At 72.9% G+C, this 54795-nt stretch carries 54 protein-coding genes and 2 pseudogenes (2 of these 56 cut by a window edge); 18 read left to right on the forward strand and 38 right to left on the reverse strand.

Translation table 11 applies throughout. The annotated features are described in order from the left end of the window. The 3 genes from ACQCO7_RS00515 to ACQCO7_RS00525 all read right to left on the reverse strand — a co-directional run. Positions 1-95, reverse strand: the start of a protein-coding gene (locus ACQCO7_RS00515; protein WP_464069847.1) for a DUF6479 family protein. Its footprint begins 199 nt before the window's first position; only the first 95 of its 294 coding nucleotides appear in the window; it begins with the start codon at positions 93-95; its stop codon lies beyond the left edge, outside the window. A 40-nt stretch (positions 96-135) separates the two neighbouring features. Then, positions 136-2295 (reverse strand): MMPL family transporter, encoded by a 2160-nt coding sequence (locus ACQCO7_RS00520; protein WP_464069848.1) that lies wholly within the window; start codon positions 2293-2295, stop codon positions 136-138. 271 nt (positions 2296-2566) lie between these two features. Beyond that, on the reverse strand, positions 2567-3124 hold the full coding sequence (locus tag ACQCO7_RS00525; RefSeq protein ID WP_464069849.1) for a DinB family protein: 558 nt from the start codon (positions 3122-3124) through the stop codon (positions 2567-2569). Positions 3125-3243: 119 nt separating this feature from the next. Here ACQCO7_RS00525 and ACQCO7_RS00530 point away from each other — a divergent pair, with 119 nt between their 5' ends. Continuing rightward, positions 3244-3795: an AMIN-like domain-containing (lipo)protein gene (locus tag ACQCO7_RS00530; protein WP_464069850.1), complete on the forward strand. Its 552-nt coding sequence runs from the start codon at positions 3244-3246 to the stop codon at positions 3793-3795. A gap of 43 nt (positions 3796-3838) precedes the next feature. On the opposite strand, the gene ACQCO7_RS00535 is transcribed toward ACQCO7_RS00530, so the two are convergent. Both ACQCO7_RS00535 and ACQCO7_RS00540 read right to left on the reverse strand, forming a co-directional pair. Continuing rightward, entirely contained in the window at positions 3839-5716 is a 1878-nt protein-coding gene (locus tag ACQCO7_RS00535) for an ATP-binding cassette domain-containing protein (RefSeq protein ID WP_464069851.1), read from the reverse strand. Continuing rightward, a complete protein-coding gene (locus ACQCO7_RS00540) occupies positions 5713-6576 on the reverse strand; it encodes a phosphotransferase enzyme family protein (protein WP_464069852.1) in 864 nt (287 codons plus the stop codon). Before ACQCO7_RS00540 ends, ACQCO7_RS00535 begins: the two co-directional genes overlap by 4 nt. Positions 6577-7009: 433 nt before the next feature. Between ACQCO7_RS00540 and ACQCO7_RS00545 the strand changes: the two genes are divergently transcribed. The 3 genes and pseudogenes from ACQCO7_RS00545 to ACQCO7_RS00555 all read left to right on the forward strand — a co-directional run bounded on the left by ACQCO7_RS00545 (position 7010) and on the right by ACQCO7_RS00555 (position 9521). Then, positions 7010-7486, forward strand: coding sequence for a MarR family winged helix-turn-helix transcriptional regulator (locus ACQCO7_RS00545; RefSeq protein ID WP_464069853.1), 477 nt, complete (start codon positions 7010-7012; stop codon positions 7484-7486). A gap of 67 nt (positions 7487-7553) precedes the next feature. Continuing rightward, positions 7554-9110, forward strand: a pseudogene (locus tag ACQCO7_RS00550) (MFS transporter); the annotation flags it as partial. A 126-nt stretch (positions 9111-9236) separates the two neighbouring features. After that, positions 9237-9521, forward strand: a complete 285-nt coding sequence (locus ACQCO7_RS00555) for a carboxypeptidase-like regulatory domain-containing protein (RefSeq protein WP_464077122.1) — start codon at positions 9237-9239, stop codon at positions 9519-9521. Between the two features lie 182 nt (positions 9522-9703). Here the strand turns inward: ACQCO7_RS00555 and ACQCO7_RS00560 are convergent, their stop codons facing one another. Both ACQCO7_RS00560 and ACQCO7_RS00565 read right to left on the reverse strand, forming a co-directional pair. After that, on the reverse strand, positions 9704-10210 hold the full coding sequence (locus ACQCO7_RS00560) for a GNAT family N-acetyltransferase (protein ID WP_464069854.1): 507 nt from the start codon (positions 10208-10210) through the stop codon (positions 9704-9706). A gap of 32 nt (positions 10211-10242) precedes the next feature. Next, entirely contained in the window at positions 10243-11007 is a 765-nt protein-coding gene (locus ACQCO7_RS00565) for an NADPH-dependent F420 reductase (RefSeq protein WP_464069855.1), read from the reverse strand. Positions 11008-11141: 134 nt separating this feature from the next. Here ACQCO7_RS00565 and ACQCO7_RS00570 point away from each other — a divergent pair, with 134 nt between their 5' ends. Further along, positions 11142-11717: a TetR/AcrR family transcriptional regulator gene (locus tag ACQCO7_RS00570; protein ID WP_464069856.1), complete on the forward strand. Its 576-nt coding sequence runs from the start codon at positions 11142-11144 to the stop codon at positions 11715-11717. 1 nt (position 11718) lies between these two features. On the opposite strand, the gene ACQCO7_RS00575 is transcribed toward ACQCO7_RS00570, so the two are convergent. After that, a complete protein-coding gene (locus ACQCO7_RS00575) occupies positions 11719-12123 on the reverse strand; it encodes a cytidine deaminase family protein (protein WP_464069857.1) in 405 nt (134 codons plus the stop codon). Between the two features lie 38 nt (positions 12124-12161). Here ACQCO7_RS00575 and ACQCO7_RS00580 point away from each other — a divergent pair, with 38 nt between their 5' ends. Continuing rightward, a complete protein-coding gene (locus ACQCO7_RS00580; RefSeq protein WP_464069858.1) occupies positions 12162-13529 on the forward strand; it encodes an MFS transporter in 1368 nt (455 codons plus the stop codon). A 95-nt stretch (positions 13530-13624) separates the two neighbouring features. On the opposite strand, the gene ACQCO7_RS00585 is transcribed toward ACQCO7_RS00580, so the two are convergent. Both ACQCO7_RS00585 and ACQCO7_RS00590 read right to left on the reverse strand, forming a co-directional pair. Beyond that, on the reverse strand, positions 13625-14167 hold the full coding sequence (locus ACQCO7_RS00585) for a YciI family protein (protein WP_464069859.1): 543 nt from the start codon (positions 14165-14167) through the stop codon (positions 13625-13627). Between the two features lie 142 nt (positions 14168-14309). After that, positions 14310-14522, reverse strand: coding sequence for a hypothetical protein (locus ACQCO7_RS00590; RefSeq protein ID WP_464069860.1), 213 nt, complete (start codon positions 14520-14522; stop codon positions 14310-14312). Here ACQCO7_RS00590 and ACQCO7_RS00595 point away from each other — a divergent pair. The 4 genes from ACQCO7_RS00595 (at position 14511) to ACQCO7_RS00610 (ending at position 16405) form a co-directional block, all read left to right on the forward strand. Beyond that, positions 14511-14792, forward strand: coding sequence for a VOC family protein (locus ACQCO7_RS00595; protein ID WP_464069861.1), 282 nt, complete (start codon positions 14511-14513; stop codon positions 14790-14792). The genes ACQCO7_RS00590 and ACQCO7_RS00595 overlap by 12 nt on opposite strands. A 9-nt stretch (positions 14793-14801) precedes the next feature. Continuing rightward, complete coding sequence (locus tag ACQCO7_RS00600; protein WP_464069862.1) at positions 14802-15152, forward strand: hypothetical protein; 351 nt, start codon at positions 14802-14804, stop codon at positions 15150-15152. A 3-nt stretch (positions 15153-15155) separates the two neighbouring features. After that, a complete protein-coding gene (locus ACQCO7_RS00605) occupies positions 15156-15794 on the forward strand; it encodes a DEAD/DEAH box helicase family protein (protein WP_464069863.1) in 639 nt (212 codons plus the stop codon). Positions 15795-15892: 98 nt separating this feature from the next. Beyond that, positions 15893-16405, forward strand: a complete 513-nt coding sequence (locus tag ACQCO7_RS00610; protein ID WP_464069864.1) for a VOC family protein — start codon at positions 15893-15895, stop codon at positions 16403-16405. On the opposite strand, the gene ACQCO7_RS00615 is transcribed toward ACQCO7_RS00610, so the two are convergent. Beyond that, complete coding sequence (locus ACQCO7_RS00615; RefSeq protein WP_464077123.1) at positions 16398-16964, reverse strand: LmrA/YxaF family transcription factor; 567 nt, start codon at positions 16962-16964, stop codon at positions 16398-16400. The two genes, ACQCO7_RS00610 and ACQCO7_RS00615, sit on opposite strands and share 8 nt — an antisense overlap. Positions 16965-17094: 130 nt before the next feature. Between ACQCO7_RS00615 and ACQCO7_RS00620 the strand changes: the two genes are divergently transcribed. The 4 genes from ACQCO7_RS00620 to ACQCO7_RS00635 all read left to right on the forward strand — a co-directional run bounded on the left by ACQCO7_RS00620 (position 17095) and on the right by ACQCO7_RS00635 (position 23086). Next, the gene (locus ACQCO7_RS00620) at positions 17095-17973 is read left to right on the forward strand and encodes an NAD(P)-dependent oxidoreductase (RefSeq protein ID WP_464069865.1); all 879 of its coding nucleotides are present in this window, start codon (positions 17095-17097) and stop codon (positions 17971-17973) included. A gap of 213 nt (positions 17974-18186) precedes the next feature. After that, positions 18187-19833, forward strand: a complete 1647-nt coding sequence (locus ACQCO7_RS00625) for a hypothetical protein (protein WP_464069866.1) — start codon at positions 18187-18189, stop codon at positions 19831-19833. Between the two features lie 50 nt (positions 19834-19883). Next, positions 19884-21653, forward strand: coding sequence for a P-loop domain-containing protein (locus ACQCO7_RS00630; RefSeq protein WP_464069867.1), 1770 nt, complete (start codon positions 19884-19886; stop codon positions 21651-21653). A 143-nt stretch (positions 21654-21796) separates the two neighbouring features. Beyond that, entirely contained in the window at positions 21797-23086 is a 1290-nt protein-coding gene (locus ACQCO7_RS00635; RefSeq protein WP_464069868.1) for a glycoside hydrolase family 27 protein, read from the forward strand. Between the two features lie 71 nt (positions 23087-23157). Here ACQCO7_RS00635 and ACQCO7_RS00640 read toward each other — a convergent pair whose 3' ends face one another. The 3 genes from ACQCO7_RS00640 to ACQCO7_RS00650 all read right to left on the reverse strand — a co-directional run bounded on the left by ACQCO7_RS00640 (position 23158) and on the right by ACQCO7_RS00650 (position 25600). After that, a complete protein-coding gene (locus ACQCO7_RS00640; RefSeq protein ID WP_464069869.1) occupies positions 23158-23778 on the reverse strand; it encodes a DUF1349 domain-containing protein in 621 nt (206 codons plus the stop codon). Positions 23779-23877: 99 nt separating this feature from the next. Further along, complete coding sequence (locus tag ACQCO7_RS00645; RefSeq protein WP_464069870.1) at positions 23878-24606, reverse strand: TetR/AcrR family transcriptional regulator; 729 nt, start codon at positions 24604-24606, stop codon at positions 23878-23880. Between the two features lie 49 nt (positions 24607-24655). Beyond that, entirely contained in the window at positions 24656-25600 is a 945-nt protein-coding gene (locus tag ACQCO7_RS00650) for an NADP-dependent oxidoreductase (RefSeq protein WP_464069871.1), read from the reverse strand. Positions 25601-25743: 143 nt separating this feature from the next. Here ACQCO7_RS00650 and ACQCO7_RS00655 point away from each other — a divergent pair, with 143 nt between their 5' ends. Continuing rightward, positions 25744-26835 (forward strand): NAD(P)/FAD-dependent oxidoreductase, encoded by a 1092-nt coding sequence (locus tag ACQCO7_RS00655; protein WP_464069872.1) that lies wholly within the window; start codon positions 25744-25746, stop codon positions 26833-26835. Between the two features lie 67 nt (positions 26836-26902). Then, complete coding sequence (locus ACQCO7_RS00660) at positions 26903-27706, forward strand: SDR family NAD(P)-dependent oxidoreductase (RefSeq protein ID WP_464069873.1); 804 nt, start codon at positions 26903-26905, stop codon at positions 27704-27706. 5 nt (positions 27707-27711) lie between these two features. Here the strand turns inward: ACQCO7_RS00660 and ACQCO7_RS00665 are convergent, their stop codons facing one another. From ACQCO7_RS00665 to ACQCO7_RS00675, 3 genes are all read right to left on the reverse strand, one after another. Next, on the reverse strand, positions 27712-29166 hold the full coding sequence (locus ACQCO7_RS00665) for an FAD-dependent oxidoreductase (protein ID WP_464069874.1): 1455 nt from the start codon (positions 29164-29166) through the stop codon (positions 27712-27714). Between the two features lie 131 nt (positions 29167-29297). Then, entirely contained in the window at positions 29298-30017 is a 720-nt protein-coding gene (locus ACQCO7_RS00670) for a response regulator transcription factor (RefSeq protein WP_464069875.1), read from the reverse strand. 120 nt (positions 30018-30137) lie between these two features. Continuing rightward, on the reverse strand, positions 30138-30626 hold the full coding sequence (locus ACQCO7_RS00675) for a MarR family winged helix-turn-helix transcriptional regulator (protein ID WP_464069876.1): 489 nt from the start codon (positions 30624-30626) through the stop codon (positions 30138-30140). A 136-nt stretch (positions 30627-30762) separates the two neighbouring features. Here ACQCO7_RS00675 and ACQCO7_RS00680 point away from each other — a divergent pair, with 136 nt between their 5' ends. Beyond that, entirely contained in the window at positions 30763-32202 is a 1440-nt protein-coding gene (locus ACQCO7_RS00680; protein WP_464069877.1) for an MFS transporter, read from the forward strand. Positions 32203-32683: 481 nt separating this feature from the next. Next, a complete protein-coding gene (locus ACQCO7_RS00685; RefSeq protein WP_464069878.1) occupies positions 32684-34330 on the forward strand; it encodes an LLM class flavin-dependent oxidoreductase in 1647 nt (548 codons plus the stop codon). Between the two features lie 7 nt (positions 34331-34337). Here ACQCO7_RS00685 and ACQCO7_RS00690 read toward each other — a convergent pair whose 3' ends face one another. From ACQCO7_RS00690 to ACQCO7_RS00790, 21 genes and pseudogenes are all read right to left on the reverse strand, one after another. Next, positions 34338-35210 carry a sulfurtransferase gene (locus ACQCO7_RS00690; RefSeq protein WP_464069879.1) on the reverse strand — a complete coding sequence of 291 codons (873 nt, stop codon included), beginning with the start codon at positions 35208-35210 and terminating at the stop codon, positions 34338-34340. Further along, positions 35203-36249, reverse strand: a complete 1047-nt coding sequence (locus ACQCO7_RS00695) for an LLM class flavin-dependent oxidoreductase (RefSeq protein WP_464069880.1) — start codon at positions 36247-36249, stop codon at positions 35203-35205. Before ACQCO7_RS00695 ends, ACQCO7_RS00690 begins: the two co-directional genes overlap by 8 nt. Beyond that, the gene (locus ACQCO7_RS00700; protein WP_464069881.1) at positions 36240-38198 is read right to left on the reverse strand and encodes a dipeptide ABC transporter ATP-binding protein; all 1959 of its coding nucleotides are present in this window, start codon (positions 38196-38198) and stop codon (positions 36240-36242) included. The genes ACQCO7_RS00695 and ACQCO7_RS00700 overlap by 10 nt, the downstream gene beginning before the upstream one ends. After that, positions 38195-39088, reverse strand: a complete 894-nt coding sequence (locus tag ACQCO7_RS00705; RefSeq protein ID WP_464069882.1) for an ABC transporter permease — start codon at positions 39086-39088, stop codon at positions 38195-38197. The genes ACQCO7_RS00700 and ACQCO7_RS00705 overlap by 4 nt, the downstream gene beginning before the upstream one ends. Next, a complete protein-coding gene (locus ACQCO7_RS00710; protein ID WP_464069883.1) occupies positions 39085-40044 on the reverse strand; it encodes an ABC transporter permease in 960 nt (319 codons plus the stop codon). The genes ACQCO7_RS00705 and ACQCO7_RS00710 overlap by 4 nt, the downstream gene beginning before the upstream one ends. A gap of 12 nt (positions 40045-40056) precedes the next feature. Beyond that, positions 40057-41664 carry an ABC transporter substrate-binding protein gene (locus ACQCO7_RS00715; protein WP_464069884.1) on the reverse strand — a complete coding sequence of 536 codons (1608 nt, stop codon included), beginning with the start codon at positions 41662-41664 and terminating at the stop codon, positions 40057-40059. A gap of 56 nt (positions 41665-41720) precedes the next feature. Then, positions 41721-41903, reverse strand: a complete 183-nt coding sequence (locus ACQCO7_RS00720; RefSeq protein WP_464069885.1) for a hypothetical protein — start codon at positions 41901-41903, stop codon at positions 41721-41723. A 196-nt stretch (positions 41904-42099) separates the two neighbouring features. Further along, the gene (locus ACQCO7_RS00725; RefSeq protein ID WP_464069886.1) at positions 42100-43017 is read right to left on the reverse strand and encodes an LLM class flavin-dependent oxidoreductase; all 918 of its coding nucleotides are present in this window, start codon (positions 43015-43017) and stop codon (positions 42100-42102) included. A gap of 64 nt (positions 43018-43081) precedes the next feature. Continuing rightward, positions 43082-44104 carry a methyltransferase gene (locus ACQCO7_RS00730; RefSeq protein ID WP_464069887.1) on the reverse strand — a complete coding sequence of 341 codons (1023 nt, stop codon included), beginning with the start codon at positions 44102-44104 and terminating at the stop codon, positions 43082-43084. A gap of 157 nt (positions 44105-44261) precedes the next feature. Continuing rightward, entirely contained in the window at positions 44262-44705 is a 444-nt protein-coding gene (locus tag ACQCO7_RS00735; RefSeq protein WP_464069888.1) for a nuclear transport factor 2 family protein, read from the reverse strand. Then, positions 44702-46201 (reverse strand): FAD-dependent monooxygenase, encoded by a 1500-nt coding sequence (locus ACQCO7_RS00740; protein WP_464069889.1) that lies wholly within the window; start codon positions 46199-46201, stop codon positions 44702-44704. The genes ACQCO7_RS00735 and ACQCO7_RS00740 overlap by 4 nt, the downstream gene beginning before the upstream one ends. Beyond that, the gene (locus tag ACQCO7_RS00745; RefSeq protein ID WP_464069890.1) at positions 46198-46887 is read right to left on the reverse strand and encodes an antibiotic biosynthesis monooxygenase; all 690 of its coding nucleotides are present in this window, start codon (positions 46885-46887) and stop codon (positions 46198-46200) included. The genes ACQCO7_RS00740 and ACQCO7_RS00745 overlap by 4 nt, the downstream gene beginning before the upstream one ends. Continuing rightward, entirely contained in the window at positions 46878-48206 is a 1329-nt protein-coding gene (locus tag ACQCO7_RS00750) for an FAD-dependent monooxygenase (RefSeq protein WP_464069891.1), read from the reverse strand. The genes ACQCO7_RS00745 and ACQCO7_RS00750 overlap by 10 nt, the downstream gene beginning before the upstream one ends. Further along, positions 48203-49144 carry an aromatase/cyclase gene (locus ACQCO7_RS00755; RefSeq protein ID WP_464069892.1) on the reverse strand — a complete coding sequence of 314 codons (942 nt, stop codon included), beginning with the start codon at positions 49142-49144 and terminating at the stop codon, positions 48203-48205. Before ACQCO7_RS00755 ends, ACQCO7_RS00750 begins: the two co-directional genes overlap by 4 nt. Positions 49145-49176: 32 nt before the next feature. Beyond that, positions 49177-49959: a 3-oxoacyl-ACP reductase FabG gene (gene fabG / locus ACQCO7_RS00760; RefSeq protein WP_464069893.1), complete on the reverse strand. Its 783-nt coding sequence runs from the start codon at positions 49957-49959 to the stop codon at positions 49177-49179. Continuing rightward, on the reverse strand, positions 49956-50231 hold the full coding sequence (locus tag ACQCO7_RS00765; RefSeq protein ID WP_010359929.1) for an acyl carrier protein: 276 nt from the start codon (positions 50229-50231) through the stop codon (positions 49956-49958). Before ACQCO7_RS00765 ends, fabG begins: the two co-directional genes overlap by 4 nt. 61 nt (positions 50232-50292) lie before the next feature. Further along, a complete protein-coding gene (locus tag ACQCO7_RS00770) occupies positions 50293-51504 on the reverse strand; it encodes a ketosynthase chain-length factor (protein WP_464069894.1) in 1212 nt (403 codons plus the stop codon). Continuing rightward, positions 51501-52772: a beta-ketoacyl-[acyl-carrier-protein] synthase family protein gene (locus tag ACQCO7_RS00775; protein ID WP_464069895.1), complete on the reverse strand. Its 1272-nt coding sequence runs from the start codon at positions 52770-52772 to the stop codon at positions 51501-51503. The genes ACQCO7_RS00770 and ACQCO7_RS00775 overlap by 4 nt, the downstream gene beginning before the upstream one ends. Next, positions 52769-53098 (reverse strand): TcmI family type II polyketide cyclase, encoded by a 330-nt coding sequence (locus ACQCO7_RS00780; protein ID WP_464069896.1) that lies wholly within the window; start codon positions 53096-53098, stop codon positions 52769-52771. The genes ACQCO7_RS00775 and ACQCO7_RS00780 overlap by 4 nt, the downstream gene beginning before the upstream one ends. A gap of 219 nt (positions 53099-53317) precedes the next feature. Continuing rightward, positions 53318-54301 carry a hypothetical protein gene (locus tag ACQCO7_RS00785; protein WP_464069897.1) on the reverse strand — a complete coding sequence of 328 codons (984 nt, stop codon included), beginning with the start codon at positions 54299-54301 and terminating at the stop codon, positions 53318-53320. Between the two features lie 98 nt (positions 54302-54399). Further along, a pseudogene (locus ACQCO7_RS00790) lies at positions 54400-54795 on the reverse strand (SRPBCC family protein); it runs 215 nt beyond the window's last position.

The following is a 54795-nucleotide window of genomic DNA, read 5'->3' on the forward strand; positions in this document are numbered from 1 at the left end:
ACCCGGGTGCCGAACCGTACGGCCCACACCAGGGCGGCGGTCAGGAGCAGGCCGCACAGGACGACGGCCGCCGTACCCACACTCGTCACGTTCATCGGCCCCGGGTACCCAGCACCCGGGGCTCGATGCGTCCCGCTACTCGCGCCGTCCCGCCGTGTCGCGGACGGGGGTGGCGCCCGTGCGGCCGGGGTCCGACGGCGGGGTGGCCGCGCGGTCGGCGTGGCCCGGCCACCATGCCGCGTGGCCGATGAGCGCCGTCAGGCTGGGCGTGAAGAACATCGCCATGACGAACGCGGCGACCGCGATACCGAAGGAGACCGCGAAACCCATCTCCGTGAGGAGGGCGTTGCCCGCGAGCATCATCGTCGCGAAGGTCGCGGCGAGGATGAACCCGGCCGCTGCGACGGTCGGCCCGGCGTGGCGCAGGGCCATCCCGGCGGCCTCGCGGGGACTGCGGCCCTCGCGGGCCTCCTCGCGGAGCCGGGCGATCATGAGGATGTTGTAGTCGGTGCCGATGGCGACGACGAACAGGTACATGATCACCGGGAGCATGAACATCAGCCCCGAGTGCCCCTGCATGTCCTGGAAGATCCAGACCGTGGCGCCGAGGGTCGCGCCGAACCCGAGTCCCACCGACGCGATCAGGTACCAGGGGGCGACGACGCTGCGCAGCAGGAGCCCCAGGATGACCATGATCAGGAGGGCGGCGACGGGGAACACCGTGCGGTAGTCGCGGTTCACGGCCGCCTGGATGTCCTTGTAGATCGACGACAGGCCGCCCACCAGGGCCTTCGTGCCCTCGGGCGCCTCGTCATGCGCGACGGACCGCACCTTGCCCACCGCCTCCAGCGCCTTGTCGGTCGACGCCTCGTACCTGAGGGTGACGGTGAAGTCCGCGGTGGTGCCGTCCGTGTTCGTCTGCGTCATCCTGGCGCCGGCGACCCCGTCGACGGCGCCGAGTTTCTCGGCGTACGACGCGAAGGCCGACTTGTCGAGCGGGCGGCCGTCGGTGCTGGAGAGGTAGACGTCGGTCGGGGCGGCGGCGCCCGCCGAGTACGCCTTGCCCATCTCGTCCTGGACGACCATCGACTCCTTGGTCTTCGGCATGGACCCCGAGGCCAGGTCGAAGGTCGCCTTGTAGCCGAGCGTGCCGAGCGAGAGCGCGACCAGGACGAGCCCGGAGAGCGCGGCGGTCAGCGCGGGCCTGCGCTGCACGCCCCGGCCGAGCGCGGCGAACCGGGCGTCCGAGGGTTCGTGCTGCCAGGACTTGGAGGGCCAGAAGATCCGCGGCCCGATGAGGGAGACGACCGCCGGGATCAGGGTGAGGCCCGCGATGAGGGTGACGGTGACCGCGATGGCGAGCGCGGGGCCCATCTGCTTGAGGAAGCCCAGCGTGGACAGGGACAGCGCGAGGAACGCGATGATGACGGCGCCGGCCGCCGACGCGATGGCCTCGCCGACCCGGGCTACCGCGTTGACCATGGCCTGCTTGGGCTCGTCACCGGCGCGCAGGCGTTCTCGGTAGCGGAACATCAGGAACAGGAAGTAGTCGGTGCCCACGCCGAACAGCACGACGATGAGGATCGACGAGATCGAGCTGTTGGCCTGGAGGTCGAAGAGCTTCGTGGCGTGCGCGATGAGCGCGTTGGCGATCGCGGCGACGATGCCGATCAGGATCAGCGGGAGGATCGCCAGGATCGGCGCGCGGAAGATGATCAGCAGGGTGACCAGGATGATCACGAACGTGCCGATACCGATGAGCGCCTCACCGCGCTGGGAGGAGTCCTGCTGGTCGAGGGCCTGCGCGGCCGAGCCGCCCAGTTTGACCTGGAGGTCCGTGCCCCGGGCGAGGGCCTTGACGTCGTCGCGCAGGATCTTCGCCGCGTCCGCCTGTTTCGGCTGGCCGGCGTTCCTGCTGTCCATCTGGACCAGGGTCATCGTGTACCGGCCGTCCTCGGAGGGCCGGCCCTCGACGACCTTCTGCACCTGGTCGATCTTCTTCGCGCCCAGCTCCCCGGTGATCCGGGTGACGTCCCGCTTGTCGGCGGCGGTCAGCCTGCCGCCGTCGTCGCGCTGGAACAGGGCGATCGCGGACGGGGTGAAGGCGCTGGGGAACGCCTTCTCCTGGAGGTCCGCGGCCTTGATGGACTCATAACTCCTGGGCAGAAAACTGGACTCGTCACTGCTGGACGGCAGACTCGGGGCCGTCGCGGCGATCGCGACCGCCGCTATCAGCCACGCGACGATCGTCCAGACCGGATGCCGGACGACCGTGTCGCCCATACGTCGGAACATGCGGTACCCCTCCTGATCAGGAAGATCACCACACCTGGGGAGCGGTCCCCGGCATCGGCGACCCGGCCGGCTCCCCGTCGAACCGGCCGAACGGATGTCTCAGCTCTTCATCGTAGGGACGCGGGCCGTTCGGCGCCCCTGATATCACCGGCGCCCCGAAACTTTCGGAACTCTTTCCGAAAGTCGGTCGGAAATGTCTGACGCCGGTGGCGACCGCTCTCGCCGGGGTCGCGGCCCCGGTCGGTGCGACGGTCCAGCAGGCCCGTCCCGCTCACTGCCCGACCCGCCCGTCCACCCTCTCCCGCAGCAGATCCGCGTGCCCGCAGTGCCGTGCGTACTCCTCGATCCGGTGGACCATCAGCTCCCGGATCGCGATCCCCCGCTTCCCCGCCCGCTGCCCGAGATCCGTGAACGCGGCCAACTCCGCGTCGAGCGCGGCCTGTTCGCGTGCCAGGTCGGCGTGCGCGGCGTCCACCACGGCCTGGTCGGCCACGGCGCCGTCGAAGTCGGCGTCGCGTGCGCCGTACAGCTTGGGCAGGGGTTCCCCGATCCAGCCCCGCCAGTCGCGCTCCACCTCGGCGAGATGGCGGACCAGGCCGAGCAGGGACATCGTCGACGGGGGAACCGAGCGCTCCGCGAGCTGTTGCGGTGTCAGGCCCTCGCACTTCATCCGCAGGGTGTGGCGGTATGCCGAGAGGTAGTCCAGCAGGGTCGCCAGCTCCCCTTCCGGGCTGTCGCCCTCGCGGGGGTCGTCGTCCGGGTCGACCCACATGTCGGGGTAGACGGTCGCCCGGGTCCATCGTTCGGGAGTGTCGCTCATGCGCGTCATGGTGGCGGGCAACTCCCGGCCGCACCAACGATTTTCTCCGGCGCCCGCGGCACAACCTTCGGACCGGTCCGGCTGTCTCACTTCACAAAGCAGGACACCTGACACGTGGGGGAACAAAAGTGTTACGACGCACTGTCATCACGATCACCGCGCTGGCGACCGCAGCGCTCGGCGCCGCAGCGGTGCCCGCCGTCTCGGCGGAGCTGCCCGGGCGAGCGGCCGTCGCCTGTCCGACCGGTTGGGGCAGCCTCGCCAAGAGCAACGGGGCCAGCACATCGGGTGAGTTCATCACCAACGCCCGCATCGGCACCCACGACTGCTACGACCGTTTCGTGGTCGACGTCCCCGGCGCCACCGCCAGCCAGCTCGGCTACAGCGTCCGCTACGTCGACGCCCTCATCCAGGACCCCTCCGGCGACCCGGTTCCGGTGACCGGCGGGGCGATCCTCGAAGTCGTCGTGCGCGCACCGGCGTACAACCCGGAGACCGGGACACCGACCTATCCGGGCCCGGCGCCCAAGCCTGTCGGCTACCCGACCTTCCGTGACGCCGTGTTCGCGGGAACCTTCGAAGGACAGAGCCAGTTCGGGCTCGGCATCCGCGCCCGACTGCCCTTCCGTGTCCTCCAGTTGGACGGACGGCTCGTGGTGGACGTCGCGCACTCCTGGTGAGCGCGGTGAGGCGTGCCCCGCACTCGGGACACGCCTCGTCCGGTCAGCGGTCCTGGGAGAGCTCGTACAGCTCGGCCAGCAGACTCCCTTCCGTGGTCACGAGGTCGTCGAAGGTGCCCTGTTCGCGGATGTGTCCCCGGTCGAGGACGAGGACGCGGTCGGCCATGCGGACGTTGTCGAGGCGGTGGGTGACGACGACGGTGATGCGGTCGGGGGCCATGGCGCGCAGCTCCCGGAACACGGTGTGTTCGCCGCGCGCGTCCATCTCGCTGGTCGGCTCGTCGAGGACGAGGACGGCGGGTTCGCGGTAGAGGGCGCGGGCGCAGGCCACGCGCTGCCACTGGCCGCCGGAGAGTTCGTGCCCGCCCCACACCGAGCGGGCGAGCAGGGTGTCGAGCCGGTCGGGCAGGGCGGTCAGCGCCTCGTCCATGCCGACGCGGCGGGCGGCGTCCCAGACCCGGTCGTCGCCGTGTTCGCGGGGCTGGCCGAGGGTGATGTTCTCGCGGGCGGCGAGCGGCCAGTGGCCGTTCTTCTGCGGGACGAGTCCGACGTGCCGCCACACGGACTCGGCGTCGGTGGCGGCCAAGTCGGTGTCGTCCCACAGGACTTGCCCCTCCGTGGGAACGGTCAGGCCGGTCAGCATCCGGATCAGCGTCGACTTCCCGGCGCCGTTCTCGCCGACCAGCGCGACGACTTCGCCCCGGTTCAGCGTGAGCGTGACCGGTCCGACGGCGGCCGTGTCCTTGCCGGGGTAGGTGTAGGCGGCGCCCTCCAGGCGGATGCTCCGGGGTGCGGCGGCCTGCGTCGTACCGCGTTCCGTCGTCGTGGTGCGGACCTCGTCGACGAAGTCGTGGTAGTCGGAGAGGTAGAGCCCGTGGTGGAACATCACCGTGCTGTACCGGACGATCGAGTTGAGCGCCCGCCCGGCGGTCTGCGAGGCGACAACGGCGGTCCCGGCCAAGGCCGTCGACATCGCCCCGGCGAGCACGAGGCCCGCCAGCGACACCCACATCCCGAGCGTGAACAGCCCGCCCAGCGACGCGGCCAGCACCGTCACCAGCAAGTACGGGCGCGCGCCCGCGAGTTCGCGGCCCTCGACTCGGTCGCACATCGCCCGGTACCAGTAGTGCAGGTACGGCCGCATGGTGTTGGCCCGCAGCTCGTCGGCGAGTTCGGCCGTCGTCAGCCACCAGCGCATCATGCCGCGCACGTTGCGCGCGGAGATCGTGCGGTCGTGGACGCGGTAGTCGATGCGCGCGGAGATCACGCCGCCGAGCCCGCGCGGTACGACGGACAGCAGCAGCACGCAGAGCAGCAGCGGGTGCAGGGACGTCAACACCGTCGCGGCGGACAGCAGTTGGACGGACGCGTTGGTGAGGGTCTTGGCGTCGTCGGCGAGGTCGACGGCGCGCAGGGCGCCGATCTCGGCGGCCTGGCTGCGGTCGCGGAAGCCTTCCGTGTCGTACGCGGCGAGTTCGGCGCGCATGTGGAGGTCGACGAGGGTCAGGTCGGCGGCCGAGGCGATCTTGGGGTTGAGGCGGCGGGTGGCCCAGTCGGCGAGGATCCACAGGGCCGCGCCGACCGCCATCGCCGCGACGGCGACGGTCAGCGCGGGCCACGCCTGGGCCAGGCCCTCGCGGGGGTCGCCGGTCATGAGGCGGGGCAGGGCCTCGGCGACCGCGCCGAGCATCACGGCCGTACCGATGCCGGACAGGAGCTGGCAGACGGCGATCGTGGTGACCATGCGGCGGTCGACCCGCCAGGCGAGGCGGGCCGTCTGGAGGAGTGCGGCGGGGATGCGGCGGGCCATGTCCACCAGGGTCGCGTCGTCCATGGCGTGCCGGTGTTTGCGGCCGTTGTAGTCGAGTTCGGGTGGCGCGGACGGCTGCGGGAGTTCCGTGCGGGCTGCGGGGAGCGTCATGCGAACACCCCCGCCACGATCCGGTCCAGGGTACGGCGGCCCCGTGCGGTGACCGTGGGGTCGTCGTGGGCCAGGCAGCCCACCGCGTCGATGGCCGCGAGGCAGGTCAGGGCCTGTTTCTCCTCGGGGGTGAGATCGCGGCCGTAGCCCTGGAGGAACGCGGCGCGCAGGTCGGGGCGGTCGGTCCAGGTCGTGCAGGCCAGCGGGACGAAGTCCTGTACGGCGGTGGCGAACCGGGAGCGCTCGAAGTCGATCCAGCCGGCCCGGGCGTGCTCCCGGGACCACAGGAGGTTGCGTTCGCGGGCGTCGCCGTGGGTGAAGGCGAGCGGGAGCGGCGGGAGGGTGCGCAGGCGGGCGGCGAGGGCGCGGACGAGTGTGCGTTCGGGCGTCGTGAGTCCGGCGCGGGGCAGGTGGTTGCCGGCTCCGTCGGCGGCGGCGCGCAGTGCCTGGGCGGCTTCCTTGCGGCGGGGTCCGCAGAGGTCGCCGGCCCGGTGGAGGCGGGCGAGGAGGACTCCGCCGTGCCGGTGGGCGCGGGCCTCGTCGGCGGGGGTGAGCGTCTGCTGCTTGAGGGGGCGGCCGGGGACCGCCGTCAGGAGCAGGGCGAGGTGGTGGGCGTCGGAGGCGCGCAGCGTCGGTGCGTGGCCCGCGCCGAGGGCGGGGGCGGCGTGGCGCAGGGCGAGGGTCTCGCGCTCGTACATCAGGGGGCGCGGGGAGAGCTTCAGGTAGTAGCGGGCCCCGTCGGGCAGGGCCAGTTTCCAGACGCGGGAGTCCTCCCTGGGGTGGGAGGCGTCGGTCACGGCGGGGCGGGCGCCGAGCGTGGCGGTCGCCCAGGCGAGGACGGCGGGTGCGAGCGCGGTCATGCTCCCCACCTCGATGACGGTCGTGACGCGGACGAGAACAGGGCGCGGCGGACGTCGACGGGGCGGCGGAATCCGGTGGCGCGGACGGCCTGGGCGGGGGGATTTTCGAACGCGGGCCGATGGGCGGTGAGCAGGCGGACGGGATGCATGGCTTCTCCTCGACAGGGGGAACGGACGGATCACCCGCACAACTCCCCTGCTCACAGCGGCGATACGGGTGAGCCCGGGCGACGCGTCGAGCACAAGTTCGACCACGCCCGGTTCGGTCAGGCGCCGCCGGACCGGTGGGCCGTTCGATTCACCCGTGGAGGGGACGGGCCCGCGGACATCGCCCGAACGGGGGATTGCGCGACGGCGCCGACCGCCATCGGATGGCCGGGCGCGAGCAATAGGTATGTTGACATAGGTGTCTCGTCATACATACCCTTCCCGGGTGTCCGGAACCAGTGGGGCTCAGCCGAGTTCCAGCAGCGTCGACCGTGTGGCCGAGGGCCTCGCGGTGTGTCTGCCGGTGCTGAACCGGGCCGTGAAGCGGCATCTTGACGGGGCGTTGCCGTTTCCCAAGCCGCCGGAGCGGCAGTTGGCGTTGTTGCACTATGTCGCCGAGAACGACGGGGCGACCGTGCAGAGCGCGGCGGACGCGTTGCGGATGATGCCGAACAACGTCAGTGCTCTGGTCACGCGGCTCACCGCGGCGGGGGCGCTGGAGCGGTGGCAGGACGAGGGCGACAAGCGGGTGGCGCACCTCAGGGTGACCGCCGAGGCGCGGCGGCGGATCGGCGAGGTCGACAGCCTGGTCACGCGGCGGATCTCGGCCGCGCTGCGGACCCTCACCGAGGGCGATCTGGACGCTCTCGGTTCGGCGCTCGGCGCTCTGGTGGCACTCACCGACGCCCTGCGCGACGACTGATCCCCCCTCTTCCCTTTCCTCCGCGCGCCGCTCAAGCGCGCCGGTACGTCCTGAGGACTTCTCACCCATGCCTGTCACCGCTGTCTCCACAGCGCCCGCACCCACGTCCACCACGCCTCCCCGCGATCTGCGGGCCAACCCGTGGCTGACCCTGGTCGCCGTCGCGTTCGGTCTGTTCATGGTCGGCCTCGACGGGTCCGTCGTGTCGATCGCCAACGCGGAGATCGCCCGCGACCTCAAGGCGAGCACCGCCGAGTTGCAGTGGGTCACCAACTCCTACCTCCTCGCCCTCGCCGCGGCCCTCATCCTCGGCGGCAAGCTCGGTGACCGCCTCGGGCGCCGCACGCTCTACCTCGTCGGGGTCGCCGGGTTCACCGTCGCGTCCGTGGCGATCGGGCTCGCCGGGTCGATCGAGGGGGTCATCGCCTTCCGTGCCGTCCAGGGGCTGTTCGGGGCGATGCTGATGCCGAACACGCTCGCGTTGCTGCGGGCCGTGTTCCCGCCGAGGAAGTTCGGGATGGCCGTCGGGATCTGGGCGATGATCTCGTCCGTGTCGACGGCGCTCGGGCCGATCGTCGGCGGGCTGCTCGTCGAGCACGTCAACTGGGAGTCCGTGTTCTACATCAACGCGCCCATCGGTGTCGTCGCACTCGTCTTCGGCCTGGTCGTCCTCCCGCAGTCCCGCAACGAGGCGGCTGCGGGCGAGAAGTTCGACGTCCCCGGGGTCGTCCTGCTCGCGGGCGGGCTGCTCGCCGTGGTGTTCGGCGTCGTCAAGGGCGAGACGTGGGGCTGGACCTCGGCCGGGACGCTCGGCGCGATCGGCGGCGGGATCGCCGTACTCGTCCTCTTCGGCCGGTACGAGACGCGGGTCGCCCATCCCCTGCTGCCGATGCGGCTGTTCCGGAGCCCGGCGCTGACCGTCGGGGCGTTCGTCACCGCGCTCAACTTCTTCATCCTGCTCGGCGTGATCTTCTTCGTGATGCTGTACCTCCAGAACGTGCGCGGGTTCACGCCCGTCGAGTCGGGGGTACGGACGCTGCCGCTGAGCATCGCGTCGATGCTGGCGTCGCCGCTGGGCGCGAAGCTCACGGAGCGGTTCGGGGCGCGGGTCACGATGCCGCTCGGGATGGTCCTCCAGAGCGGGGCCGCGTTCACGATGCTCGCGTGGAGCACGGACTCGTCGTACGCCACGATGTGGCCGCCGTTCGTCGCGCTCGGGCTCGGCGTCGGCATGGTGATGTCCGCGTCGTCCGACGCCATCGTCGGCAACGCGCCCGTGCGGGACGGGGGTGTCGCGGGTGGGTTGCAGGCGACGTCCTTGCAGGTCGGCGGGGCGCTCGGGACGTCCGTCCTGGTGTCCGTCATCAGCGGCCGGGTCGGTTCCACCCTGACCGGCGAGCTGACCGACGCGGGCGTACCGCACTCCGTCGCCGAAGGGCTCGGGGAGGCGAAGGACGCGGTCGCGATGGGGGTGGCGCCGGTGTCGGAGTCGATGCCGGGGGCGCTGCGGAGTGCTGTCGTCGAGGGGAGTCATGGGGCGTTCATGGCGGGGGTGCATACGTCGGCCGTGGTGACCGGGGTGCTGGCGTTGGTGGGGGCGGGGCTGGCTGTGGTGGGGCTGCGGGGGCGGGGCGCTGTGCGGGAGCCGGGGTCGGTGGCGTCGTCGGGCGAGGGGGAGGCGGTGACCCTCGCGGTCAGCGCGGACGGGTTCCGGCCGGTCGCGCTGACCGTCGAGATCGCGGTGCGCGGAGTGACGCGGGCCGAGGTCGAGCCGGCGCCGGGCGCGCGGGTGCGCGGCGCGGTGACCGCCTCGGGGCGGCCGGTGAACGCCGCTCGGGTGACCCTCGTCGACGCGGCCGGGAACGTCGTCGCGTCCGCCGTCACCGGCGCGGACGGCGGGTACGCGTTCACGGACCTCGACGGCGGCGACTACACGGTGACCGCGGCCGGGTATCCGCCGCAGGTCAGCCAGATCACCGCAGGCGGGGCCGGGGTCGACGGGCACGACATCGAGCTGGTGCACCCCGGGGAGTGAGGCGCACCGGGGCGGGCTGCGGTGTTCCGGCCGCCACCCGCCCCGGTGCCAGACGGTCGCGGGGGCGGGGCGGCGTGAGTCGACCGCCCCGACGCCAGAGGTCCGGCGTTCAGAGGGTCACCGACGCAGGGCAGCCTCCAGCGTTCCGGCCCCCTCACCCCGCCCCAGCAACACCACTCCTGTCAGACCGCATCCGGCGCCGCGTAACAGTGCACGGTCACCGTCTGCTCCGCACTCCACCGCTGCTCCACCGTCGCCAGCAGCTTCCACCCCAGCCGTTCGTACAGCGCCGCCGCAGCCGTATCCGTCGCCACGACATCGAGCACCGGGTGGAGATCACGGCGCCGGGCCTCCACGACCGCCCGCTCCATGAGCCGTACGCCGCAACCGTGGCCACGCGCCCCGGGGGCGACGAAGAGGCGGCTGACGACGGCCGTCGTGTCCGGGTCGCCCCACAGACCGGGAGCCACGTCGCCCTCACCGCCGACGTTGAGGGCGACGTGGCCGACGATCCGCCCGTCCAGTACGGCGACCCACGCGCCCAGCCCTGACGCCTGGATCAGCCAACCGCCGGGATTCTCGGGCCAGTTGACGGGGTAGCCGTCGCGCCGGTGGACGTCCGCGAGGGCCTCGACGCAGGCAGCGACGTCGTCGTCCGTGCGGGGCCTGACCGTGTTCTCCGTGTTCACCGCCGTATCGAAACACAGGCTCCGCGGCGGCTCTACCGCCTTTCCGGGAAAGCCAGCCCCTCCGGGAGCACGCCGCCCGCCGGGCCCCGTACGGCGGAGTCGGCCAGTTCGCGGATACGGCTCGCGGGGGCGGTGACGCCGGGTGTCTCCTGGATCCAGCCGAACCATTCCACCGGGGACAGCTCCTCCGGCGCCTCACCGACGTACGGCTTGACGTAGACCGGCGTCTCCGGCTCGATGCGCCAGCTCTCCGCGAGCGTGCCGACGTCGACGGCGTCCCAGCCGAGGGCGTCGAGGAGGTCGGCGACCTCCTTCTTGGCGCCCGGGTCGTCCCCGGCGACGGGCAGGGCGCTGCGGTCGGGGGCACCGGCGGGGCGGGCGAGGGTGGAGAGCTGGTGGGCGCCGATGTTGTTGAACACCTTGACCACGCGGGAGCGGGCGAGCCGGCGTTGGACGAGGTCGCTGGTGGTGAGGTCGTTCGCGTCCAGCTCGGCCAGCCGGCCGTCACGGGCGGGGTAGTAGTTGAGGGTGTCGAGGACCGTCTTGCCGGCGAGGGCGTCGACGGGGAGCTTGTCGTAGGCGTACAGGGGGACGGTCGCGACGACGAGGTCACCGGCGCGGGCGGCTTCCGCCGGGGTGGCGGCGCGGGCTTTTTCGCCGAGGCCGGTGACGAGGCCGGCGAGGGTCTCGGGGCCCCGGGAGTTGCTGAGGACGACGTCCCAGCCGGCGGCAACCGCCAGGCGGGCGACGGCCGTTCCGATGTTTCCGCTGCCGATGAGTCCGAGGGTGCGGGGCATGGCGTACTCCGTTCGAAGCGGGCCCGGACGGATATCCGGAGGCACCATCCACTTCCTATCACGTCAAACGGAGGCTGCGTCCGCTTGGCGTGATGATTGACTGGTTCGAGCCGCTCTACAGGAACAGGAACGCGATGGACACCACCCCGACGACGTGCCGCAAGCCGCGCGCCGACGCCGCGCGCAACCGGGCCCGGATCCTCGACACGGCACTGCGCCACTTCGCGGAGTGCGGCGCCGGGACCTCGCTGGAGGCCATCGCGAGGGACGCCGGGGTCGGCCCGGCCACGCTCTACCGCCACTTCCCGACCCGGGAGGCGCTGCTCGCGGCGGCGCTGGAGGCCCCGGCGGCCGAACTCCTCGCCGGACGCGAGGAGTTGCGGAGCGTGGAGGACGCGGACGAGGGGCTGCGGCGGTGGCTGCTGACGCTGGAGAAGTACTTCAGCACCTTCACGGGGCTGCCCGCGCCGGTCCTCGCGGCCCTGGCCCACGACGACTCACCGCTCTCCGTCTCCTGCCAGGAACTCCTCGCCGTCACCGACGAGTTCCTCGCCGCCGCGCGGGAACGCGGCACGGCGCGCCCGACCGTCCAGGGCCGCGATCTCTTCCTCGCCGCGCTGTTCCTCGCCTGGACCGAGGGCGCGCCCGTCGACGGCGACGCGCTGCCGACCCTGCGGCAGCTCATCGAGACCGGTTACAGCACGCGGTGACCTACTGGTGGTCCGCCCACACATAGCTCTCGGGCAGCAGGTCCGCGATGGGCAGCGCCCGGTCCCCGACGACGACCTCGATGCCGGGGAAGTAGTCGAGGAGGACCTGACGGCAGCGCCCGCACGGCGGGACGACGCCCCGGTCCCGGTCCCCGACGGCGACGATCGCCTTAAGGTCGTAGACGCCCTGGGCCGCGGCCGTCCCGATGAGGACGAGTTCGGCGCACGGGCCGCCGGTGAAGTGGTAGGCGTTCAGCGCGGTCACGATCCGGCCGTCGGCGGCGCGGCCGGCCGCCGCCATCGTGTGGTTGTCGCCCTGACAGCGGGTGCGGGCGAGCTGGGCGGCGGCTTCGACGAGTTCATGGTCCACGCGGGCCACGATCACCGCCGGGGCGGGTACGCGCAAGCGGTTTACGTCGAGGGCGGTCCCTGTAGTTTTGGCCGGTGACCCTCCTATCACCTCGTCGTCTTGTCCCCCGGTCCTATCAACCGCTGTTCGCCCACCGCGGGTTCAGGCGGCTGCTGCCCGCGCTGGCCGTCTCCGATCTCGGGGACGGGATGAGTGTCGTCGCGGTGGCGTGGCTGGGGGTACTGATCGCGCCAGAGGGGCAGGCCGGGTTCGTGGTGGGGGCGGCCGTCGCGGCATACGCGCTGCCGGGGGCCGTGGGGGCGCTGGTGTTCGGGCGGTGGCTGCGGCGGATGGCGCCCAGGAGGCTGCTCGTGGTGGACAGTTGGCTGCGGGCCGTGATGCTCGGCTGCGTGCCGGTGGCCTGGGCGGCGGGGGTGCTGCATCCCGTGCTGTACGTCACGCTGCTCGCGGGGTCCTCCGTGCTGCACGCGTGGGGCGGGGCCGGGAAGTACTCCCTCGTCCCCCAGCTGCTCCCGCCCGAACGGCGGCTCGCCGCCAACGCGTTGCTCAGCTCCAGCATCTCCGCCTCCATCATCCTCGGGCCCGCGCTCGCCGGGCTCCTGGTGACGTGGGTGGGGCCCGCGTGGCTGATCGGGGCCGACGCGCTGTCGTTCGCCGTGCTCGCCGTCCAGGTGGGGCGGCTGCGTGAGGGGGGCGGGGTGGCCGACGCTCCCGTCGACGCGGGGCGCGCGGTGGACGGGCTGCGGTTGCTGCGGCGACAGCCGGAGTTGCTCGGTGTGCTGGCGCTGACCTGGCTGTTCAACTTTCTGTACGGGCCCGTCGAGGTCGCCCTCCCCCTGCACGTCACCGGCGATCTCGGGGCCGGGGCCGGGGTGCTCGGCCTCTACTGGATGCTCTTCGGGGTGGGGGCCGTGCTGGGGGCGCTCGGCGCGGGGGCCCTGCGGAGGCTTCCGCTGTGGCCGGTGACCGTCGGGATCGTCGTGGGGTGGGGCGTGATGCTCGTACCGTTCGGCCTGGGCGCGCCCACCGCCGTGACGCTGGCCTGCTTCGGGGTGGGCGGCGTCATCTACGGGCCGTTCACCGCACTGTCGTTCACCCTGTTCCAGGAACGGACACCGGCGGCTTGGCTGACGACGGTGCTGGCGGCACGCATGGCGGCGCTGCTCACGGCGGCGCCGGTGGGGGCGGCGCTGGGCGGACCGTTGACCGCGGCGCTGGGGGCTCGGGGGGTGCTGGGGGTTTCCGGGGTGGTGACGGTGGGGCTCGGGGTGGTCGCGGCGGGGGTGTGGTGGTGGAGCGGGCGGTTGAGGGGCGGGGGTTCACGGAGCGGGGGTTCACGGGGTGGGGGTTCACGGGGTGGGCGGGAAGGGGTTGGGCGGGAAGGGGTTGATGGGGAGGGGATCGACCGGTCGAAGGGTCGGGGGGTGTCAGGGGTCGGCTGAGGCGGGGCAGGGCGAGCGGCTGGGTGTGCTGCTGCGCGTGCTTCCCGAGAGGCGCGTCTCCTGTTCGTCGCCCCGTCCCGCGCGGCGCCCCCGCTTCAGCGCCGGCCGCCGAACTCCCAGTCGTGCACCTCCGTCTCCGCGTGTCCCCCGAGTACCCGGCGCGCCGCTTCCGCGTCGGGGGCGCGCAGCAGGGCCGCCGTACCGAGCCAGGCCGTACCGTCGTCCGACAGGAGAGGGCCGAAGGCGATCAGGTCGCCGGTGTCCGGGGGTACGGCGAGGTCCGTGCCGGGGTCGGGGGCGAGGCCGAGTGCCAGGTAGCGGTTGCCGCCGGTCCGGCCGCCGGGGAAGTCCCACATCGTCCGGCCGAGCAGGTTGCGCCAGCGCCGCAGGAGGACGTCCCGGTAGACCCCGGCCTGGTGGTTGGGCTCGTCGAAGGCGAACGCCCGGGCCGCCGCCGGGCCGGGAAGATCGACGATGTGGACGCTGCCGGCGGGGGTCTCGCCGTCGTCGGCGAAGGTGGGGCCACGGGCGATGAGTTCGGCGGTGTAGCCGTCCATGTACGACCAGTGGGCTTCGGTGAGCCGGCGGCGCAGGGGGAGGGAGCCGGACCGGTCGCGGTGGTAGCAGAAGAACTCCATGGGCGGTGATCATCGCCGGGACGGGGGCGGCGGTTCAAGCGGCTTTCGGGCCTCCGCCGACGCTGGTTGGTGCTCAGATCCTGTGTCGCGTCTCCGGCCGGACGTCCCGACTCCGCCGGGCGCGTGTCGGCTTGGGGCGGGTTCACCGCGCGGCAGCCGTCTTCCGGCGGAACTGGGTCGCGGGGGTCGCGGGAAGCGGGGCGGGGCGTCCGGCGAGGCTCTTGAGGCCGACGGCGGTCGCGGCGGTGACCAGGACCCCGGCGGTGACGGCGAGGAGGAGGAGCGGCAGTTCGCCGATGTCCGCGGCGGCGAGGACGCCTCCGTAGGGGACGGTGATCGTGGCGTGGAAGGTCATGGTCAGGGCCCCGGTGACGGCCCCGCCGGCCAAAGCTGTCGTAGGGCTTGGCCGTGTTGCCGGTACGTCCCTCCGGTCTGGCCCCCGCGTGCGGGCGCCCCGCGGATGAGCGCCCACCTCGACTTCGAGGTCACCGATCTCGGGGTGGCCGTCGCGCACGCGCTCCAACTCGGGGCGCGGGAAGCCGAGTTCCAGCCGCAGAGCGACGTCCGTGTCCTGCTCGATCCCGCCGGGCATCCCTTCTGCCTCTACATGGACGGCCACGGTTAAGGTGGGCCGATGCCGCTCGTGGAGATCACTTACGCCCCGCATGTTTCGCCGGACACCCTGCGTGAGCTCGGTTCCGTCCTCCCCCATCTCGTGTCCGTCGCCGTGGAGTGTCCCGAGGAGCCCTACGACGGGGAACTCCAGCCGGGGGACGTGGAGTTGCGGTTCCGGTCGCTCGGGCCGTACGACCGGAGCGGGCTCGATGTCGTGATCGAGGTGCGGTCGAAGTGGTTCGAGAGCCGGGCGGGGAACCGTCAGGAACGGGTGGATGAGCTGCACTCGCGGATCGCCGCGGCGACGGGTCTGGAGGACTTCGGCGTGTACCTCTCCCTGCCGGTGGCGGCCTGGTCCCAAGGGGACTGACCCGTGGACCTCGGCCTCGTCGAGCGGCTGCGCCACGTGTACTGGATCGGCGGGAGCCCCGGCGCCGGCAAGTCGACGATCGCCCGCAGGCTCGCCGCGCACCACGGCCTGCACCTCTACGTCACCGACGACACGATGCCGGACCACGCCGGCCGGACCACACCCCGACAGGCCCCGTTCCTGCACGAGTTCATGGCGATGGACATGGACGAGCGGTGGGTGGAGCGGTCTCCGCGCACCATGTTCGAGACGTTCCACTGGTACCGGGGCGAGGGCTTCGGCCTGATCGTCGAGGATCTGCTCCGCCTGCCGCAGGACCGGCCCGTGATCGCCGAGGGCTTCCGCCTCCTCCCCCACCTCGTCCACCCGCTGCTCCCCACTTCGCACCACGCCGTCTGGCTCCTGCCGACGCCCGGTTTCCGAGAAACGGCCATCTCGGGCCGGTCGGCTCCCGGCGAGGGGTTCATCTGGCGGACCAGCGACCCGGAGAAGGCCGCGCGCAATCTCGCGGAGCGGGACGCGATGTTCGTCGAGCGGCTTGAGCGAGAGACCTCACGCCTGCACCTGCCTGTCATCCGGCTCGACGTCACGATGACGGAGAAGGAACTCGGGGAGCGGGTCGCTGGGGTGTTCGGGTTGTGATGCCGCAGGCAGGGCGAGCAGCCTGCCTCGACCAGGACACCTTCTGGCCTACTCCGGCCCTACCGTCGTCGGTACCGCACTTCGGCGAGAGGAACACCATGTCTGCGCAGCCCCACGGCTACACCACCGTCGCTCCCTGGGTCGTCACCGATGACACGGGCGCGTTTCTGGATTTCGTCGTGGAGGTGTTCGGGGGCGAGGAGTTGGGGCGGGTGGTGACCGAGGACGGGGCCGTCGGGCACGGGGAGGTACGGGTCGGGGACACCGTGGTGCTGGCGTTCGACCGGCGGGAGGACTGGCCCGTGATGCCGAGTCTGCTGCGGGTGTTCGTGGGGGACGCGGACGACGTCGTCGCGCGGGCTGTGGCGGGTGGCGGCAGGGTGGTCACGCCCGTCATGGACAGTGCCTTCGGGCAGCGGGGTGGGCGGGTCCGGGATCCGTTCGGGAATGTGTGGTGGGTGGTCCAGCATGTCGAGGACGTGGCCGAGGAGGAGATCTGGGAGCGGTTGTCGTGGCCCGAGCACGTCGAGGGGATGCGGGTCGCGCAGGAGACGCTGGACGTCGAGTTGAGCGGGCGGCGGCAGGGGCGCAGCAGCGCGCCGGTCAGGTGAGGCCGTGGTCGACCGCGGCGTCCAGGAGGGGGCCGAGTTCCCGGGTCGCGGTGTCCAGGGCCCGCGTGCTCTGTTCGGCGCGGGCGATGAGGAGGGCGCCTTCGATGGTGCTGATCATGAGGGTGGCGAGCGGGGTGGCCCGGTGTTTCGGTACGCCCATCCCGGTGAGGGCGGCGGCCACCGCGTCGGTCCACCCGGCGAAGGCGTTGGACGCGGCCTCCCGGGTCGAGGGCGTGGTCTTGGCGCAGTCGACGGTGGCGGCGGCCACGGGGCAGCCGCCCGCGTAGCCGGAGGTCTCGTACTCGTCGGTCCACTGCCGGACCATCTCGGCGAAGAGGCCGCTGGGCGTCGGTGAGGGGAGGGCGGCCAGGAAGCGGGGTACGCGGTTTCCGGCGTACCGGCCGGCCCATTGGACGGCCTCGTTGACCAACTGCTCCTTGCCGCCGGGGAAGTAGTGCTGGAGCGAGCCGCGCGGCGCCTGCGCGTGGGCGGCGACCTCGCGCATCCCGGTCGCGCCGACTCCGTCGCGCCGGATGAGCTGGGCCGCGCTGAAGACCATCCGCTCGCGTGCTCCGCGTTCGGTCACTCCTTTGCCTCCCTTTCCGTGTCCTCCGACCAGTCTATGACCGCTGTCATAGCGCGGGCTACCATGACGGCGGTCATAGTCCTGTGGAGAGTGGTGGTGCGGCATGTCGTACGTGGGCTTCGTCGGTCTCGGCGTCATGGGACAGCCCATGGCGCTCAACCTCGCGCGGGCGGGCACTCCGCTCGTGGTGTGGAACCGTTCACCGGGCCGGTACGAGCCGCTGCGCGCCGCCGGTGCCGAAATCGCGGGCGATCCCGGCGAGGTCTTCGAGCGGTCGGGCACGGTCGTGCTGATGCTGGCCGACGAGGAGGCCATGGACGCGGTGCTGGGACGGGGTACGCCCGGCTTCGCCGCGCGGGTCGCGGGGCGCGTCGTCGTGCACATGGGCACCACGTCGGCCGAGTACTCCGCCGGGCTCCAGCAGGACGTCCGGGCGGTGGGCGGACGGTATGTGGAGGCACCGGTCTCGGGGTCGCGGGTCCCGGCGGAGCAGGGGCAGTTGGTGGGGATGCTGTCGGGGGACGACGATGCCGTGGCAGACGTACGGGCGCTGCTGGCGCCGGTGTGCCGGGAGACGTTCGTCTGCGGGGCCGTGCCGGGGGCGCTGCTGATGAAGTTCTCGGTGAACCTGTTTTTGATCACGCTGGTCACGGGGCTCAGCGAGGCGTTCCACTTCGCCGAGCGGCAGGGGGTGGATCCGGCGCTGCTGCTGGAGGTTCTCGACGCCGGGCCGATGGCGAGCGCTGTGTCGCGGACGAAGGCGCCGAAGCTGGTGGAGCGGGACTTCGGTGTGCAGGCGGGGGCGGTCGACGTGCTCAAGAACAATCGGCTGATCGCGGAGGCGGCTCGGAAAGCAGGCGTGGCTTCTCCTCTGCTGGATGTGTGTCATGCGTTGTTCGGGGAGGCGGTGGAGCAGGGGCACGGCGGGGAGGACATGGTGGCGGTGGTACGGGCGATCGAGAAGCGGAGTGCAGAGGTGTGAGCTTCAAGCTGACCACGGGCCGAGGGGCCGGCGCCTCGGCCGAATGGCCGGTTGTGGGAGGGGTTTCGGGTGGGAGACCTGGCCGTTCGGCCGATGCGGGGTGGGGATGGGGCGGCCGAGACTGGAGGCGACGGGACCGGCCCCACCAGCCGTATCGCGGTCGGGGAGCCGTCTCGTCACTGACACCCGCTGCTTCGAACGGAGGTGCCCCTCGTGGCCGTTGCCCTCGCCGCCCCTGTCCTGCCCACCCCCTGGTCGCGCCGTCACCGGGTGCCGTTGCTCGCGGCGTTCTCGATGCTCCCCTTGTATGTCGTGTGGGCGCTGTTCCGGGCCAACGGCGGCGGTGACCTGGCCGCACAGGAGGCGTGGGCGCGGTTCGCGGCCGACCACGGGGACTCGGCGTACGGCCTGTTCTGGTTCGGCGGCCTGCACACGGCGAACTACAGCATCGTCTCCCCGTATCTGATGGGGTTCCTCGGCGTGCGGACGGTCGCCGTGCTCTCGGGGCCGGCGGCGAGCTGGCTGGCGGCCGAGCTGTTCGTGAGATCGGGGATGCGCCGCCCCCTGGCTCCCGCGCTGCTGGCGGCGTTCGGGCTGTGGGTGAACGTGGCGGCGGGGCGGGTGACGTTCGCGCTCGGGGTCGCCTTCGCGCTGGCGGCGTGCGTGGTGCTGGCGGGAGAGCGGCGGCCGGCCTCGGCCGCCGGGTTCGCGGTGCTGGCGACGGCGGGCAGTCCGGTGGCCGGGCTGTTCCTGGTGGTCGCGGGTGCGGCGTACGGGCTGGTGCGGGACTGGCGGCGGGCCGCCGTGCTGATCGTCCCGCCGTTCCTGGTCGTGGGGGCGACGACGCTGCTGTTCCCCTTCGACGGGGAGGAGCCGATGGCGTCCGGGCGGGTGTGGTGGCCGATGGGGCTCGGGCTCGCGGTGGCGGTGTGGGCGCCGCGCGGGTGGCGGGTCGTGCGGCTCGGGGGCGCGGTGTACGCGGTGGGGGTCGGGCTCTCCTATCTGCTGGCGACGCCGATCGGCAGCAACGTGGAGCGGTTCGCGCTGCTCTTCGCCCCGGCCGTGCTGCTGGCGGCCCTGGTCTCGACGGCGCCGGGTCCCCGGCTGCGGCGCGGTGGCCTCGCGCTGGCGCTGGCGGGGTCGCTGTTCTGGGTGGGGTCGGGGACGCCCGTGTCCTTCCTGAAGGCGTCGAGTCAGGTCCCGGCGTGGGCGGCGGACACCGAGGGGCTGCTCCAGGCTCTCGACCGGTTCGACGCGGGGCAGGGGCGGGTCGAGGTCGTTCCGGCGCACGACCACCGCGAGGCCGCCGTCCTGTCGCCGCACATCAACATGGCGCGGGGCTGGAACACCCAGCTGGATGTCGAACGGGCCCGGATCTTCTACGACGGGACGCTCACGCCGGCCTCGTACCGGGCGTGGCTGGACCGGTGGGCGGTGGGTTTCGTCGCCGTCCCGGACACCGTGCCCGATCACTCGGGGGTCGCGGAGGCGGAGCTGATACAGCGCCGGCCGGACTGGCTGGAGCCGGTGTGGGGCGACGCGCACTGGAAGCTGTACCGGGTGCGGGACGCCGTGCCGCTGGTGTCGGCGCCCGGGGAGGTCGTGCGGGCGCCGGAGGGGGACGCGTACCTCGTGGTGTACCTGCCGAGGGCGGGTTCGGTGACCGTGCGGCTCGCCTACTCGCCCTGGCTGCGGGCCGACAACGGGGCCTGTCTGCGCGAGGACAGCGGCAAGGACGGCGGCGAGGGCGGCGTGTTCACGCGGCTCACGGCGCGGGAGCCGGGGGTCTTCCAGATCTCCTCCCAGTACGATCCGACGGTCTCCCTCCCGCGGGCCGGGCACCGGCCGGAGGAGTGCTGATGGGGGACGGACGTGGATTCGCGGCTTCGCAGCGAGGAAGTGAGCACCGTATGCGCCGTCAAGGGCGACCCACCCGGCCCGCCGGACCGTCGGACCGGGCGGGCCGTACCCGTCAGGGTCCTGAGCGGACGGACCGGGTCAGGCAGGGTCTGGACCGGGAGCTGGAGCAGCTCGACGGCGCGTCCTACAGCCGGTACCGGGGGCTGACCGGGCCGTGGGAGCTGTCCGGGGGTGTGGTGCTGGAGATCGTGCGCGGGCAGGCCGACCCGTACGCGCCGCCCGCGCGGGTCGCCGTACGGATGCCGGGCGAACGGGCGGGATTCCCAAGGGAGTTGTGGGACTCGGCGGTGCGGCGGCGGGCGCTGGCCGGGTATCTGGTGCGGCAGGCGGCGCGGGAGGTGGACGCGGAGCGGGACCTGCATCTGGACGCGGGCGGGCAGGAGGTGCTGGACCGCAACTCGTGCACGGTGGACGCCGGGGACGGATCGGTGACGCTGCGGCTCGGGGTGGCGTTGCCGGGGCCGCACCGGCGTATCGACGGGCGGGCGGCGTGGCGGCTGTTGTGCCAGGTGCTGCCGCGTGTCGCCGAGCGGGCGCTGTGTCTGGCGGCGCTGGACGCCGGGCGGGTGCGGGAGTTCGTGGCGGCGGTGGAGGACTCGGCCGCGCTGCGGGCGTCACTGCCCGGGCTCGGTCTTGTGGGGTTCGTCGCGGACGGGTCGTTGCTGGCCCGCAGGACGGGGGCGGACGATCGTCCCGCGCGGGGTGAGGGGGTGGTGGAGTTCCGGTCGCCCGAGGAGCTGCGGGTGACGGTCGAGTTGCCGCACGCGGGGGCGGTGAGCGGGATGGGGGTTCCCGAAGGGGTGACGTTGATCGTCGGGGGCGGGTTCCACGGGAAGTCGACGCTGTTGCGGGCGTTGGAGACGGGGGTGTGGGACCACGTCGCGGGGGACGGGCGGGAGCTGGCCGTCTCGTTGCCGGACACGGTGAAGATCCGGGCGGAGGACGGGCGTCCGGTGGAGCGGGTGGACGTGCACGCGTTCGTCAGTCATCTGCCGGGCGGCGCGGACACGGGCGACTTCTCGACGCCGAACGCGTCCGGGTCGACGTCGCAGGCCGCGTCCCTGTGCGAGGCCGTGGAGAGCGGGGCGCGGGTGCTGCTCATCGACGAGGACACCGCCGCGACCAACCTGATGATCCGGGACGCCCGGATGCAGGCGCTGGTCGCGAAGGAGCGGGAGCCGCTCACGCCGCTGGTGGACTCGGTCCGTTCCCTGCACCGGGATCACGGGGTGTCGACGGTGCTGGTGATGGGCGGGAGCGGTGACTATCTCGAAGTCGCCGACCGGGTGGTGATGATGGACGCGTACCGGCCGTACGACGTGACCGGGCGGGCGCGGGAGATCGCCGCCGTGCCGACGGGGCGGCGGGCCGAGGCGGACTCCTTCCCCGGGGTCGTCGCCCGCCGCGTCGACCCGGCGTCGGTGGACTCCACGGCGAAGGGGCGCAGCCGGGTGCGCTCCCGGGGCACCGACTACCTGGTCTTCGGCGAACACGACATCGACCTGCGCTGCGTCGAGCCCCTCGCCGACGCCTCCCACGTCACCGGCATCGGCCTCGCCCTCGAACTCCTCGTCCGCCACGGCCACCTGACCCGCGACCGCACGCTGGCCGAGGCCCTCGACCTCCTGGACGCGGACTTCGCGGGCGCGGACCCCGTCGCCGCGCTCCGCACGGTCCACGACGACGACTTCGCGGTGCCCCGCCGCCACGAGATCGCCGCCGCGCTCAACCGGCTGCGGGGGGTGAGGGTGGTGCGCTGAGGGTGCGCGGGGCGGAGTGCCGGCCACTCCTCCGTGCGGCCACCGCGGCGAAACTTTTCGACCCTGGTCGTACCCGGCCCCGTGATGCAACCTGTACAAGATCACCCCGTGCGCATCCGCCCCCTCCCAGGAAGCGAACCGCCATGAGCCGCTCCGTACGCCCGCTCCCCGAACGACACCTGCGCCCGCCGATGGGCTGGAACAGCTGGGACTGTTACGGCACCACCGTCACCGAGGACGAGGTGCTCGCCAACGCGGCTTTCCTGCACGAGCACTTGCTGCCGTACGGCTGGGACACGGTCGTGGTGGACATCCAGTGGTACGAGCCGACCGCCCGTGCCCACGGTTACAACGAGAACCCGCCGGTGGTCCTCGACGCGTACGGCCGCCAGTTGCCGGCGCCCAACCGGTTCCCGTCCGCGGCCGACGGCGCGGGGTTCAAGCCGCTCGCCGACCAGGTGCACGGGCTGGGCCTGCGCTTCGGCCTGCACATCATGCGGGGCATACCGCGCCGCGCGGTCGCCGCCCGGCTGCCCGTCGCCGGGACGGACTTCACGGCGGACGAGGTCGCCGACACCGGCTCCGTCTGCCCCTGGAACCCCGACAACTACGGCCTGAACCACGACCACCCCGGCGCGCAGGCGTACTACGACGCGCAGGTCGCCCAGTTCGCCGCGTGGGGAGTCGACTTCGTCAAGGCCGACGACATGCTGTTCCCGTACCACGACCGGGAGATCGCGGCGTACGGGCGGGCCATCGAGCGCAGCGGCCGGCCGATCGAGCTGAGCCTCTCGCCCGGTACGGACGTGTCCCTCGCGCACCTCGGCCACCTGCGGGAGAACGCCACGATGTGGCGTGTGTGCGACGACCTGTGGGACCGGTGGGAGGACGTCGAGGCGCAGTTCGCCCGGATGGCGCGGTGGGCCCCCGCGCAGGGCCCGGCCGGCTGGGCCGACGCCGACATGCTTCCCCTCGGCCGCATCGGCATCCGCGCCGAGCGCGGCGAGGACCGCGTCTCGCGGCTGACCTGGGACGAGCAGGTCAGCCTGCTCACCCTGTGGTTCGTCTCCCGCTCCCCGCTGATGATGGGCGGCGACCTCCCCACCAGCCCGTCGGAGACGATCGACCTGCTCACCAACGGCGAAGCGCTGGAGGTCCTCCTGCACGGCCGCGACAGCCGCGAGGTCCTGCGCGAGCGGAACCTCGTCCTGTGGACGGCCGACGACTCCGACGGCCGCACCCGCTACGCGGCGGTCTTCTCCCTGGCGGACACCCCCGAGACCGTCACCGTCCCCCTCGGCTCCATCGGCGCGCTCCCCGACGACCGGGTCCGGGACCTGTGGACCCGTACCGACACCCCGCACGACGGCCGCGCCCTGACCCTCACCCTCCCCGCACACGGCTGCGCCCTCCTGCGGCTCACCCCGGCCTGACCTCTCCGGCGACCGGGGAAACGGGGAAACAACGGGAGCCGGCGCTCACAGAGGTGGGCGCCGGGCTCGTGTCAGGAGCCGTCTCGCAACTCCGCCAGGCGTTCACGGGTGAAGCGGACGTCGTCGAAGGTGACACGGCAGCCGTCGCCGGTGGGTGACTGCGCCTCGAAGCCGACCGTGGCCCGCGCGCCGGGGTCGTCGAGGGCGAAGAAGCGGATCATGCGCCAGGTCACGCCGTCGAGGGAGGCGTGGTACGCGTACGCCCCGTCGATCCGCGCGACGCGCAGCCACACCGTCCCGCCGTCGACGACGAACGCGTTCGCGTCGTCCGCGACACCCCGTGCGACCACGGAGACGATCATCGGCTCGCCGTCGGGCGAGTACTCGAAGCAGAGCTTGCCCCAGTGCCGTTCGTCGACCCACAGGAGCAGCACCCCCGCGTCGAAGGTGGCCCCGAACTCGACGGTGACCCGCGCGCTGAACTGGAAGTCGCCCTCCGGCGGAGGGCCGAGCAGGGTGGCGGCGTTGAGCATCGACTCGGCGTTGAGCTGCGAGTCGGTCCCCGGGTCGATGAAGATGTCGCTGCGTGCGGCGGCGGTGGCCGTGACGGTGGCCCCGTCGACGGCCCACGCCTTGTCGGACGACGGGGTGAGGGGGAAGGGAACTCCCAGAACGGTCCAGGGGGCGGTCATGTGCACGTCCTCTCTCGTCAGCGGACCCACAGGCCGTGGCCTGCGCGTACGCCTCGAACGTACGCGGCCCCCGCCCCAGCGCCTCCCGCACCCCCGTGCTCAGTGATCCGTTCCTTTCCCTCCGTAGCCGTGGAGAAAGGCGTCGACCGCCCGGGTGACGCACGCGTGGATCTGGGACGGTGTCTGAGGGTCGCCGTGGGGGCTGGTCTCGGAGTTGACGAGGGCGACGAAGTGGGCGGTCGCGCGGGACGGGTCGTCGGTGTCGAGGAGGCCCGCCCGGACGAGGTCGTCGAGGCGGCGGGTGACCTCCTGCTGGACGCGCAGGGGGCCCGCCTGGCGCCAGGTGCCGATCACCGCGGGCGGGAAGTGCTGCTCCTCGGCCCTGATCTGGCGGATCATCGCGAAGTGCTCGGGGAACTGGGTGCGCTGGCCGACGAGGGCGTTGCCGAGGACGAGGAGGTCGGCGCGGGCGTCGGCGCCGGCGAGGTGTTCGCTCACGGTCGCCACGAACGCGTCGGCGACCTGGCTCGCGCTGTCGTGCAGGACGTCGGAGAAGAGGTGGTCCTTGCCCTGGAAGTGGTTGTAGATGGTGCGGGTGGACACCCCGGCTTCGGTGGCGATGGCCTCGATGCTGGTGCGGCTGTAGCCCTCGCGGCCGAAGACGGTGCGCGCGCCCTCCGTGATGGCCCGGCGTTTCGCGGCCCTGCCGCCGGGGCGGCCGACGCCGGCGGGGCGCGGCGGCGCGTACGGTTCGGCGGGGACCGTGGGTGTGGTGTTCAGGGCGTCCTCCGGTGGATCGGGCGGCTCGTCTGCCGATCTGCTGTACACGTTGTACTTTACTTTCCCCGTTCTGTCCGGCTCGGGGAAGGCGGAGCGGTCAGTTCCGGGCGCGGCTCAAGGAGGGGTCGAGGGGGACTCCAGACATCTCCAGGACGGTCTTCCCCCGCCCGTGTCCGCTCTCGACCGCCCGGACCGCCGTCGCGGCCCGCGCGAACGGGACGATGCTCGTCACCTTCGGGTCGAGGGCGCCGGTGCGGACCAGTTCCACCACCGCTTCCAGGATCGCGGGGTCGCGAACGGGCCCCGGCGCCGAACCGCCGAGCGCGGCAACGGCTTCCCGGTCGGCGCCGCTCACGAGCCGGCTGCGGTCCGCCACGAGCCCCGCGCTCTCGCGCAGCACCTCTCCCCCGACCAGGTCGAGTACGGCGTCCACACCACCCGGCACCGCGGCGGCGAGCCCCGTACCGGACGCCACGAACCGCACCCCGAGCCCCTCGACGAACGCCCGCTTGTCCGGGCCCGCCACCCCCACCACGTTCACCCCGAGCCCCACCGCGACCTGAGCGGCGACCACGCCGACCCCGCCCGCGACCCCGGTGATCAGCAGGGTCGCCCCGGCCGGCAGCCCGAGCCGCCGCACAGCGGCGTACCCGGTGGCACCGGCGATCGGCAGGCAAGCGGCGTCGGCCCAGGACACCTCCGCCGGTTTCCGCACCGCCGCCCGCGCGGGAAGCAGCGCGTACTGCGCGAACCCTCCGGTCGTCGGCCCGCCGAGCACCGCGTCCCCGACGGCGAACCCGGCGACACCGCTCCCGACCGCGACCACCTCCCCCGCGGCCTCGCCCCCCATCACGGCGGGCAGCGCCACGGCGGGCGCCCCCGCCGGAAGCCGCCCCGAACGCCGTTTGTGGTCGACGGGGTTGACCCCCGCCGCGCGCACGGCGATCAGCAGGTCACCGGCCCCCGGCACCGGTCGCGGCACCTGCGCGAACCGCTCGACCTCCGGCCCCCCGAAACGCTCGTACCCATAGGTCAACGGCATGCCCCACCCCCACGTCGAGTCATTAATTGCCATACAGATTGCATTTTACTTAAGCGGACGGCTACGCTCGCGGACACCGGCGGAGCCCTGCCTCCGCAGGCTGTTTTCGACGCGGTGAGCACAACGCACAAGGAGCGCAACGTATGGGCAGCACGGTCGCGATCGTCGGCGGCGGATACGGCGGAGCAGCGCTCGCGCGCGACCTCGACCCGGACTTCGACGTCGTCCTGATCGACCCGAAGGACGCCTTCGTCCACGCGGTGGCGGCGCTGCGCGGCCTGGTCGACGCGGACTGGGCGGAGCGGATCTACTTCGGGTACGACGGCCTGTTCACCCGGGGCCGGCACGTGCGCGACCGCGCCGTGGAGGTGGACGCGTCCGGGGTCACCACGGCCGACGGCACGCGGATCGACGCGGACTACGTCGTGCTGGCGACCGGCTCCTCGTACCCGTACCCGGCGAAGCCCGACACCGAGGACAGCGCGGACTCGGTGCTGCGGCACGCGGACACGCGGGCCGAACTCGCCGCCGCTTCCCGGGTGTTGCTGCTCGGGGCCGGTCCCGTGGGCCTCGAACTCGCCGGGGAGATCACCGAGCGGTGGCCGCGCACCGAGGTCGTGGTGGTCGACCCCGCCGAGGACGTGCTCGGCGGGCGCTATCTGCCGGAGCTGCGCGGCGCGCTGCGGGAGCAGCTCGCCGAGCGGGGCGTGCGGCTGGAGCTGGGCAGCGCGCTGACGGCCGTGCCGCCGGTGGCGCCGGGGGTGCGCGAGGCGTTCTCGGTGACGACCGAGGCGGGGACGCGGATCGACGCGGACCTGTGGTTCAGGTGTTACGGCATGGCGCCGCTGAGCGACATGCTGCGCGGGGGCCTCGCCGCCGCCCGGCGCGGCGACGGGCACGTGGAGGTGGACGAGCATCTGCGGGTCGCGGGCGCGTCGACCGTCTTCGCCATCGGTGACGTCACCGCCGTACCGGAGCCGAAGCGCTCCAAGGCCGCCTCCGAGCACGCCGTCGTGGTGGCGGCGAACATCCGGGCCCTCGCGGCGGGCACGTCGCCGGAGCGGACGTACCTGCCGGGGGCGGACGCGGTGCTGGTGCCGCTGGGTTCGACCGGTGGCGCCTCGCAGGTGCCGGGTCCGGACGGCCCGGTCGTCCTGGGGGCCGCCGAGACGTCCGGCTACAAGGGTGCCGACCTGCTGCTCGGGCGGTTCGCCGAGCTGTTCAACGCCGTCTGAATCCCCGTCCCCACGATCGTTCAGCGCCTCCTTCCCGTACGTCCGTCCGAACGAGAGGTGTCGACCGATGACGCACGCAGCACACTCCCTGACCGGCAAGGTGGCCGTGGTCACCGGCGGCGCGGGAGGGATCGGCGTCGCGACGGTGGAGGCGCTGGCGGCCCTGGGGGCGCACGTCGTCCTCGCGGACGTCGCCGACGCCCCGGCGAAGACCGCCGCCGAGAAGCTGGCCGCGCAGGGGCTCTCGGTGGTCGGCCACGGCGTCGACATCGCCGACGAGGCGAGCGTGGAGCGTCTGGTGGACTTCGCCGTCGACACCTTCGGCGGCATCGACGTCCTGGACAACAACGCGGCGCTGACCTCCGCGATCCGCCAGGACCGGGACGTCGTGTCCATGTCGGCAAAGCTGTGGGACCAGGTCCTCGCGGTCAACCTGCGCGGTCCGATGCTGCTGTGCAAGCACACCGTGCCGGTGATGATCGAGCGCGGCGGCGGCTCGATCATCAACATCACCAGCGGCCAGGGCCTGTCCGGCGACCGGGTGATGGTCGCGTACGGCGCGTCCAAGGGCGGCCTGATCGCGCTGACCCGTTCCGTGGCCGCTGCGTACGGCGCGGACGGCGTCCGCTGCAACGCCGTCGCGCCCGGCCTGGTCCGCACCCCGGCGCTGGAGGCGGACATGCCGGAGCCGGTGCAGCGGATGTTCCAGAGCGCGAACCTGATCCCCCGGCTCGGCACGCCGGACGACGTGGCCTCGATGGTGGCGTTCCTCGCCTCGCCGGCCGCCTCGTTCATCACCGGGCAGGTGCTCAGCGTCGACGGCGGCTTCCTCTCCCACCTGCCGACGCTGTCGCCACTGCCGCCCCGCTGACGGTGTCAGTCCAGCCAGGACGCGAGCCCCGCCTCGATCGCCTGGGCGGTCGGGGCTCCGGCCCAGGCGTAGTAGCCGTCGGGCCGTACCAGGAGCGCCTCGTCGCCGCCGTCGACGCGGTGGGTGACGGTCAGCCCGTCCCGGCCGAAGTCCCCGCCCGGCGGCAGGACCAGCACGAAACGCCCCTCGCGCAGCGCCTCGTACAGCCGTCCCCCGGCCAGCTCCAGGTCCGGTGCGCGCTTCCCGGCCAAGGGGTGCGCGCCGCGCGGCGCGGGGTAGGCGAAGCCGGTTCCGGTGATCTCCCCGACCGCCTGCCGGGTCACCGGCTTGACGTGGGTGACGACCAGTTTGCGTACGGCGCGCAGCGCGATCTCCAGGGGGTTGTGCGCCATGGCGAGGCGCAGGTTGAGGCCGCTGCTACGCAGGACCGCGCGGCCGATGGGGTGGCGTTCGGTGTGGTAGGTGTCGAGGAGGGTGCCGGGGGCGCGGCCCTGGAGGACGGCGGCGAGTTTCCAGCCGAGGTTGACGGCGTCCTGGAGGCCGGTATTCATGCCCTGGCCGCCGGCCGGGGAGTGCTGGTGGGCGGCGTCGCCGGCGAGCAGGACGCGGCCGACGCGGTAGGCGGGCACCTGGCGTTCGTCGCTGTGGAAGCGGGAGAGCCAGCGCGGGTCGTGCATCCCGAAGTCGGAGCCGAAGGCCCGCTCGGTCAGCGCGCGCAGCTCCTCGAACTCGACCGGCGCGTCGTCGGGTTCGCCCCGGTGGGCCCGGTCCCAGCCGCCGACCCGCCAGTAGCCGTCGCCGAAGGGCGCGATGAACCCGAAGGCACCGCCCGCGCCGTGCACCCGCACCACGAGGGGCGGCTCCTCGGTGAACTTCACGTCGGCGAGGATCACCGACCGGATCACCACCTTGCCGGGGAAGGGCAGCCCGAGCGCTTCGCGTACGGCGCTGCGCGTCCCGTCGGCGCCGACCAGCCACTCGGTGCGTACGGCGGTGTCGCCCGCGTCGGTGCGCAGCGCGACGGTGACGCCGTCGGCGTCCTGGGCGAGGCCGGTGACCTCGCTGCCGTAGCGGATCTCCGCGCCGTGTTTCAGGGCCCGGCGCAGCAGCAGCCGTTCCACCTCGTACTGCGGGGTGACCAGCAGGAAGGGGTAGCGGGAGGGCAGCGCGCCGATGTCGAACGGGATCGCGCCGAACAGGCGCAGTTCGCGGACGATCTGGCCGGTGGCCACGAGTTCGTCGGCGAGGTCGCGGGCGTCGAGGAGTTCGAGGGTGCGGGCGTGCACGCCGAAGGCGCGGGACAGGTTACTGATGCCGGCCGGGCGCTTCTCGACGACGGTCACCCGGACGCCGGCCGCCGCGAGGTCACCGGCGAGGAGCAGTCCGGTGGGACCGGCGCCGGCGATGACGGCGGAGGGATTCCGCCCGGGCTTTCCGGGGGATTCGTGCATGCGGGTCATCCGCTACTCGCTTCCATCGGTCGGAGTCGGAAACCTCGGAAAACACGGAGGTTTATTTCTCGCTAGATCTCCGGGCCGAGTTCCCCGCCGCCGCACGCGACGGGGAACTCGATAATGCCGGAATAGGGAATTCAGGCGTGCCCGAGGCGGAAACCCACACCGCGCACGGTGACGACCCAGCCGTTGCCGCCGAGTTTTCTGCGCAGGCTGCTGACGTGGGTGTCGACGGTCCGCCGCGACCACGAGTCGCCCCACACCTGCTGGAGGAGGCGCTTGCGCGAGATGACGGTGTCGGGGTGGGACGCGAGCAGGCACAGGAGGTCGAACTCCTTGCGGGTCAGGTCCACACAGTGACCGTCCAGGCAGACCTCGCGGGAGCCCACGTCGATGTGCAGCGGGCCGTGGTCGATCGCCCGGCTCGGGCTCCTGCGGGAGCGCACGCGCCGCATGACCGCGTCGATACGGGCCATCAACTCCCGGAAGCCGTACGGCTTGACCAGGTAGTCGTCGGCGCCGGCCTGGAGGCCGAGGACCCGGTCCAGCTCCGAGCCGCGCGCGGTGACGACGATCAGCGGGACGCAGCTGACCGTGCGGATCGCCTTGCACACCTCCAGGCCGTCCAGGTCCGGCAGCTCCAGTTCCATCAGGACGAGGTCCACGTTCTCGTAGGCCGCTAAGGCCTGGGCGCCCCGGTCCACGGCGGTCACCTCGTGGCCGTGCCGGCGCAACCCCTCCTCCAGGGCACAGGCGTCTCCCGCGTCGCCCTCGACGATCAGGATGCGCCACCCGCCGGCTCCGGGCCGGGTGGATACAAGCGGTTCCCGCAGGAACTCTGACGATATCTGCGTCATACTCTCCCCCGGTAAGTCCAGTTCGTCACACGAAGCGAAACTCGTGTACCATACTATTAAACCGGGGCGGGTAATTCAAAGTCGTTCCAGTGGATTCTCTGTTTCAATCACATTAAGCGCTCACGGAATTCGATCGAGCGTTTCCCCGGCACGCGCCCGGTCGTCGGCGTCGAGCAGGCGCAGCAGCAGCGCGGTCAGCGTCTCGCGCTCGGCCGGGGTGAAGCAGGCGAGGAAGGAGTCCTGGGACTCCTCGGCGACCTGCCACAGGGTGCGCTGGAGGCGCGTCCCCTCCTCGGTGAGCCCGACCAGCTGACGGCGCCGGTCGGCGGGGTCGCGGGTGCGGTGCACCAGGCCGCGCTCCTCGATCAGGTCGAGGTATCCGCCCAGGTGGCTGCGCTGGAAGCCGAGGCGGTCGGCCAGCACGTGCTGGGGCAGGGGGCCGAAGTCCGCGAGCGCGGTGAGCGTCGCGAAGTGCGGCAGCCGCAGCCCGTGCCGGCCGACCGCTTCCACGAGGGCGTCGTGGCCGATCCGGGCCATGTGTCCGGCGAGGTACGAGGGGAGCGCCAGCAGGCTCGGCGGGCGGGGGGCGGAGTCAGGGGTCTCGCTCATACGTCCAACGATACGGGAGGGCAGTGACTGGACGTAAGGGTGACATCATGGAATCATTACGTCTCGACACCAGTTCGGCGCCGGCTCCGTGCTCCCGAACGGCGGATCACCGCGCCCGTCCCCTGAGGACCTCTCCATGACCGACACGCCAGCGCGCACCGGCGCGCCCTTCGCCGCTCTCCTCCTCGCCGTCCTGTCCTTCTCCCTGATGCAGACGATGGTCGTGCCCGCGCTGCCCGACCTCCAGCGGGAGTTCGGCGCCTCGACGACCGCCGTCTCCTGGGTGCTCAGCTCCTTCCTGCTCACCGCCTCCGTCGCGACCGCGCTGCTCGGGCGGGTCGGCGACATGTTCGGCAAGCGGCGGGTGCTGATCGCCAGCCTCACCGTGTTCGCCGCCGGCACGCTGCTGGCCGCGCTGTCCGACTCGCTCCCCCTGCTCATCGCCGCCCGCGCGGTCCAGGGCGTCGGGTCGGCGGCCTTCCCGCTCGCGTTCGGCATCGTCCGCGACCAGTTCCCGCGTGAACGCGTGCCCGTCGCGATCGGCCTCATCTCCTCCACGTTCGGTATCGGCTTCGGCGTCGGGCTCGTCATCCCCGGGCCGATCGTCGACGCCCTCGACTGGCACTGGATCTTCTGGCTCGGGCTCGTCGTGATCCTCCTCGGGATCGCCGCCGTCACCGTGTTCATCCAGGAGTCCACGCACACCAACCCCGGCCGCATCGACTGGGCCGGCGTCGTCCTGCTCAGCGCGGGCGTCGTCGCCCTGCTGCTCGCCATCAGCGAGGGCAAGTCGTGGGGCTGGTCCTCCCCCGGCATCATCGGCCTCTTCCTCGCCACCGCCGTCCTGCTCGTCGTCTTCGGGTACGTCGAGAGCAAGGTCCGCGAGCCCCTCATCGACCTCGAACTCCTGCGCCGGCCCGCCGTCCTGACCAGCCACATCACCGCGCTCGTCATCGGGTTCGGCATGTACGGGGCGTTCACGCTGGTGCCGCTGCTCGCGCAGACGCCGACCGGCGCCGGGTACGGCTTCGGCGCGTCCGTCACCGAGTCCGGGCTGTTCATGGTCCCGATGGCCGTGACCATGCTGATCGCCAGCCCCCTCGCCGGGCGCCTCGGCGCGGCCGTCGGCTGGAAGCTCCCCCTCGTCCTCGCCTGCCTCATCGGCGTCGTCGGCTTCGCGGTCTACGCCGGCGCGCACGACACCGAGTGGACCATGTACGTCGGCTCCGCGATCCTCGGCGTCGGCGTCGGCTTCGCGTTCGCGGCGCTGGCGAACCTCGTCGTCAGCGCGGTCGACCGGAGCCAGACCGGGGAGGCGACCGGCATCAACACGATCATGCGGACGATCGGGGGGTCCCTCGGGGCGCAGATCGCCGCGTCGATCGTGGTGTCGCGGACGGTGCCGGGGACCCGGGTGCCCGAGGAGTCGGGGTATACGACCGCGTTCGTGATGTCGGCCATCGCGCTGGGAGTCGCCGCGGTGGTGGCGCTGGCGGGGCCCGGGAAGTTCTGGGGGAGGACGGCGGCGCCCGCGCCCGCGCAGGCGGAGGGGGAACGGTCGCGGTCCGCGGCTTAGGCCGGCCGAGGACGCGGGGCTCACGTGGCCGGTCGGGTCGGGGGCGGGCGGTGGAAGCGGCGGGCGCGGGGCTGGTCGCGGGTGCCGGGCCGGAGGCGACGCCAGGGACGGTGATGCCTGGGCTCAGGGCTCACCTTCGGTGGATCGGAGGGCGATTACGCGACCCGGCTTCCGCAGCCCCGCCCTGCCCACGTCCGGCTTCCGGCTTCCGGCTTCCGGCTTCCGGCTTCCGGCTTCCGGCTTCCGGCTTCCGGCTTCCGGCAGCCCCTGTCCCCGCCCGGCTTCCCCCACTCCCTCCGGCCCAGCCCCGCTCACCCGCTCTCCCCCGCCCGACTTCGCCACGCCCGCCCTCACTTACGGCCCCCCTCCCCAGCGGTCCCCGCCCCGCCAGCCCCTTCGTCGATCCACACCGGCACAGCCCACCCGCCTCCCCTCGGCGCCAAGCCTGCGCCCCACTGACCTCTAGGGAGTTCCCGCACCCATGCCTGACTACGGACACGACCTGCTCTTCGGTACCGTCCTCGTGCCGACCTCGGGGCACCCCGACGACGCGGTGGCGCTCGCCCGGACCGCCGACCGGGCCGGGCTGGATCTGGTGAGTGTGCCGGATCACCCCTACCGGCCGGACCTGCTCGACGCGTGGACGGTGCTCGCGGTCATCGCCGCGTCCACCACCCGCGTACGGGTCTTCCCCAACGTCGCGAACCTCCCGCTGCGACCGCCCGTCATGCTCGCGCGCGCCGCGGCCGGCCTGGACCTGATCAGCGGTGGCCGGGTCGAGCTGGGGCTGGGTGCCGGCGCCTACTGGGACGCCATCGCCGCCGACGGCGGACCGCGCCGCGACCCCGGTACGGCGCGACGGGCGACCCGGGAGGCCATCGACGTCATCCGGGCGCTGTGGGGCGCTGCGGCCCGGCCGGTCCGCGTTCCCGGTGAGCACTACGCGCTCGACGGCGCCGTACCCGGCCCCGCTCCCGCCCACTCCATCTGCATCTGGCTCGGCGCCGTCGGGCCCCGCATGCTCGCGCTGACCGGGGAGAAGGCCGACGGCTGGCTCCCCAGCGTGCCGCACGTCCCGCCGGGGCACCTCGCGGCGGGGCACCGTGCCGTCGACGAGGCGGCCACGTCGGCGGGCCGCGAACCGGACCAGGTACGGCGCCTGTACAACCTCTCGCCGGGACCGGGCGGCTTCCCGCAGGGCCCGCCGAGCGCCTGGCCGGAGCAACTGGCCGCGCTCACCCTGGAACACGGCACGAGCGCGTTCCTGCTCCCCACCCAACAGCCGTCCCTGATCGAGGCGTTCGCCAACGAGGTGGCGCCGGCGACGCGGGACCTGGTGACGGCGGAACGCAAACGCGCGGCGGACCGTCCGGGCTCCGCAGGCCGTGCGCACGCGGTGGAAGGCTCAACGGTCCCTGCCACACCCCCGGCACGGCGTACGGCACCTGCCGCCACCGCCACCCTCGCGCCGGACCGGTCCCGCTCCTCCCCGCCCGGCGACCGTCTCTCCGTACAGCCCACTGCGCCGCCCGCGACGCGGCAGTCCACCGAGCGGCTCTGGGACGAGTCCTCCCGCCCCACCGCACCCCCCGCCGACCCGCAGCGCGGCTACTCGCGCCGCGAGCAGGAGCCCGCCCGCAACCTCGTCGCCGCCCACGACCAGCTCCGCGCCGATCTCGACCGGCTCGGGGAGGTCGTGCGGCAGGTGCTGGACGACGCCCTCGACCCGGGGGAGGCGCGGTCCGAGATCCAGCGGCTGAGTCTGCGGCAGAACGCGTGGACGCTCGGGGCGTACTGCGCCTCGTACTGCCGGGTGACCACCGTGCACCACACCCGGGAGGACGAGGACCTGTTCCCGCACCTGCGGCGTTCCGATCCCCGGCTCGGTGCGGTGCTGGACCGGCTCACCGAGGAACACCACGCGATCCAGGGCGTCATCGAGCGTCTCGACCGTGCGCTGGTCGCCTTCGTGCGCGAAGGACGCGAAGGACGCGAAGGACGCGAGGAAGGGCACGGCGAGGCGCTGCGCGCGGCGGCGGATCTACTCGCGGACACACTGCTGTCGCATCTCGCGTACGAGGAACGGGAGTTGATCGAGCCGATGGCAAGGTTCGGGACGGGCTGGTGACCGGCCTCTACCCCGGCTCCTCCCCCGTCGCCACGCGGCGGGACGGGTCCGCCGACCAGGCGGACCAGGAGCCGGGGTAGAGCGCGGCGCCGGTGATCCCGGCGTGTTCCAGGGCGAGCAGGTCGTGGCAGGCGGTGACTCCGCTGCCGCAGTAGACGACGGTGTCGGCGCCGTCCTCCACTCCCAACCCCCGGTAGCGCTCACGCAGTTGATCGGGCGGCAGGAACGTCCCGTCCGGCGTGAGGTTCTCGCTCCAGGGGGCGCTGCGGGCGCCGGGGATGTGCCCGGAGCGGATGTCCGTCGGCAGGACGTGTTCCCCCGAGTACCGGCCGGCGGCGCGTGCGTCGAGGACGACGGCGTTCCCCGCCCCGACCTCGTCGGCGCCGCGCAGTGCCCGCGCGGGCCACTCCACCGCCGTGAGCCGCGCGGCGGGCAGCACGACCGCGCCGGTCTCGATCCCCCCGGACCAGCCGCCCAGCCCGCCGTCGAGCAGCGCGGCATCCCGCCCGGTGCTGCGCAGCAGCCACACCAGCCGGGCGGCGTAGGCCCCGCCGTCGGCGTCGTACGCCACCACGGTCGTGCCGTCCCCGATGCCGAGCAGCCCCAGCGCCCACGCGAACTCCCCCGGCTCCGGCACCGGATGACGCCCGCCGACCGGATCGGGCGGCGCGGACAGCACGGTGTCGACGTCGACCCAGACCGCCCCCGGCAGATGCCCGGCGAGGTAGGCGTCGTACCCGCTGCGGCCGTCCAGGAACCAGCGGACGTCGGCCAGGACGAGGGGGCCGGGGTGCGCGCGGACCCAGTCGGCGTCGACGACGGGGGGTACGGGGGCGGCGTACGGGGACCGCGCGGCCGTCGTCGCGTCGTCGTCAGGCATCCGCCGTCACCGTCCCGATCCCCGCGATCTGCGGCAGGACCTCCGCGGCCGTCAGTTCCGTCGCCGTCTGGACCTCCGCGTACGGGATGCCGCCCACGTCGATCGCGAGGAGGTGCAGGTCGTGGCCCCACAGCTCGTGCAGCCTGCCCAGTTTGTCGACGACCTCGGCCGGGCTGCCGCAGATCGCGGGACCGTTCTCGCCGATGTACGTGTCGAAGTCCGGCGGGGTGGTGGTGTGCGTGGTGCCGGGTTTACGGACGGTCAGGTAGTTGTTCATGTAGGAGGCCCACAGGGTGCGGGCCCGCTGGGAGGACTTCGCCACGAAGACGTGGCTGGCGGCGCCGAGCCGGCCGGGCGGGTCCGTACGGCCGCTCTCGCGCCACAGCGTGCGGTAGGCGTCGAAGACCGGTACGAACGTGCCCGGTTCCCGCGCGGTCGTGCCGACGACCAGCGGCAGCCCGTGTTCCACGGCGAGCTGGACGGACTCCGAGCCGACGCCGCCGCTGATCCACAGGGGCGGCCTGGGCTGCACCGGGCGGGGCTGGACGGTGACGTCGTTCAGCGGCGGCCTGAACTCGCCCTGCCAGGTGACGTGTTCCTCGGTCCACAGGCGGATCAGCAGCTCCGTGTTCTCGCGTTTGCGGGCCGCCTTCGACTCGGGTGCCTGGCCGAACACCGCGTACGGATCGGGGAAGAAGGAGGCGCCCGCGATGAGTTCGAGCCGGCCGCCGGACAGCAGGTCGACCAGGGCGTAGTCCTCGGCGACGAGGACGGGGTCGCGGTTGGCGACGAGCGTCGTACCGGTGGCGAGGCGGATCGTCGAGGTGTGCTCGGCGATCGCGGCGAGGACGAGCGCGGGCGAGGGGATGACGTCCCGTTCGCCGAAGTGGTGTTCGCCGACGGTGTACCAGGCGAACCCGGCGCGTTCCGCCTCGGCCGCGGCCCGCACCACGTCCCGCAGCCGCTGCCGCTGGGTGAGGGCCTGTCCGGTGAGGGGGTCGGGCAGGAGGCTGCCGAAGGTGATGAGACCTAGCTCCATGGGGTGTCCTTCGTGGTGCCGCTGCCGGGCACGGCGGCCAGCAGCTCCCGGGTGTAGGGGTGTCGCGGTGACCGCAGCAGTTCGTCCGCGGGGCCGCTCTCCACGATCCGGCCGTCGCGCATCACCGCGATCCGGTCGCTGACCTGTGCGACGACGGCCAGGTCGTGGGAGATGAACAGGTAGCTCAGACCGTGGCGTTCCTGGAGGCCGGCCAGCAGTTCCAGGATGCGGGCCTGGACGGTGACGTCGAGCGCGGAGACGGGTTCGTCGCAGACGAGGAGTTCGGGGCCGAGGGCGAGCGCGCGGGCGATGGCGACGCGCTGCCGCTGCCCGCCGGAGAGTTCGGCGGCCTTGCGCCGCTCGGTCCCGGCCGGCAGCGCGACGTCGTCGAGCAGCCGCCGCACCGTGCCGGCCCACTGGGCCCGGTTCCCGATCCGGTGGTTGCGCAGCGGCTCGGTGACCAGCTCCGCCACCGTGAAACGGGGGTTCAGCGAGGCGTACGGGTTCTGGTAGACGAGCTGGATCCGCCGGTGCAGGGCCCTGCGGGCGGCGCCTCGTACGGCGGTGACGTCGACGCCGTCCAGCAGCACCGCCCCGCTGTCGGCCCGCTCCAGCCCGAGGACCATCCGCGCGGTCGTCGACTTGCCCGAGCCGGACTCCCCGACGAGCCCGAGCGTCTCCCCCCGCGCCAGCTCGAACCCGACCCCGTCGACGGCGGTACGGGTACGGCGCCGGGCCAGGAGGGGGCCTCGGACGGGGAAGGCGCGGGTGAGGCCGGTGACGCGCAAGAGGGGGGCGGGTTCGCCGGGGGTGGTGCCGAGGGCGGGCGGGTCCCGGCGCGCGTCGGCAGGCGCGGGGCCGACCGCGCGGGAGCGGCGGGGGGACCGGCCGATGAGGGCTGGTGCGTCGCCGAGTTCCTCCCCCGGCGTGGCCGCAGCCGTACGGGAACGAAGCGCAGGCCGAGCCACGCGTGGCGGCACGTCGCCGGACGCGTCGGAAGTGCGGCGCGGAGAGCCGGACGTGGCAGGCAGTGCCTCACCGGGCCCGGCCGCCGCCACCGGTGGGGAACCCGCCGTGCGGGACCAGCCGCGAGGAGCCCGCGCCGCGAGCGTCGGCGCGTCAGACAACAGCCCACGTGTGTACGGGTGTCGGGGTTCGGTCAGTACTCGTTCCACCGGGCCCGTCTCCACCACGCGGCCCTGCGACATCACCACGACGTGCTGCGCGCGGTCCGCGACCACCGCCAGGTCGTGGGTGATCAGGAGCATCGCCGTGTCGGTCGTGGTGACGAGTTTCTGGAGGTGGTCGAGGAGCCTGCGCTGGACCGTCACGTCCAGTGCCGAGGTGGGCTCGTCGGCGATCAGGAGGCGGGGGCGGGCCGCGGTGGCCATCGCGATCAGGACACGTTGGCGCATGCCGCCGGAGAGTTCGTGGGGGTACTGGCGGGCGCGCTGCGCCGGGTCGGGGAGGCCCGCCTCGGCCAGCAGCTCGACGGCCCGGCCGGGAGCGTCCCGGCGGGTGGCCAGGCCGTGCACCCGCAGGACCTCGGCGACCTGCGCGCCGACCGGCTTGACGGGGTCGAGACTGACACCGGGGTCCTGCGGGATCAGGCCGATACGGCGCCCGCGCACCTCCCGCCAGGCCCGCTCGCCGAGCCCGGTCAGCTCCTCGTCCTGGAGCCGTACGGAGCCGCCCAGTACCGTTCCGCCGGCGGGCAGCAGCCCGATCAGCGCGTGGGCGGTACTGCTCTTCCCCGACCCGGACTCCCCCACCAGGGCGGTGATCTGCCCGGCCCGCGCGGCCAGATCGAGCCCGTCGACGGCGAGGTGCGTACCGCTCGCGGTGCGGTACCCGATCCGCAGCCCTTCGGCGACGAGCAGCGGGGCGGCGACGGATACCGAACCCACCACGCGTGCGCCGACGTCCCCCACCGGCTCCGTCGGCTTCATCGGTGTCCCCCTTCTCTCTCCAGCACCCGGGACAACCGGTTCGCCGCCAGCACGACCCCCGTCACCGTGAGACTCGGCAAGGTGGTCAGCCACCACGCCGTGGCCAGGTAGTTGCGCCCGTCGGCGACGAGCGCCCCCCACTCGGGCGCGGGCGGCGGCTCCCCGTACCCGAGGAACCCCAGGCTGGACACCGCGAGGACGACCAGCCCGAAGTCGAGGGCGGCAAGGGCCAGGACGGACCCGACGGCCGCCGGCAGGATGTAGCGGGGCAGGACCCGCCACCACCGCCCCCCGCACAGGATCGCCGCCTCGACGTACGGCGCGGCCCGCACCCGCAGCACCTCGGCCCGCATTACGCGCGTGAACGCGGCCACGCTGGTGACCCCGATCGCGACAGCGATCTGCGTGGTGCCGACGCCGAGCGCGGTGACGAGGGTGAGGGACAGCAGCAGGGGCGGCACCGACATCATCACCTCCACGACACGCATGACGACCGCGTCCGTACGCCGCCCGAAGAACCCCGCGACGAGCCCGAGCACCACCCCGCCGCCGAGGGCGATGAGGACGGCGGCGACGGTGGCGCGCAGCGAGAGGGCGGCGCCGTGCACGACACGGGCGTAGATGTCGCGGCCCAACTGGTCGGTGCCGAAGACGTGTTGGGCACTGGGCGGCTGGAACCGCTCCGCCGGCGCCCCCGTGAGGGCGCTGCGGGAGGTGAACCAGTCGGGTACGAGGGCCCAGCCGACGACGACCGCGAGCACGAGGACGCAGAGGGTGACGCCGGGAGAGCGCAGCGGCATACCGAGTACGCGGCGGACGCGGGTCCGCGAACGAACGGCCTCCCGGTGCGGCGTCGTCGCCTCGCGCTCCTTTCCGTATGCCGTCGTCATGCCGTCACCAGCCGTCCCGTGGCCCGGATGCGCGGATCGAGTACCGGATAGAGCAGGTCGACCACCAGATTCACCACCGCGAAGACGAGTGCCGCCACCACCACGACCCCCTGCACCACCGGCAGGTCCTGCGCCGAGACGGCGGACTGGGTGATCCGCCCCATCCCGGGCCGCGAGAACACCGTCTCGACGACGACGGCGCCCCCGATCAGCGAACCGACGAGCATCCCGGCGACGGTCGCGGCGGGGACGGCCGCGTTGCGCAGCCCGTGGCCGAACAGGAGCCGCGCCCTGCCCGCCCCGGTGGCGCGGACGGTGTCGGCGTACGGCTCCTGGAGGGTCGTGTGGAGGCTCTTGCCGAGGACCTGGGCGACGAGGGCGGCGCCGGGGACAGCCATGGTGAAGGCGGGCAGGACGACGCTGCCGGGGCCGCTGTCGCCGAGGGCGGGGAAGAGGTGCCAGCGGAAGGACAGGAGCTGGATGAGGACGAGCCCGACCCAGAAGGAGGGCAGGGAGACGGCGAACGAGGGTACCGAGCGCAGGAGTTGGCGCAGGAGGGGGCTGGCGGTGAGGTTCGCGGCGACGCCGAGGAGCGTGCCGGCGGTGAGCGCGAGGAGCAGCGCGAGGGTGCCGACCTGGAGGGTCGGGGGGATCGCGTCGGCGATCATCCGGGCGACCGGCTGCCCGGTCTGGAGGGAGGAGCCGAGGTCGCCGTGGAGCGCGTCGGTGAGCGCGGACTCGTACTGCGCGAGGAGCGGGCGGTCGAAGCCGAGGTCGGCGCGTGCCCGGGCGAGTTGTCCGGGGGTGAGTTCGGCGAAGCCGCCGCGTCCGCTGAGCATGAGGGCGACGGGGTCGCCGGGCAGCAGGCGCAGGGCGAAGAAGGTGAGGGTGAAGGCGGCCCAGACGACGAACACCGCGCGCAGTGTCCGGGTGGCCGCGTACCGGGCCGTGTGCACAGTCGCCGCCTCTCAGCCGAGCCAGGTGTCGTGCAGGTCGAAGCGGTTGGAGGCGTCGAGGGTGAACCCCTGCACCTTGTCGGAGACGCCGTGGACCTGGGCGCCTTCGTAGAGCGGGACGGTGTCGGCGTGGTCGAGGAGCCAGCGCACGGCGTTGGTGACGGCTGTCTGCCGGGCGGCCGTGCCGGTGGCGGCGGCCTCCTGCTCCAGGTAGGTGTCCAGCTCGCTCGGCGGGAGGTGCCAGAGGTTGGCGCTCTTGCTGTAGAAGACGGTGCGCAGGACGTCGGGGTCGGCGCGGGTGACCCCGACGGCGGTCAGGTCGAAGGCGCCCTTCTGCTGCTGTTCGACGTAGACGGCGGGGGCGACGGGCTTCAGTTTCACGTCGACGCCGATCTTCCGGAGCTGCTGCTGCACGGCCTCGTCGGCGGGCGGCATGGGCGCGGGGATGAGCCAGGTGAGGGTGAGGGGCTTGCCGTCCTTCTCGCGGATGCCGTCCCCGCCCTTCGTCCAGCCCGCGCTGTCCAGGAGGGACGCGGCGCCCTGCGGGTCGTAGCGGAGCTTGTCGGAGAAGTCGGTGTAGTAGGGGGTGGTCGAGGACAGCACGCTGGTCGCGGGCTTGTACGACTCGCTGAGGACGGAGTCGACGAGTCCTTGCCGGTCGATGCCCTTGAGGAGGGCGGCGCGGACCTTGTGGTCGGCGAGGATGCCCCGGTGGTTGAGCGAGAGGGGCGGTACGAGGCCGGGTCCGGGCGCGGACAGGACGCGGAAGCCGTTGCTCTTGAACTGGGCCTCGTCGGTGGGCTGGAGGGCCTTGGCGATGTCGACCTGCCCGGAGGAGAGGGCGCCGGTGCGGGCGCCGCTCTCGGGGACGAAGGTGAACTTCACCGCGTCGAGACGGGCTGCGCCCTTGTTCGTCGCGATGGACGAGGGCCAGGCGTAGTCGGCCCGTTTCTTCAGGACGGCTTCCTGGTTGCTGGTGTAGTGGTCCAGGACGTACGGGCCCGAGCCGGTGAACTTGCCCCGGCAGCGGTCGGCGGTGGACGCGGTGAACGTCGAGGGGGCCATGATGCCGAGGCCGACGGTCGAACTCGCCTGGAGGAACTGGGCGTTGGCCGTCCGGAACTTCACGGTGAGGGTGTGCGCGTCGGTGACGGTGGTGCCCCGGTAGCCGATCAGGTAGCTGGGGGCGCCGTTCGCGGGGAGTTTCACCAGGTTGTCGAACGTGGTCTTCACCGCCGTCGCGTCGACGGGTGTGCCGTCGCTGAAGGTGGCGCCGTCGCGCAGGACGAAGGTGAAGGCGCTGCCGTCCGGGCTCGCGGTGAAGGACTTCGCCAGCCAGGGCACGATCCTGCCGGTCTTCGGGTCCTGCGCGGTGAGGCTGTCGACGACGGAGCGGGTGATGTCGATGGCGCCGACCTGCCCGGTCTGCTGCGGATCGAGGCACCCGGGATCGGCCTCGCTGCCCACGAGCAGGGTCCCGCCGTCACGCGGCGCGCCCCCGGCACTCGTACCGCCCGAGTCGCCTCCGCCGCCCGAACACGCGGCGACGGGCAGGACGACCGCGAGCAGCGCGCCCGCGAGACGGAGCCGACGGCGCGGTCGGGGGGTTCTGGTGGACATCTCGGAACCTCTCTCGGTGGGAAGCGGGGGGACTCGGTCATTCCTCGACGAGCGCTTCACGGACGGTTGTTGCTCGGCGGGCGGTAGGCGGCGGTGCGGGCGGCAGACGGCTCGGCGGGCGGCAGGCGGCTCGGGTGTCCGGCGACTCGGCGAGCGTCCGGCCGCCGACGGGCGACTCTCCGGACGAGCGCCTGCCGGAAGGCCGCCTCCCGGAAGGCGCCTGCCGCAAGACCGTCCATCGGCCACCGCCTCGACCACCAACCGCCCCCCGGCGAACAACTCACCGGCCGGCCCTCGGCGGACGGCTCTCCGGACGACCGACTCCCGGAAGGCGCCTGCCGGTCGGCCCGCCATCGGCCACCGCCTCGACCACCAGCCGACCCCCGGCGGACGACTCACCGGACGGCCAGCCACCGGCGGTCGGCTCATGGACGTTCACCCTTTGGCGACCGCCTCGCGAACCGCCGGCACGATTTCCTCGGCCCAGCGGGCGAGGCCGGTTTGTCCCGATGGGTCGCCGGAGGCGTAGTACACGAATCCGGCGGCGCCGTGTTCGAGGACGGCCTCGGTCAGTTCGGTGATCCACTGGTCGACGGAGCCCCCGAGCCACCGGCCGGACGCGTCGCGCGGGGTGTTGACGGGGGTGTCGGTGATCCGGGCGGGCAGGTTGAAGACGGTCACGACGTCGGCGGGGTCGCGCCCGGCGGCCCGGGCGGCCTCGTCGACGATCGGCCGCGAGGTCCGGTACCGGTCGCTGTGCCAGTCCGCCGCGTTCCCGGGAATCCACCCGTCGGCCGAACGCCCGGTCACCGCGAGGGACTTGGGCCCCACGGACCCCGTCCAGACCAACGGCGCGGGAACCGGCGCGGGATCGAGCCCGACGACCCGGCTGAACTCGCCGTCCAGGCTGACGGATCGCGCCCCGCCGCCGGACAGCTCCCGCACCAGCCCGACCGCTTCCTCCAGCGCGCGCACCGCGGCGGCCGGCTCCAGCCGCGGGGCCCCGAAGCGCTCGATGTCGTCCCAGTAGCCCCCCGCGCCGATCCCGAGTACGACCCGCCCCCCGGAGAGCGCGGACAGCGTCGACAAGGTGCGGGCCAGCAACGGCACGGGCCGCGTCGGCAGGTTGGTGACGGTCGTGACGCCGGTGATGTTCCGGGTCCGCCCGAGCAGCAGCCCGAGCGCCCCGTACGCCTCCAGCCGGTCCCCGTAGTACGGGTGATCGGACAGCGCGAAGAAGTCGAGCCCCGCCCGGTCGGCGTACTCGACCCGCTGGACGACACCCGCCGCGTCGGCGACGGCGACCCCGGGTCCGATCCCGAACCACAGCTTGCGTGCGAGCCGTTCTGTCATGAGCTTCTTTCCTCGGTACGGAACATCGGTACGGCGTACGGGAGTTGACGGCGCCGCCGGGAGATCAGGCCCGGACGGCCTCGACGACACTGCAATGGCCGCCCGGCACGATCCGCGTGAGCCTCAGCCCCGCGTCGGCGAGCAGTGCCCCGAACTCGGCGGCGGTCCGCTGCTGTCCCCCGGCGACGACGAGCATGTCGAGGTCCATCAGCGAGACGGTCGGCGAGGGACGCGGCCGGTCCGGCAGCACGGCCTCGACGAGCAGCACCTGGCCCCCCTCGGCCAGCGCCTCCCGCGCGTTGACCAGAATCCGCCGGGACTGCTCGTCGTCCCAGTCGTGCAGGATGTTGGAGAAGATCACGGCATCGGCGCCGCCCGGTACGGACTCGAAGAAGTCCCCGGCGACCAGCTCGGCCCGCTCCGCGACCCCGGCGTCCCGCAGCGGCTGCCCGGCGGAGGCGATGACCTCGGGACGGTCGTAGAGGATTCCCCGGGCACCCGGCGCCGAGGCGAGGACGGCGGCGAGCAGCGCGCCCCGCCCGCCCCCCGCGTCCACGATCGTCCCGAACCGCCCGAAGTCGTACGCGGCGACCACCGGCGCGATGATCTGCCGCGACGCCTCGGTCATCGCCCGGTCGAAGACGCCGAGCACCTCGGGGTGGTCGTGCAGGTAGTCCCAGACGGATTTCCCGAGCACCTCGGGGAACGCGGTGTGCCCGGTGCGGACGGCGTCCGCGAGCCCGGCCCAGGCGTACCGCTCGGCGGGCAGCCCGGTCCAGATCGCGAAGTTGCGCAGGCTCGCCGGGCTGTCGGCGCGCAGGGTGTCGCCCAGCGGCGTCAGCTCGAAGATCTTGTCGTCGTGTTCGGTGAACAGGCCGATGTCGGCGCCGGCCCGCAGCAGGCGGTAGAGGCTGGGCGCGTGGGTGTCGGTCGCGGCGGCGATCTCGGCGAGCGTACGGGGTCCGTCGGCGAGCGTGTCGGCGACGCCGAGTTCGGCGGTCGCGCTGACCGCCTGAGCGAGCCAGCCGGCCGTGATGATCTGCAACACCTGTACGGGCAGGGGGAGTTCGCTGGTGCCAGGGGGCATGACGGGGTTCCTCACTGGGCTGCGGGAGTGGCCGGTGGGGTCCGACCGGGACACACCGACAGGCCCGGATCAAGTCTGTTGGGGCCGGTCGGGCCGGACAAGACGCGTCGATGTCAGGTCTTTGCGCGGTACGTCAGATCTCTGTCAAATCGCGAGGTCAGTGGCCCGGCGCCCGGCCTTCGTGCCACACGAGGTCGAACACGAAGCGCTGGATGCGCCAGCCGTCGGGGGTGCGGACGGCACCGGCCTCGTAGTGCCCGCCGATGGTGAAGTGCTCGGCGGGCGCGGCGGCCTCGCGGACGTGGACGGCGGTGAGGTGCGCGCGGATCGTGGCGCGGTCGCCGTCGAGGTCGATGGTGTAGTTGGTGGCGGTGTGGTGGGTGCGTTCGAAGGTGGTGCGGGCGAGTTCCTGGAACTCGGTGAGACCGGCGGTCCCTTTGTACTCGCCCATGGGGAAGGTGAGGTGGGCGTCGTCGGTGAAGACCTCGCCGAACCAGTCGTCGCGGTGGCGGTCGCGGTCGAGGTGGGTGACGTAGAGGTCGGCGAGGGCGGTGAGGTCGGCGCGGTCTCGCAGGGCGCCCACGAAGTCGTCGGTGCTCATGCCGGTGCTGCCTTTCGGTCGGAGGGCGTCCCGAACCACCGGTGCAGGGCGGCGCTGAGCCCCTCGCCGTCCGGCGTGTCCGAGGCCCAGGCGGCGTGTCCGTCGGGGCGGATCAGCAGGGTGTGCAGGCCGCGCAGGTCGTCGTCGGGACCGTCGGCGGGCTTCGGGGTGGCGGTGGTGACGGTGACCCGGTCGTGCCAGGGTGCTGCTGCCGCCCGCAGCCCGGGGTCGTCGGCGAGGTCGAGGAGGACGCCGCGCGCGGGGTGCAGGAGCCGGGTGGTGGTCGTCTCCCCCGCCGGTCCGGTCAGTACGCGAGGTGCGACGCGGCGGCCCAGGAGGGGGTGGCCGTCGCCGAGGTCGTACCGCACGTCGAGACCGCTGACGGCCCCGGCCAGATGCCGTTTCACGTCGTCGTGCTCAATGAGTTCGGCGAACAGCGCGCGCAGCGGGTCGGACTCGCGCCCGCCGAGGAAGACCGTGCCCTGCGCCCGGGTGTTGAGCAGCAGCCGGGCGCCCGCCGGGTGGCGTTCGGCGTGGTAGGTGTCGAGGAGATGCGCGCGCCCGGTGACCTCGGCGGCGAGCTTCCAGCCCAGGTTGAAGGCGTCCAGGATGCCGGTGCTCATGCCCTGCCCGCCGGCCGGGAGGTGGATGTGCGCGGCGTCCCCGGCGACCAGGACCCGGCCCGCGCGATAGGTGGCCGCCTGCCGGGTGGCGTCGGTGAAGGAGCTGACCCACTCGGTGTCCGCGTCGGAGATGTCCTCCCCGGTGAGCCGGAGCCAGGCGTCCGCGACCTCGGCGAACGTCACGGGCGCCGCGTCCTCGCGGGGCGGTGCCCCGTCCGGGCAGACGATGATCCGGTCCACGGTGTCGGTGAGGGGAGCCGCCATCACCATGCCGTGTTCGAGGCGTTCCCCGAGCGGCCGGGGCCGCAGCGAACGGCCGACCACGTCCGCGAGGTACATCACGCGGGACGCGGGCGTACCGGGGAACCCGATCCCGGCGGCCTCCCGCACCGCGCTGTGCCCGCCGTCGGCACCGACGAGGTAGGCGGCCCGCAACCGGCGCGGCCCCGAGGGAGTCTGTACCGCGACCGACACGGACGAGTCGTCGGCCGACAGCCCCGTGAACTCCCACCCCCGGTGGATGACAGCACCGAGTTCCCCCGCCCACGCCTCCAGCACCGCCTCGGTACGCGACTGCGGTATCCCCCGCGCCCCGAAGTGCGCCCCCGGCAGCACGGTGTAGTCGAACCGCACCCCGCCGAAGTGCCCCACGGGGCTGGTCTCCGGCGCCTCACCGGGTCCGAACCTCGGCAGCAGCCCCCGCTGGTCGAACGCCTCCATGGCCCGCGCCGTGAACCCCAGCCCCCGTGACTGCCCGGTGGGTTCGGCCAGCCGCTCGACGACCGTCACCCGCGCCCCGCCCAGCCGCAGTTCGGCGGCGAGCGTCAGCCCGGTCGGCCCCGCGCCGACGACGATGACGTCCGTGTCGCTCATGCCGGCGCGTCCTGCGCCGACCGCGAATGCGTCACGCGGTACGTGTTGGCCTGCCGTCCGGTGACGAGGGAACGCGCCCGCTCCCGCCCCGCACGGATGTCGGCGGGCCGCTGCTCCTCGGGCAGCGTGTGGAACGCGTCGTACGCCTCTTTGCCGTCCCACTGGGCGTAGTTGACGATGAACGTGCCGTCCACGCCACGGAAGTAGGTGTGCGAGCGGTAGCCGGGGACCGTCGTGATCCACTCGTCGGGCTTGGCGAGGGTCTCCAGGAGGTCCTTCTGGTCCTCGGGCCGGGTGTCGAGGACGATCACCACGGTGTAGTCGTCGCGTTCCGGCGAGATCCGGATGCCGTCGTCGAGCCCGGGGTGGTGCTGGGTGAAGGCGAGTTCGGTCTTCAGCAGGCGTACGGTGCGGGCGAGTTTGTGGAACAGCGGCACGGTCTTCTGCTGGAACTTCTGTCCCTCGTAGCGGGCCTGGAGGGCGGCGGCGCTGCGCCACTGGATGTAGTTCACGGTGCCGGGCTCGTCCACGCCGGAGTGCAGCGTCGAGGAGACCCAGCCGGGGTAGTCGGCGTTGTCGATGATGTCGCGCATCGCGTCGAGGACGTCGTCCTGGAGCGGCCGGGTGTCCGTCTCGAAGAGGTTGAACACGGTCAGGTAGCCGTCGTCGGGCTTGATCAGGGGCATGGTCGGGGTTCCTTTCGGGCGGGTCCGAACCAGCGGTCGTACACCTCGGGCGGCGGCGCCTGGTCCGGGTCCTCCCACACGACGTGGCCGTCGGGTCGTAGGAGGGTCCAGGTCTCGGCGTGCGCGTGGGGGAGGTCGCGGTCCGGTGGGTCGCCGGGGCCGAGGAGCAGGCCACGGCCGGCGTGCGTCAGGTGCGGGAGATGTACGCCGGTGTCCAGGCCGCCGATCGTGGCTGCGAGCCTGGCGCGGACCGGTTCGTACGCGAGCAGTTCGGTGAGCAGCGCGCGCACCGGGTCGACCTCGGGCCCGCCGAACAGCAGGGTCGCCTGTGCCTCGATCGAGGCCAGGACGCGCACGCCGGCCGGGTGGCGTTCGGCGTGGTAGGTGTCGAGCACATGAGCGCGCCCGGTGACCTCGGCGGCGAGTTTCCACCCCAGGTTGAAGGCGTCCGCGAGGCCGAGGTTGAGGGCCTGGCCGCCGATGGGCGGCTGCCGGTGCGCCGCGTCCCCGGCGAACAGGATGCGGCCGTGCCGGTAGTGGGTGAGCTGGCGGGTGGTGTCGTCGAAGGCGTTCACCCACAAGGGGGTTCCGCCGCTGATGTCCTCGCCGGTGACCCGTTTCCAGGCGCGCACGATCTCGTCGTAGGCGGGCGCGCCGGTCCGTGCGGGGACGGGTGCGCCGTGCTCGTGCACCATCACCCGGGTCACCCCGTCCGCGCGGCGCGCGGCGATGGCCAGCCCGTCCGGCAGGCGTTCGAAGCGCCGGTCGGGTACGTCGATCCCGTCGACGTCGGCCCGCAGCAGTTCCCGGCGCGCGTCGTGGCCGGGGAAGCCGGCGCCGACCAGGCCGCGTACGGTGCTGTCCTGGCCGTCGCAGGCGACGAGGTAGGCGGCGCGCAGGACGCCGCCTGCGGTCTCGGCCTCGACGTACTCCCCCGCATCGGTGACCGCCCGCACCTCGTGGCCGCGCCGGACGTCGGCGCCCAACTCCTCGGCCCACCGGCCCAGGAGGCGTTCGGTGTCGTACTGCGGGACCTTCCACAGGCCGGGCCTGCTGCCGGGGAGCGTCAGGTCGAGGGGGATGCCGGCGAAGTGGCCGCGCGGGTCGCTCGCCGGGGTGTCGGCGCCGTCCCACAGGCCCCGGCTGTCGAAGATCTCCATCGTGCGGGCGTGCAGGGTGGAGGCGCGGGACTCGGTGGTGGGGGCCGCCAGGCGTTCCAGTACGACGACCCGTGCGCCGCCGAGGCGCAGTTCCCCGGCGAGCAGCAGGCCGACCGGGCCCGCGCCGACGACGATGACGTCCGTGTCCGGTGCGGTCATGGCCGGTGCTGGTTCTCGGCGTACGCCTTGGCGTGGCCGAGGGTGGCGAGGCTGTTGGTGGACAGGGCGGTGTGGACGTAGGTGCGGGCGTCGTCCACGGTCGCGTCGGCGCCGAGGACGGCGGTGATGGTGTCGGTGTTGAGGCTGACGGTGTGCTGGGAGGAGGCGACGGTGCCGGCCCCGGTCTCCTCGAACGTCCACACCCCGGTGTGCAGGGTGAGCAGGGCGGGCAGGGTGACCTGCTTGTAGGCGATGCGGTGGTGGGGGAAGGTCACGCGGTACGACTTGGTGGTGTGCGTGGAGCCGTCCTTGGCGCGGGTGTCCATCTCCAGGGTCTGGAGGCCGGGGGTGTCCTCGGTGAGGCGTACGGACGCGACGTGCGGGAGCCGCTGCGCCCACAGTCCTGCTTCGTCGACGAAGGCGAAGAGGTCCTTGGCGGTGCCGGCGACGGTGACGCTGTCGGTGAAGGAGAACGTCAGGTCGGCGGCGGCGTGCGCGGCCTCCACGTTGGTGCGCAGGGCGGCGAGTTCGGAGCGGCTGTTGCGGTCCACGGCCTCGTCGATCCAGGCGAGGCTCTGCGGGTCGTCGTCGAGGGCGCGGTAGTCGTGGGTGAGCCGGACCCGTGCGTGCCGCTCGTCGAGGGGTTCGATGATCCAGGCGCCGCCCATCGCGGCGACCGGCGGGGCGCTGATCTCCTGGCGGAAGGTGATCCGCAGGGCCTGCGGGTCCAGGGTGCGGCGGGAGGTCCAGTTCTTCGTCTCGCCGTTCGCCGTGGCCCAGATCCGGATGCGTTCCTCGCCGCCGCCGTGCTCGACCTGGTCGACGTGGATGGTGGGCGGGAAGATCCGGGGCCAGTTCTCCACGTCGGCGATGAGTCGGTAGACGGCTTCGGCGGGCGCTGCGACGGTGATCTCGTGCTCGACCTCACGGGTCGTCATGGTCGTGACTCCTACGGGGCTCGGTGGGCGGATCAGAAGTTGCCGAGGCCGCCGCAGACGTTGAGGGCCTGCGCGGTGATGGAGGCGGCGGTGTCGGAGGCGAGGTAGCCGACGAGGCCCGCGACCTCCTCGGGGGTGGAGTAGCGGCCGAGGGGGATCTTCGCCTGGAACTTCTCCAGGATCGCGTCCTCGGTGGTGTCGTACGCGGTGGCGTACCCCTGGCGGACGCGCTGGGCCATGGGGGTCTCGACGTAGCCGGGGCAGACGGCGTTGACGGTGATCCCGGTGGGCGCCAGTTCGTTGCCGAGGGCCTTGGTGAAGCCGACGACGCCGTGCTTCGACGCCGAGTACGGCGCTCCCAGGACCACGCCCTGCTTCCCGGCGGTGGAGGCGATGTTGATGATGCGGCCCCGGTCCTTGTGGCGCAGTCCGCCGGCCGTGAGGACCTCGCGGGTCAGCCGGAACACGCTGGTGAGGTTGGTCTCGATGACGTCCTCCCACAGCTCGTCGGAGAGGTCGGCGGTCACGCCGCCGCCGGAGCGGCCCGCGTTGTTGACGAGCACGTCGATCGGCCCGAACCGCTCGACGGCGGCGCGCACGAAGCCCCGTACGGCCTCCGGGTCGCGGACGTCGACGGTCGTCCCCGCGACGTCGAGGCCCTCGGCGAGGAGTTCCTTGACGGTGGTCTCGACGTGGTCGGCGTCACGGGCGCCGATGAACACGCGGTGCCCCTGTCCGGCGAGGAGCCGGGCGACGGCGAGGCCGATGCCGCTGGTGGCGCCGGTGACGAGGGCGACGCGGCCGGTGTCGGTCATCGGGTCCTCTCGGGGGAGACGGTCAGCAGGTCGTTGACGACGCCGATGAGGGCGCGCGGTGTCAGGGTGTCGGTGAGGACGTCGTCGTCCAGGGCGATGCCGTACGTCCGCTCGATCCGGCCGCCGGTCTCCAGGAGGGCCAGCGACTCGTAGCCGAGCGCGGTGAAGTCGGTGTCGAGGACGTCGCCGTCGAGGTCGACGCCCTCGTCGGCGCCGGCGGCTTCGAGGAGGATGCGTTTGAGGTCGTCGAGGGTGAACTTGTCGGCGGACAAGGGGGGTTCCTTTCGGGTGGGGGGACTTCCGGTGGGGCGTTTTCTGGGGGGTGCTCGGTGTTCAGGGCTTGCGCAGCACGACGGCCGAGTTGAAACCGCCGTGGCCACGGGCCAGGACCAGGGCCGTACGCAGTTCGGCGCCGCGCGGCCCGTCGGTCACGAGGTCGATCGCGTAGTCGGGTGCGGGCCGGACGTTGACGGCGGCCGGGATCACGCCGTCGCGCAGGGCGAGCAGCGCGGTGGCGAGGTCGAGCGGCGCGGCGCCGGAGTAGAGGCGGCCGGTCATCGTCTTGGGGGCGCTGACCGGGACGCCGTACGGGCCGAAGACGGCGGTCAGCGCGTCGGCCTCGGCGCGGTCGAGGTCGGGGGTGCCGGCCGCGTCGGCGAACACGACGTCGATGTCGGATGCCTGCAACCGCGCGTCGGTGAGGGCGAGTTCGACGGCCCGGCGCAGTCCCGGCGGGCGTCCGCTGCCGGGCCGGGGGTCGAAGGTGGCGCCGTACCCGGCGATCTCACCGTAGGAGTGCGCGCGGCGTTCGCGGGCCGCCTCGGCGTCCTCCAGGATCAGGATCGCGCCGCCCTCGCCGGGGACGTGGCCCTGGGCGCCGGGGTCGAAGGGGAGGTACGCGCGGTCGGGGTCCTCGCTGGTGCTGAGCCGGCCCCCGGCGAGCTGCGCGACCCACCCCCACGGGCACAGGGAGGCGTCCACGCCGCCGGAGACGACGAGCCGGGTGCCCTTGCGGATCTGCCGGCGGGCCTGGGCGACGGCGTCGAGGCCGCCCGCCTGGTCACTGACGACGACCCCGCTGGGGCCCTTCATGCCGTTGCGGATGGAGATCTGGCCGCTGTTGACGGCGTAGAACCAGGCGAACGACTGGTACGCGGACACGTACTGGCTGCCCTGCCCCCAGAGTTTCCGCAGTTCGTTCTGCCCGAACTCGAAGCCGCCGGACGCGCTCGCGGTGACCACGCCCATGTCGAAGGAGTCGAGGTCGCCGGGGTGGACGCCCGCGTCGGCCAGCGCCCAGTCGGCGGCGGCGAGGGCGAGGCGGGTCATCCGGTCGGTCTGCGGGACGAGGCGTCCCGGGAGGTGGTCCTCGGCGGTGAACCCGGAGATCTCCCCGGCGAGCTTGGCCGGGTAGCCGGAGGGGTCGAACCGGGTGAGGCGCCCGATGCCGCTGCGCCCGGCGCGGGTGGCGGCCCAGTGCTCGCGCGCCCCGAGCCCGGCCGGCGAGGCGACGCCCAGGCCGGTCACCACGACGGCGCCGCTCACGCCGCCTTCCTCTCCGGGTCCGCGAGGACCATCGCGCTCTGGAACCCGCCGAACCCGCTGCCGACGGTGAGCACGACGTCGGTGAGCTGGTCACGGGCGTCGATCGGCACGTAGTCGAGGTCGCACTCGGGGTCGGGGGTGTGCAGGTTGGCGGTCGGCGGGACGGTGTCGTACTCCATCGCGAGGACGGACGCGGCGATCTCGATGGAGCCGATGGCGCCCAGGGAGTGGCCCACCATCGACTTGATGGAGCTGACCGGCGTGCGGTAGGCGTGCTCGCCGAGGCTGCGCTTGAACGCGGCGGTCTCGTGGCGGTCGTTCTGCTTGGTGCCGGAGCCGTGCGCGTTGATGTAGTCGACGGCCTCGCCGGGCAGCCGCGCCTCGTCGAGGGCGACCCGGATGGCCTCGGCCATCTCCAGGCCGTCCGGGCGCAGGCCCGTCATGTGGTAGGCGTTCGAGCGGGTCGCGTACCCGGCGATCTCCGCGTAGATGTGGGCGCCGCGCCTGCGGGCGCTGTCGAGTTCCTCCAGGACGAAGACGGCGGCGCCCTCGCCGAGGACGAACCCGTTGCGGGTGCCGTCGAAGGGGCGCGAGGCGTGGGCCGGGTCGTCGTGGCGGGGTGTGGTGGCCTTGATGGCGTCGAAGCAGGCCATGGTGATCGGGGAGATCGGCGCGTCCGAGGAGCCGGCGACCATGACGTCCGCGGTGCCCTCGCGGATCAGCTCGGCGGCGTACCCGACGGAGTCGATGCCGGAGGTGCAGCCGGTGGAGACGACGGTCGCGGGCCCCTCGGCGCCGACCGCCCACGCCACCTCGGCGGCGAACGAACTGGGCACGAGCTGGTCGTACAGGTGCGGTGCCGCGTACACGTGGTCGACGAGGTCGAGCCGGCCGCCGTCGCTGACGACGCGGTACTCCTCGTCCAGGCTCATCGTCGCGCCCACCGCGCTGCCCACGGTCACGCCGGTGCGGTAGGGGTCGAGGCGGCCGAGGTCGATGCCGCTGTCGGCGACCGCGCCGCGCGCCGCGACCACCGCGAACTGGGCCGCCCGGTCCATCCGCCTGACCTCCTGCGGGGTCAGGCCGTGCTCGTACGGGTCGAAGTCGATCTCGGCCGCCACGCGGGAGCGGAACGGCGTGGGGTCGAAGAACGTGATCCGCCTCGTCGCGGTGCGTCCCTCGCTCAGCAGGTTCCAGAAGTTCTTGGCTCCGACGCCACCGGGGGCGAGGACCTCCAGGCCGGTGACGACGACACGGCGAGCGCTCACGCGGACGCCTCCCACGCGTAGAACCGGGTCGCCTGCGCGTCCGCCGGGGAGCGCCAGGTGGCCGGGTCGTACGCCCCGATGTACGGCTTCAGGTCATTGCTGATCCCGATGAACCGGGGGTCGGTCCGCGCCTCCTCGATGCGCTCTCCCCCGTTGTCCTCGTCGAAGTCCTGGAGATGGAAGTACAGGCCCCGGTAGTGAAACAGCTGCCGGCGCCTCGTGCCCATCCGGTGCGGCATCTCCGTCGCGTCGAATCCGGCGAACAGGTCCGCCACGTTCGTACTCGCGCCGGGTTCCAGCCTGGCGACGATCAAGGTGCTGTGCATGTACCCACTCCCCGCGTCTCGTGATACGCCTGCCTTCGGCTGCGGTGCGCGGGACCCCTCAACTGCCCACGCCGCCCCGCGACTTCAAGCCTCCGGGGGCGGGGTGCCTGGTTCAAGACAGGCCGGTTCAGGGCTTCGTCAGGGTTTTCCGGGGTGGTACGGGGGGAGGTCAGAACGGCGCAGGAATGTGCGGGGCGTGTCAGAGGGGGGTGAGGACGCCTACCGGAAGAGGCCGCCCGGCAAAGGTTCCGGTCCACAAGCATCCGCCAACCGCCTCAAGGTCCGCTCGAACGTCTCTCGGTCCGCCCGGAACAGGGAGTTGGGGAGCGGGGGGAGCGGGTCGTCGCGGAGCACGTCCCTCGGGATACGGCCCGACACGGGCACCGGCAGGGACGCCCGGGGAGAGACCAGCCACAACCACACGCCGAGCGGCAGGGGGACGAGGTGCGCCGGGCCGGTGGGGGCCCAGGTCCGCCCTGTCCTGGGATGGACCGGTACGAGGAGGATGTCGGCGCCCGTTCCGCGAGCGGGCCGCCCCGGCCCAGCCAGAACGGCGCGCCGCCTCAAAGGCCCCGCCGGCAGCAGGGCGTCGAGCGCGCGCTGGAACACATCGGCAGCCATCCCAGCGGGCACCTCCACCCGCTGCCCCCGAGAGGCAACCACGAGATGGGCCAGCCCCTGCCCGACCGCCGCCTCCCACCGCGGACTCCACGACCAGTAGTGCCCCGTCCCCAGGGCCCCTCCCCAGGTACCGATCGGCTCGAACGGGGGCGTCGGCTCCCCCGTCCGGACCAACTCCGCCCAGGAGAGGGGCTCAGGGGGCGAAGTGTCGACGGGGACACGGCGCACGGCGTCCGCATCGAGCCGCACTTGCTGCCAGAGCGAGCAGTCGTCGATCCGGGTGGCCACAGGGAGGTCGCACGCCCCGCACGCCATGTTGGGCCCATCGGCTCCGTCCAGACCGCAGCAGGCGCCCCCACGCTTCTCCGGAATCAGCCGGGTCCTCCGCATATCACCGGGTGCGACAACACTCTCCCCCGCCTCGTCCCCCGTGGATCGGTCCACGGCGAACGTCCCCGGCTCCATGAGCACCGGAAGCTGCACGCCGTTCCCGTACTTCTGCCGGGCGTGAACCGGCAGCGCGACCTCGTACAACGGCCCGGTCACCTCGGCACCGCACCCCGCACACACGAAAACGAACAAACGCCCTCCGCCTGACAACCAGAGGAATCGTGGCAGCTCACCGCCGACCGGCCAACGTGTTTTCTCCTGCGAGCCCCAGGTGTCACCGGCGGACCGCTTCACCCCTCCGCCCCGTCGGCTTCCGCAGCCGCCTTCAGGGCGCGCAGCCACTCTTCGAGCCTCGCGCCGAGCGCCGCCGTCGCGGTCGGTACGTCCGTCTCGATCTGACCGCCGGTCCACGTCTCTTCCGTGTGGACGCGCACGCCGTCCCCGGTCTCGGTGAACGTCCACAGGTGCACGCCCTCGTCGATCCGCAGCCTCTCCCAGATCGCCGGGCCGCTCCACAGGACGCAGTGGTGGAGGTGATCGTGAGGGTGGTGGCCGGTGCCGGTGTCGTCCAGCGGAAGCGGGAGCCCGGCTTGAGGCGGCCGGGGTCAAGGCGTTCGGCGGTGAGGACGGGGGCTGCCAGGAGGGCCAGCGTTCGACGCCGGTGAAGCTTCCAGACCGCATCGAGC

The sequence above is a fragment of the Streptomyces saintjeani genome (assembly GCF_055409605.1).

What these genes read in the sequence shown, in the direction of transcription:
- ACQCO7_RS00600 (WP_464069862.1), top strand. Translation starts at nt 14,802, where the DNA reads ATGCCGCTCGTGGAGATCACTTACGCCCCGCATGTTTCGCCGGACACC.
- ACQCO7_RS00650 (WP_464069871.1), bottom strand. Translation starts at nt 25,600, where the DNA reads ATGCCGTTGACCTATGGGTACGAGCGTTTCGGGGGGCCGGAGGTCGAG.
- ACQCO7_RS00725 (WP_464069886.1), bottom strand. Translation starts at nt 43,017, where the DNA reads ATGACAGAACGGCTCGCACGCAAGCTGTGGTTCGGGATCGGACCCGGG.
- ACQCO7_RS00680 (WP_464069877.1), top strand. Translation starts at nt 30,763, where the DNA reads ATGACCGACACGCCAGCGCGCACCGGCGCGCCCTTCGCCGCTCTCCTC.
- ACQCO7_RS00590 (WP_464069860.1), bottom strand. Translation starts at nt 14,522, where the DNA reads ATGACCTTCCACGCCACGATCACCGTCCCCTACGGAGGCGTCCTCGCC.
- ACQCO7_RS00620 (WP_464069865.1), top strand. Translation starts at nt 17,095, where the DNA reads ATGTCGTACGTGGGCTTCGTCGGTCTCGGCGTCATGGGACAGCCCATG.
- ACQCO7_RS00670 (WP_464069875.1), bottom strand. Translation starts at nt 30,017, where the DNA reads ATGACGCAGATATCGTCAGAGTTCCTGCGGGAACCGCTTGTATCCACC.
- ACQCO7_RS00660 (WP_464069873.1), top strand. Translation starts at nt 26,903, where the DNA reads ATGACGCACGCAGCACACTCCCTGACCGGCAAGGTGGCCGTGGTCACC.
- ACQCO7_RS00520 (WP_464069848.1), bottom strand. Translation starts at nt 2,295, where the DNA reads ATGTTCCGACGTATGGGCGACACGGTCGTCCGGCATCCGGTCTGGACG.
- ACQCO7_RS00715 (WP_464069884.1), bottom strand. Translation starts at nt 41,664, where the DNA reads ATGTCCACCAGAACCCCCCGACCGCGCCGTCGGCTCCGTCTCGCGGGC.
- ACQCO7_RS00755 (WP_464069892.1), bottom strand. Translation starts at nt 49,144, where the DNA reads ATGACGACCCGTGAGGTCGAGCACGAGATCACCGTCGCAGCGCCCGCC.
- ACQCO7_RS00740 (WP_464069889.1), bottom strand. Translation starts at nt 46,201, where the DNA reads ATGAGCGACACGGACGTCATCGTCGTCGGCGCGGGGCCGACCGGGCTG.
- ACQCO7_RS00735 (WP_464069888.1), bottom strand. Translation starts at nt 44,705, where the DNA reads ATGAGCACCGACGACTTCGTGGGCGCCCTGCGAGACCGCGCCGACCTC.
- ACQCO7_RS00690 (WP_464069879.1), bottom strand. Translation starts at nt 35,210, where the DNA reads ATGCCTGACGACGACGCGACGACGGCCGCGCGGTCCCCGTACGCCGCC.
- ACQCO7_RS00730 (WP_464069887.1), bottom strand. Translation starts at nt 44,104, where the DNA reads ATGCCCCCTGGCACCAGCGAACTCCCCCTGCCCGTACAGGTGTTGCAG.
- ACQCO7_RS00610 (WP_464069864.1), top strand. Translation starts at nt 15,893, where the DNA reads ATGTCTGCGCAGCCCCACGGCTACACCACCGTCGCTCCCTGGGTCGTC.
- ACQCO7_RS00705 (WP_464069882.1), bottom strand. Translation starts at nt 39,088, where the DNA reads ATGACGACGGCATACGGAAAGGAGCGCGAGGCGACGACGCCGCACCGG.
- ACQCO7_RS00685 (WP_464069878.1), top strand. Translation starts at nt 32,684, where the DNA reads ATGCCTGACTACGGACACGACCTGCTCTTCGGTACCGTCCTCGTGCCG.
- ACQCO7_RS00745 (WP_464069890.1), bottom strand. Translation starts at nt 46,887, where the DNA reads ATGCCCCTGATCAAGCCCGACGACGGCTACCTGACCGTGTTCAACCTC.
- ACQCO7_RS00615 (WP_464077123.1), bottom strand. Translation starts at nt 16,964, where the DNA reads ATGGTCTTCAGCGCGGCCCAGCTCATCCGGCGCGACGGAGTCGGCGCG.
- ACQCO7_RS00655 (WP_464069872.1), top strand. Translation starts at nt 25,744, where the DNA reads ATGGGCAGCACGGTCGCGATCGTCGGCGGCGGATACGGCGGAGCAGCG.
- ACQCO7_RS00640 (WP_464069869.1), bottom strand. Translation starts at nt 23,778, where the DNA reads ATGACCGCCCCCTGGACCGTTCTGGGAGTTCCCTTCCCCCTCACCCCG.
- ACQCO7_RS00675 (WP_464069876.1), bottom strand. Translation starts at nt 30,626, where the DNA reads ATGAGCGAGACCCCTGACTCCGCCCCCCGCCCGCCGAGCCTGCTGGCG.
- ACQCO7_RS00700 (WP_464069881.1), bottom strand. Translation starts at nt 38,198, where the DNA reads ATGAAGCCGACGGAGCCGGTGGGGGACGTCGGCGCACGCGTGGTGGGT.
- ACQCO7_RS00720 (WP_464069885.1), bottom strand. Translation starts at nt 41,903, where the DNA reads ATGGACGGTCTTGCGGCAGGCGCCTTCCGGGAGGCGGCCTTCCGGCAG.
- ACQCO7_RS00565 (WP_464069855.1), bottom strand. Translation starts at nt 11,007, where the DNA reads ATGCCCCGCACCCTCGGACTCATCGGCAGCGGAAACATCGGAACGGCC.
- fabG (WP_464069893.1), bottom strand. Translation starts at nt 49,959, where the DNA reads ATGACCGACACCGGCCGCGTCGCCCTCGTCACCGGCGCCACCAGCGGC.
- ACQCO7_RS00540 (WP_464069852.1), bottom strand. Translation starts at nt 6,576, where the DNA reads ATGACCGCGCTCGCACCCGCCGTCCTCGCCTGGGCGACCGCCACGCTC.
- ACQCO7_RS00630 (WP_464069867.1), top strand. Translation starts at nt 19,884, where the DNA reads ATGCGCCGTCAAGGGCGACCCACCCGGCCCGCCGGACCGTCGGACCGG.
- ACQCO7_RS00695 (WP_464069880.1), bottom strand. Translation starts at nt 36,249, where the DNA reads ATGGAGCTAGGTCTCATCACCTTCGGCAGCCTCCTGCCCGACCCCCTC.
- ACQCO7_RS00780 (WP_464069896.1), bottom strand. Translation starts at nt 53,098, where the DNA reads ATGCACAGCACCTTGATCGTCGCCAGGCTGGAACCCGGCGCGAGTACG.
- ACQCO7_RS00665 (WP_464069874.1), bottom strand. Translation starts at nt 29,166, where the DNA reads ATGACCCGCATGCACGAATCCCCCGGAAAGCCCGGGCGGAATCCCTCC.
- ACQCO7_RS00570 (WP_464069856.1), top strand. Translation starts at nt 11,142, where the DNA reads ATGGACACCACCCCGACGACGTGCCGCAAGCCGCGCGCCGACGCCGCG.
- ACQCO7_RS00635 (WP_464069868.1), top strand. Translation starts at nt 21,797, where the DNA reads ATGAGCCGCTCCGTACGCCCGCTCCCCGAACGACACCTGCGCCCGCCG.
- ACQCO7_RS00750 (WP_464069891.1), bottom strand. Translation starts at nt 48,206, where the DNA reads ATGACCGCACCGGACACGGACGTCATCGTCGTCGGCGCGGGCCCGGTC.
- ACQCO7_RS00525 (WP_464069849.1), bottom strand. Translation starts at nt 3,124, where the DNA reads ATGACGCGCATGAGCGACACTCCCGAACGATGGACCCGGGCGACCGTC.
- ACQCO7_RS00585 (WP_464069859.1), bottom strand. Translation starts at nt 14,167, where the DNA reads ATGGAGTTCTTCTGCTACCACCGCGACCGGTCCGGCTCCCTCCCCCTG.
- ACQCO7_RS00535 (WP_464069851.1), bottom strand. Translation starts at nt 5,716, where the DNA reads ATGACGCTCCCCGCAGCCCGCACGGAACTCCCGCAGCCGTCCGCGCCA.